42 protein-coding genes and 1 pseudogene are annotated in these 41,986 nt (G+C 68.3%); 27 read left to right on the forward strand and 16 right to left on the reverse strand.

From position 1 onward, the window contains the following. Positions 1-162 precede the first annotated feature (162 nt). The gene (locus tag D0C15_RS27930) at positions 163-1,092 is read right to left on the reverse strand and encodes a helix-turn-helix domain-containing protein (protein ID WP_116051106.1); all 930 of its coding nucleotides are present in this window, start codon (positions 1,090-1,092) and stop codon (positions 163-165) included. Between the two features lie 298 nt (positions 1,093-1,390). Here D0C15_RS27930 and D0C15_RS27935 point away from each other — a divergent pair, with 298 nt between their 5' ends. Genes D0C15_RS27935 through D0C15_RS27945 form a run of 3 tightly spaced genes read left to right on the forward strand, consistent with a single transcriptional unit; the run spans position 1,391 to position 5,816 of the window. Then, positions 1,391-3,508 carry a PKD domain-containing protein gene (locus D0C15_RS27935; protein ID WP_116051107.1) on the forward strand — a complete coding sequence of 706 codons (2,118 nt, stop codon included), beginning with the start codon at positions 1,391-1,393 and terminating at the stop codon, positions 3,506-3,508. A gap of 29 nt (positions 3,509-3,537) precedes the next feature. Then, positions 3,538-4,815 (forward strand): MFS transporter, encoded by a 1,278-nt coding sequence (locus tag D0C15_RS27940; RefSeq protein WP_116051137.1) that lies wholly within the window; start codon positions 3,538-3,540, stop codon positions 4,813-4,815. Next, positions 4,812-5,816, forward strand: a complete 1,005-nt coding sequence (locus D0C15_RS27945) for a TolB family protein (RefSeq protein WP_116051108.1) — start codon at positions 4,812-4,814, stop codon at positions 5,814-5,816. The genes D0C15_RS27940 and D0C15_RS27945 overlap by 4 nt, the downstream gene beginning before the upstream one ends. 41 nt (positions 5,817-5,857) lie before the next feature. On the opposite strand, the gene ctaD is transcribed toward D0C15_RS27945, so the two are convergent. Next, positions 5,858-7,624, reverse strand: a complete 1,767-nt coding sequence (gene ctaD, locus D0C15_RS27950; protein ID WP_116051138.1) for an aa3-type cytochrome oxidase subunit I — start codon at positions 7,622-7,624, stop codon at positions 5,858-5,860. Positions 7,625-7,797: 173 nt separating this feature from the next. Between ctaD and D0C15_RS27955 the strand changes: the two genes are divergently transcribed. The 4 genes from D0C15_RS27955 (at position 7,798) to D0C15_RS27970 (ending at position 11,943) form a co-directional block, all read left to right on the forward strand. Continuing rightward, positions 7,798-8,226, forward strand: coding sequence for a DUF4383 domain-containing protein (locus D0C15_RS27955; RefSeq protein ID WP_245976312.1), 429 nt, complete (start codon positions 7,798-7,800; stop codon positions 8,224-8,226). Positions 8,227-8,303: 77 nt separating this feature from the next. Further along, positions 8,304-9,278 (forward strand): glycosyltransferase, encoded by a 975-nt coding sequence (locus D0C15_RS27960; RefSeq protein ID WP_245976314.1) that lies wholly within the window; start codon positions 8,304-8,306, stop codon positions 9,276-9,278. Positions 9,279-9,310: 32 nt separating this feature from the next. After that, positions 9,311-10,549: a glycosyltransferase gene (locus D0C15_RS27965; protein WP_116051110.1), complete on the forward strand. Its 1,239-nt coding sequence runs from the start codon at positions 9,311-9,313 to the stop codon at positions 10,547-10,549. Between the two features lie 44 nt (positions 10,550-10,593). Further along, on the forward strand, positions 10,594-11,943 hold the full coding sequence (locus D0C15_RS27970; protein ID WP_116051140.1) for an aldehyde dehydrogenase family protein: 1,350 nt from the start codon (positions 10,594-10,596) through the stop codon (positions 11,941-11,943). A gap of 53 nt (positions 11,944-11,996) precedes the next feature. Here the strand turns inward: D0C15_RS27970 and D0C15_RS27975 are convergent, their stop codons facing one another. Continuing rightward, complete coding sequence (locus D0C15_RS27975; protein ID WP_116051111.1) at positions 11,997-14,555, reverse strand: ATP-dependent Clp protease ATP-binding subunit; 2,559 nt, start codon at positions 14,553-14,555, stop codon at positions 11,997-11,999. A gap of 372 nt (positions 14,556-14,927) precedes the next feature. On the opposite strand from D0C15_RS27975, the pseudogene D0C15_RS27980 reads away from it, so the two are divergent. The 11 genes and pseudogenes from D0C15_RS27980 to D0C15_RS28030 form a co-directional block, all read left to right on the forward strand. Beyond that, positions 14,928-15,455 (forward strand): annotated as a pseudogene (locus D0C15_RS27980) (D-glycero-alpha-D-manno-heptose-1,7-bisphosphate 7-phosphatase); the annotation flags it as partial. Between the two features lie 59 nt (positions 15,456-15,514). After that, entirely contained in the window at positions 15,515-16,531 is a 1,017-nt protein-coding gene (locus D0C15_RS27985; RefSeq protein WP_245976323.1) for a glycosyltransferase family 9 protein, read from the forward strand. After that, positions 16,528-17,091, forward strand: a complete 564-nt coding sequence (locus D0C15_RS27990) for a D-sedoheptulose-7-phosphate isomerase (RefSeq protein ID WP_116051114.1) — start codon at positions 16,528-16,530, stop codon at positions 17,089-17,091. The genes D0C15_RS27985 and D0C15_RS27990 overlap by 4 nt, the downstream gene beginning before the upstream one ends. After that, a complete protein-coding gene (gene rfaE2, locus D0C15_RS27995; protein WP_116051115.1) occupies positions 17,088-18,476 on the forward strand; it encodes a D-glycero-beta-D-manno-heptose 1-phosphate adenylyltransferase in 1,389 nt (462 codons plus the stop codon). The genes D0C15_RS27990 and rfaE2 (D0C15_RS27995) overlap by 4 nt, the downstream gene beginning before the upstream one ends. A gap of 20 nt (positions 18,477-18,496) precedes the next feature. Then, positions 18,497-19,186, forward strand: coding sequence for an SDR family oxidoreductase (locus D0C15_RS28000; RefSeq protein WP_116051116.1), 690 nt, complete (start codon positions 18,497-18,499; stop codon positions 19,184-19,186). Then, positions 19,177-20,139, forward strand: coding sequence for a glycosyltransferase family 9 protein (locus D0C15_RS28005; RefSeq protein ID WP_425455437.1), 963 nt, complete (start codon positions 19,177-19,179; stop codon positions 20,137-20,139). The genes D0C15_RS28000 and D0C15_RS28005 overlap by 10 nt, the downstream gene beginning before the upstream one ends. A 115-nt stretch (positions 20,140-20,254) precedes the next feature. After that, the gene (locus D0C15_RS28010) at positions 20,255-20,488 is read left to right on the forward strand and encodes a hypothetical protein (RefSeq protein WP_116051118.1); all 234 of its coding nucleotides are present in this window, start codon (positions 20,255-20,257) and stop codon (positions 20,486-20,488) included. Positions 20,489-20,585: 97 nt separating this feature from the next. Beyond that, positions 20,586-21,659 (forward strand): NAD-dependent epimerase/dehydratase family protein, encoded by a 1,074-nt coding sequence (locus D0C15_RS28015; protein ID WP_211323347.1) that lies wholly within the window; start codon positions 20,586-20,588, stop codon positions 21,657-21,659. Between the two features lie 130 nt (positions 21,660-21,789). Then, positions 21,790-22,221 carry an ATP-binding protein gene (locus D0C15_RS28020; protein WP_162830281.1) on the forward strand — a complete coding sequence of 144 codons (432 nt, stop codon included), beginning with the start codon at positions 21,790-21,792 and terminating at the stop codon, positions 22,219-22,221. Next, positions 22,218-23,009 (forward strand): SigB/SigF/SigG family RNA polymerase sigma factor, encoded by a 792-nt coding sequence (locus tag D0C15_RS28025; RefSeq protein ID WP_116051120.1) that lies wholly within the window; start codon positions 22,218-22,220, stop codon positions 23,007-23,009. The genes D0C15_RS28020 and D0C15_RS28025 overlap by 4 nt, the downstream gene beginning before the upstream one ends. A gap of 92 nt (positions 23,010-23,101) precedes the next feature. Further along, a complete protein-coding gene (locus tag D0C15_RS28030; RefSeq protein WP_116051121.1) occupies positions 23,102-24,157 on the forward strand; it encodes a DNA topoisomerase IB in 1,056 nt (351 codons plus the stop codon). 9 nt (positions 24,158-24,166) lie between these two features. On the opposite strand, the gene D0C15_RS28035 is transcribed toward D0C15_RS28030, so the two are convergent. After that, on the reverse strand, positions 24,167-24,430 hold the full coding sequence (locus tag D0C15_RS28035; protein ID WP_116051122.1) for a DUF4235 domain-containing protein: 264 nt from the start codon (positions 24,428-24,430) through the stop codon (positions 24,167-24,169). Next, positions 24,427-24,750, reverse strand: a complete 324-nt coding sequence (locus D0C15_RS28040; RefSeq protein ID WP_116051123.1) for a DUF3618 domain-containing protein — start codon at positions 24,748-24,750, stop codon at positions 24,427-24,429. The genes D0C15_RS28035 and D0C15_RS28040 overlap by 4 nt, the downstream gene beginning before the upstream one ends. A gap of 236 nt (positions 24,751-24,986) precedes the next feature. Between D0C15_RS28040 and D0C15_RS28045 the strand changes: the two genes are divergently transcribed. The 3 genes from D0C15_RS28045 (at position 24,987) to D0C15_RS28055 (ending at position 26,767) form a co-directional block, all read left to right on the forward strand. Continuing rightward, complete coding sequence (locus D0C15_RS28045; RefSeq protein ID WP_116051124.1) at positions 24,987-25,583, forward strand: hypothetical protein; 597 nt, start codon at positions 24,987-24,989, stop codon at positions 25,581-25,583. Between the two features lie 80 nt (positions 25,584-25,663). Continuing rightward, positions 25,664-26,383, forward strand: coding sequence for a methyltransferase domain-containing protein (locus D0C15_RS28050; protein WP_116051125.1), 720 nt, complete (start codon positions 25,664-25,666; stop codon positions 26,381-26,383). A gap of 102 nt (positions 26,384-26,485) precedes the next feature. After that, positions 26,486-26,767: a hypothetical protein gene (locus D0C15_RS28055; RefSeq protein WP_116051126.1), complete on the forward strand. Its 282-nt coding sequence runs from the start codon at positions 26,486-26,488 to the stop codon at positions 26,765-26,767. Positions 26,768-26,776: 9 nt separating this feature from the next. Here D0C15_RS28055 and D0C15_RS28060 read toward each other — a convergent pair whose 3' ends face one another. The 6 genes from D0C15_RS28060 to D0C15_RS28085 all read right to left on the reverse strand — a co-directional run bounded on the left by D0C15_RS28060 (position 26,777) and on the right by D0C15_RS28085 (position 30,684). Beyond that, entirely contained in the window at positions 26,777-27,133 is a 357-nt protein-coding gene (locus D0C15_RS28060; RefSeq protein WP_116051127.1) for an SPW repeat protein, read from the reverse strand. Positions 27,134-27,135: 2 nt separating this feature from the next. Beyond that, a complete protein-coding gene (locus D0C15_RS28065) occupies positions 27,136-27,714 on the reverse strand; it encodes a vitamin K epoxide reductase family protein (protein ID WP_116051128.1) in 579 nt (192 codons plus the stop codon). 100 nt (positions 27,715-27,814) lie between these two features. Beyond that, a complete protein-coding gene (locus tag D0C15_RS28070; RefSeq protein ID WP_116051129.1) occupies positions 27,815-28,519 on the reverse strand; it encodes a ZIP family metal transporter in 705 nt (234 codons plus the stop codon). 40 nt (positions 28,520-28,559) lie between these two features. Further along, complete coding sequence (locus tag D0C15_RS28075; protein WP_116051130.1) at positions 28,560-29,333, reverse strand: hypothetical protein; 774 nt, start codon at positions 29,331-29,333, stop codon at positions 28,560-28,562. Beyond that, entirely contained in the window at positions 29,330-30,112 is a 783-nt protein-coding gene (locus tag D0C15_RS28080) for an ion transporter (RefSeq protein ID WP_211323348.1), read from the reverse strand. The genes D0C15_RS28075 and D0C15_RS28080 overlap by 4 nt, the downstream gene beginning before the upstream one ends. Further along, a complete protein-coding gene (locus tag D0C15_RS28085) occupies positions 30,109-30,684 on the reverse strand; it encodes an SIS domain-containing protein (RefSeq protein WP_116051131.1) in 576 nt (191 codons plus the stop codon). The genes D0C15_RS28080 and D0C15_RS28085 overlap by 4 nt, the downstream gene beginning before the upstream one ends. Before the next feature lie 198 nt (positions 30,685-30,882). Between D0C15_RS28085 and D0C15_RS28090 the strand changes: the two genes are divergently transcribed. Together D0C15_RS28090 and D0C15_RS28095 are read left to right on the forward strand one after the other, a co-directional pair. Continuing rightward, the gene (locus tag D0C15_RS28090; RefSeq protein WP_342768612.1) at positions 30,883-31,341 is read left to right on the forward strand and encodes a hypothetical protein; all 459 of its coding nucleotides are present in this window, start codon (positions 30,883-30,885) and stop codon (positions 31,339-31,341) included. A gap of 92 nt (positions 31,342-31,433) precedes the next feature. Then, positions 31,434-32,117, forward strand: a complete 684-nt coding sequence (locus D0C15_RS28095; protein WP_245976316.1) for a GAF and ANTAR domain-containing protein — start codon at positions 31,434-31,436, stop codon at positions 32,115-32,117. A 44-nt stretch (positions 32,118-32,161) separates the two neighbouring features. On the opposite strand, the gene D0C15_RS28100 is transcribed toward D0C15_RS28095, so the two are convergent. Both D0C15_RS28100 and D0C15_RS28105 read right to left on the reverse strand, forming a co-directional pair. Beyond that, complete coding sequence (locus tag D0C15_RS28100; protein WP_245976318.1) at positions 32,162-33,223, reverse strand: glycosyltransferase family 9 protein; 1,062 nt, start codon at positions 33,221-33,223, stop codon at positions 32,162-32,164. 152 nt (positions 33,224-33,375) lie between these two features. Further along, positions 33,376-33,777: a ChaB family protein gene (locus D0C15_RS28105; protein ID WP_116051145.1), complete on the reverse strand. Its 402-nt coding sequence runs from the start codon at positions 33,775-33,777 to the stop codon at positions 33,376-33,378. A 184-nt stretch (positions 33,778-33,961) separates the two neighbouring features. On the opposite strand from D0C15_RS28105, the gene rfaE2 (D0C15_RS28110) reads away from it, so the two are divergent. Both rfaE2 (D0C15_RS28110) and D0C15_RS28115 read left to right on the forward strand, forming a co-directional pair. Continuing rightward, positions 33,962-35,494, forward strand: a complete 1,533-nt coding sequence (rfaE2, locus tag D0C15_RS28110) for a D-glycero-beta-D-manno-heptose 1-phosphate adenylyltransferase (protein ID WP_245976320.1) — start codon at positions 33,962-33,964, stop codon at positions 35,492-35,494. Then, positions 35,491-36,312, forward strand: coding sequence for a glycosyltransferase family 2 protein (locus tag D0C15_RS28115; RefSeq protein ID WP_116051133.1), 822 nt, complete (start codon positions 35,491-35,493; stop codon positions 36,310-36,312). The genes rfaE2 (D0C15_RS28110) and D0C15_RS28115 overlap by 4 nt, the downstream gene beginning before the upstream one ends. A gap of 16 nt (positions 36,313-36,328) precedes the next feature. Here the strand turns inward: D0C15_RS28115 and D0C15_RS28120 are convergent, their stop codons facing one another. Continuing rightward, positions 36,329-38,155 carry a glycoside hydrolase family 15 protein gene (locus D0C15_RS28120; RefSeq protein WP_116051134.1) on the reverse strand — a complete coding sequence of 609 codons (1,827 nt, stop codon included), beginning with the start codon at positions 38,153-38,155 and terminating at the stop codon, positions 36,329-36,331. Positions 38,156-38,318: 163 nt separating this feature from the next. On the opposite strand from D0C15_RS28120, the gene D0C15_RS28125 reads away from it, so the two are divergent. Continuing rightward, positions 38,319-39,332 carry an SDR family oxidoreductase gene (locus tag D0C15_RS28125; protein WP_116051135.1) on the forward strand — a complete coding sequence of 338 codons (1,014 nt, stop codon included), beginning with the start codon at positions 38,319-38,321 and terminating at the stop codon, positions 39,330-39,332. On the opposite strand, the gene D0C15_RS28130 is transcribed toward D0C15_RS28125, so the two are convergent. Beyond that, on the reverse strand, positions 39,333-39,644 hold the full coding sequence (locus tag D0C15_RS28130) for a hypothetical protein (RefSeq protein WP_116051136.1): 312 nt from the start codon (positions 39,642-39,644) through the stop codon (positions 39,333-39,335). It abuts the gene before it with no gap. Positions 39,645-39,759: 115 nt separating this feature from the next. On the opposite strand from D0C15_RS28130, the gene D0C15_RS28135 reads away from it, so the two are divergent. Further along, positions 39,760-41,418 (forward strand): RecQ family ATP-dependent DNA helicase, encoded by a 1,659-nt coding sequence (locus D0C15_RS28135; RefSeq protein ID WP_116051147.1) that lies wholly within the window; start codon positions 39,760-39,762, stop codon positions 41,416-41,418. A gap of 425 nt (positions 41,419-41,843) precedes the next feature. Here D0C15_RS28135 and D0C15_RS28140 read toward each other — a convergent pair. After that, positions 41,844-41,986: acyl-CoA dehydrogenase family protein (locus tag D0C15_RS28140; RefSeq protein WP_281270736.1), on the reverse strand; the 143-nt coding region annotated here is incomplete at its 5' end.

Consider the following 41,986-nt stretch of genomic DNA (forward strand, 5'->3'; position numbering starts at 1 on the left):
CCCCACCACACCCCCACCCCACCCGCACCGCACTCGCACTTTCCCGGGAAAGCGCGGCCATGAACAACGCACTTTCCCGGGAAAGCGCGAGAACGAAAATCCAGGACCTGCGATGGGAGGCATCCGGACCCGCACTTTCCCGGGAAAGTGCGAGGTCGGGGGTCAGGTCCAGCGCCAGAGAATCCCGTATTGGCCGGGGTCCGGATCGAGCGTGATGAACTGGACCGTGTTGCTCGAGTCCAGTTGAAACTCGCGCTTCTTCTCGACCGGCTGACCATTTCGCGGTTGGAAGAAGGCGTGGCAGCGGCTCGGCCACCGCTCAGAATCGAACGTGATCTGCAGAACGAGCTCCCGTGCCGGGCGCAGCAGCGCCAGCTGGGTGTGTTCATCGGTCTGCCCCGGCGGATACTGCATCCCGAACTCCACGACAGCGACCTCCCCGGTATCGAGGGGACGGTCGAGGGTGAACTCGAGAACGCAGGTGGAACTCGGCACGTCCGCGCGGAATCGGGCCGGTGCGCATCCCTGCGTGAACGTCACTCGCGGCGGCTGCGGTAACGCGGTGCACCGGGCGACGAAGATGAACGACGTAGTGGCGTCGTGATCGGCCTGCAGCAGTCGCCGAACCCGCACCGAGGCCAGGTGCCCGTTGCGATCGACGCGGAAGGAGAGCTGCTGGGAGAGCTTGTGGGGACGGGCGAGGTCCTCGGGAACCGCGTCCAGCTGTGCCAACGCCCTGGTGACCTCCTCCGGATTTCGCCACACCTGGTCGTGTGGCAGCACGCAGCCGAAGGGCGAAGGCGCACGTCCCCTTGGCCTACGCGGGCCGATCAGGGCGGTGAGCGCGTCCTGCTCCTGGCCGAGGATCTGCTCGAGCGCGGCGACCGCGGCGAGGGATGTGACGCGCTCCGGCTGGCAGTCACCGTTCTGCCAGTAACTCAGCGTGCTGACACTGACCGGTGTCCGCTGCTGGCGCAGCAGGCGATGGATCTCGCTGAGGGGCAGCCCGCTGCGCTGAATCGCCAGGCGTAGCGCGGCGCCGAACTCGCTCCTTCGTCCGGCTGATGTGGTGCTGAGGGTGGAGTCGTTCATCGTCGATGGCCTACTTCGAACGGCAGCCGCGGCAGGTTGCCACGACTTCAGTGGCTGCGATCAGCACACACGATCGGCGGTGCGAGCACACCCCCCGATCGTCGTTCAGAGTTATTCAGTTCCCCGAATTCGCATTCCTTGACCACGCTCCGAGGGCAATTACGGTCAGCGCTGTCGCCGGCAGCAGAACGTCATATCCCTGCGAACGAACAGTGCCAACTCGGCCCAGGAGGGCAGTCTTGTGTTATTGAGATCGGCGTTTTCCCCTGCCGCCTCGCGAAAGTTCGGATACGCGGCGGTGGCACTGGCAGCGTTGCTGGTACCGGCTGCCGCGGTCGCCGCACCCGCCACTCAGGAACAGGCCACCGTCACCCTGCTCTCGCACGGAGCCGCGGCGGACGGGTCCGCCACGTACGCACCTGAGCTGACCGGTGCCGACAGAGCGGTCGACGGTGACGTGGACACGATGTGGATCAGCAAACCGCATACGGACAGCCAGTGGCTGGACGTGGATCTCGGTGCCCCCGCGCTGATCGACCGGGTGCAGGTTGAGTGGGGATCCGACCACGCCACCGACTACGTCATCCAGACCTCCCCGGACGGTAAGGAATGGCGGACGGCTCACTCGGTACGCGGCAGCAACGGAAGCATCGACCACATCAGGAACCTCTCGGCGACCGGACGCTACCTGCGAATGCGCATCGACAGGGCCAGCGAGAACGGGTACTCGGTGCGGGAACTCGAGGTCTACGGCGACCTCACGGGGCCCGGAGACACCGAACCTCCGGACATCCCGGGTGGCCTCAGGGTCACCGGGACCAGCAGCGAAGAAGTGGTACTCGAATGGGCCGCGGCGGCCGACAACGCGGCTGTGGCCGGGTACGAAGTGCTGCGAAACGGTGACGTCGTGGCGACCACAGGGATCAGCACGTTCAGTGACGGCCCACTGGTCTCCTCGGTGGGCTTCGACTACCAGGTTCGGGCGGTGGATTCGGCAGGCAACCTCTCGAACCCCAGTGCCCCGGTACGGGCGGCGACCGAACCCGGGGCAGGCACCGCGGCCACGACACTGGCGGTCGGCGGCGACATCGCGGTCGACTGCACCGCGTCCGACTCGAACTGCGTGCACGCCCGCACCGCGACGATGATCGAGCAGATGAACCCCGACGGGGTGCTGACCCTGGGAGACAACCAGTACGAATCGGGCACGCTGCGGGACTACGAGGCCTACTACGACACCACGTGGGGCCGGTTCCTGCAGAAGACTTATCCGACGCCGGGCAACCACGAGTACTACACCGACGCGGTGGGCTACAAACAGTACTACGGTTCGCGGGCCACGCCCGACGGCAAGACCTACTACAGCTTCGACCTCGGCGGCTGGCACTTCGTCGCACTCGACTCGAACCTGGAGATCGGGCAGGGATCGGCGCAACTGGCGTGGCTGCAGGACGATCTGGCGGCCAACTCCAGCTCGTGCACCGCCGCTTTCTACCACCATCCGCGCTTCAGTTCCGGTGCGCACGGCGACAACCGCGACCTGTACGACGTGTGGCAGGTCTTCGACGAGGCCGGCGGCGACGTGACCTTCGCCGGCCACGATCACCACTACGAGCGGTTCGCACCCGTGACCGCTGATGGACAGCAGACACCGGACGGGGTGCGCAGCGCGATCGTCGGCACCGGAGGGCGCGGGCTGTACAACATCGGCGGCCCGCACGACTTCACCGAGAAGCTGATCGGCGACCGGCACGGCGTCATGCAGCTGTCGGTCACCGAGACGACTTATCAATGGGACTTCATCGGCGTCGACGGGGATGTACTCGACAGCACACCGACCTATCAGTGCCACGGCTCGGGCGATCCTGAGCCCGGTCAGCCCACGGCCGAGTTCACCGAGCAGTGCTCCGCGGAACAGCCGGTGTGCGACTTCGACGCGAACGCGTCCACCGATCCCGACGGCCAAATCACCGATTACAGCTGGGACTTCGGGGACGGCGAGACGGCCACCGGAGTACGCCCCTCGCACACCTACGCGCAGGCCGGTAAGTACCCGGTAACGCTGACAGTGACCGACAACGACGGCAAGACCGACGCCCACACGCGCGAGGTGACCGCGGGCGCGCCTCCAGCGGGCGAGAAGCCGACCGCGAGCTTCACTGTGGAGTGCGGTTTCGGCTCCGGCTGCACCTTCGACGGCAGCGGTTCCACGGACGACGGCGGTATCGCCGGGTACGCGTGGGACTTCGGGGACGGTGCGACGGCGTCGGGCGTGACCACGACACACACGTACACCTCCGCGGGCACCTTCACGGCCACCCTCACCGTGACCGACGACGCGGGACAGACAGGTTCGGCGACTCGTCAGCTGCAGTGCTTCGACTTCAGCGGCAGCGCGTTCTGCTTCCCGAACTGACACGCCGACTCCACCGATAAGAGGACATGATGTACATCGCGAGTGCCAGGCACGTCGAGGGACCAGGTACCTCGGCGATTCCCAGCAGTCAGGCAGGCCGATTCGTCAGCGGCAACGTCGTCGCGCTGGGCACCGTCAGCCTGATCACCGACGTCTCCTCGGAGATGGTCACCGCGATTCTGCCGATATACCTCGTTGTCGGGCTCGGCTTCAGCCCACTGCAGTTCGGCCTCGTCAACGGCGTCTACTCAGGAGTGACAGCGCTGGTCCGCGTCTTCGGCGGACACCTGGCCGACCGGTGGCAGCGACGCAAGGCGGTCGCTGCCACCGGGTACGGATTGTCCGCGGTCGCCAAGCTCGGCCTGATCGCCGTGGGGAACTCGGTCGCTGGAACGGCAGGAGTGCTTGCCGCCGACCGAACCGGCAAGGGACTGCGCACCGCTCCGCGCGACGCGCTGATCTCATTGAGCAGCACCCCCGCGACCGTGGCCCGGTCGTTCGCGGTGCACCGGACGATGGATACGGTCGGAGCGTTCCTCGGCCCGCTGGTCGCGTTCCTGCTGCTGTGGACGGTCGCGGGCAACTACCTGGCCACCAATCGCTACGACGTGGTGTTTTTCGCCAGCTTCTGCCTCGCCGCGCTCGGTGTCCTGGTGCTCGTCCTGTTCGTGCGGGATCCGCCGGTGCCTGCCGACCGGCGTGCCCCGGTACGGCTGCGCGCGGCGACCGGCCTGCTGAGCGACGCCCGGTACCGAGGGCTGCTCGGATGGGCCGCGCTGCTCGGACTGGTCACCATCGGCGACGCTTTCCTCTACCTGCTGCTGCAACAGTTGCTGCAGCTACCTGCCACCTACTTCGCGCTCCTGCCCTTGGGCAGTGCCGCCGTCTTCCTGCTCATCGCGGTACCGGTGGGCAGGGTGGCCGATCGCCGGGGACGGTGGCCGGTCTTCCTCGCCGGACACGGCGCACTCCTCGGTGCCTACGTGCTGCTGTGCAGTGGCACGAGCGGACTGGCGCTGGTGGCGGGAACGTTGGTACTGCACGGAATCTTCTACGCCTGCACCGACGGAGTTCTGATGGCGGCGGCCGCGCCGCTGCTGCCGGAGCGGTTACGAGCCAGCGGGTTGGGGCTGCTACAGACCGGGCAGGCTCTCGCCACCCTGGCGTCGTCCGTGCTGTTCGGCGTCGCATGGGCGGCTCTCGGTCCCCGCACGGCGGTCGCGCTGGCTGTGGCGGCACTAACGGCTGTCCTCCTCGCCGCACTCGTCCTGCGGCCGCTGACGGACCTGACCGGGGGGCGGACGTGAGTATCCGGATTCGTATCCTGCTGGCCGTTACCGGAGTGCTCGTGCTCGCCGCGGCGGCCACGGTCTACACCAGCCTGGCCCGGCACGACGCTCGCACGGACGCGGCCGAGCACAGCATCGCGGTGACACGCGCCCCCGTCACCGTGGGGGAGGGTCTGCTGTTCTTCAGCTACAACGACCCGGGAGAGGGACAGGGAGTGGTCGCGGCCGTGCCGATGACCGAACCGTTGGCGACTCGCCGGATCAGCCAACTGCACTGCGACCGGTTCTCCGCGGCCTCGGGGAAAGCGATCTGCCTGCGCCCCAGCGCCGCACCACTGCCCGCGTCGGAGGTGCTCATCCTGAACCACGAACTCGGCGAACTCCGCAGCGTCGAGGTGCCGGGCATCCCGAGCCGGGCCCAGCTGTCCGCGAACGGCCGGATGGCGTCGTGGACGACGTTCGTCACCGGCGACTCCTACGCGCGCGGCAGCTTCTCCACCCGCAGCGGCATCCTCGACACCGAGACCGGGGAACTGATCGCGAACATCGAGGACATTCCGCTCTACCTGGACGGGGAGCGCCACCGTGCCATGGACGTCAACTACTGGGGAATCACCTTCGCCGGTGATGACGACACCTTCTACGCGACGGTCTCCACCGGAGGTGAAACCCACCTTGTTCGCGGGCAGGTGAGTGAGTGGGAGGCACGGGCACTGCGGAGCAATGTCGAGTGCCCCTCACTGTCGGCGGACGGCACCAGGCTGGTGTTCAAGAAACGTGTGCACGCCGGCAACCGACCGTGGCGGTTGCACGTACTCGATCTTGCGACGATGACCGAACGACCACTGGCCGAGACCTCGAGCATCGATGACCAGGTCGCCTGGCTCGACGACAACACGCTCGCCTACACCAAGCCCGCGCCGAATGACTCGACGAACATCTGGTCTGTTCCTGCCGACGGCTCAGGACAGCCCCGGCTGCTGGTGCGTAGCGCATCCTCCCCGTCCACCCCGCGCTGACGCCGTTCGCCTCAGTGCTTGTCTGACGAGTTCTCGCCCTCTCAGGCGTCTTTTTGCGGGTCGCTGGCGTCGGAGGCCTCCTCCGAGGGGGCCTTCGTCTGCTGTCGTGGCCGGTTGCCGAACATGCTGGTCACATGGTTCTGGTCGCGCAGCCGCTCGACCGTCTCCGGGTAGTGCAGTTCGAACGCCGGCCGTTCCGAACGGATTCTCGGCAGGTCAAGGAAGTTGTGCCGGGGCGGCGGACTCGAGGTGGCCCACTCCAGCGAGTTCCCGAACCCCCACGGGTCGTCCACCACCGCGGGCTCGCCGAAGCGATAACTGCGCGCGACGTTCCACAGGAACGGCAGTACCGAGAGGCCGAGAATGTAGGCGCCGATCGTCGACACCACGTTCAGTGTGGTGAAGCCGTCGCTGGCCAGGTAATCGGCGTAGCGGCGGGGCATTCCCTCCGCCCCCAGCCAGTGGTGCACGAGGAACGTCGTGTGGAAGCCGATGAAGGTCGTCCAGAAATGCAGTTTGGCGAGTGGCTCGTCGAGCATCCGCCCGGTCATCTTCGGGAACCAGAAGTAGACGCCGGCGAATGTGGCGAACACGATCGTGCCGAACAGGACGTAGTGGAAGTGGCCCACCACGAAATAGGTGTCGGTCACGTGGAAGTCCACCGCGGGGGCGGCCAGCAGGACCCCGGTGAGCCCACCGAACAGGAACGTCACCAGGAAGCCCATCGCCCACAACATCGGCGACTCGAAGGTCAGCTGCCCCTTCCACATGGTGCCGATCCAGTTGAAGAACTTGATGCCGGTGGGTACTGCGATGAAGAACGACAGGATCGAGAAGAACGGCAGCAGCACGGCCCCTGTCGCGAACATGTGATGCGCCCACACGGTGGCGGACAGCCCGGTGATCGCGACGGTTGCCCAGACCAGTGCCTTGTACCCGAACAGGGGTTTTCGGCTGAACACCGGAATGATCTCGCTGATGATCCCGAAGTACGGCAACGCCACGATATAGACCTCGGGGTGGCCGAAGAACCAGAACAGGTGCTGCCACAGGATCGCGCCACCGGTGGACGGATCGAACACGTGCGCGCCGAGATGCCGATCGGCCAGCAGGCCGAACAGCGCGGCGGTGAGGATCGGGAACGCCAGCAGTACCAGGATCGCGGTGAACAGGATGTTCCAGGTGAAGATCGGCATCCGCCACATGAGCATGCCCGGCGCACGCAGGCAGAGGATCGTCGTGATCATGTTCACCGCGGCGAGAATGGTGCCGAGACCACTGACCAGCAGGCCGGTTATCCATAGATCACCGCCCACCCCCGGGGAGAAGCCTGCCCTGGACAACGGGGTGTAGGCGAACCAGCCGAAGTCGGCGGCTCCGCCCGGCGTCAGGAACCCGGCCATGAGGATCAGGCCGCCGAACAGGAAAAGCCAGTAGGAGAAGGCGTTGAGCCGGGGAAAGGCCACGTCCGGCGACCCGATGTGCAGCGGCACCAGAAAATTCGCGAACCCGAACGCGTTCGGCGTCGCGTACAGCAGCATCATCACGGTGCCGTGCATGGTGAACAGCTGGTTGTACTGCTCGTTCGACAGGAACTGCATGCCCGGTTGCGCCAGCTCACTGCGCATCAGCAAGGCCATGGCACCGCCTGCCATGAAGAACCCGAAGGAGGTGACGAGGTAGAGGAGCCCGATCTCCTTGTGGTCGGTGGTCTTCAGCAGGTTCAGCAGGCGGTTACCCCGGGCGTCCTTCTTCCGGGACCGGTGTGGGGTCGCTCCAGGTGAGGTGGGAGCGCTCCGCCCAGTCATCGAATCGACCACCGCCCGCACCTTCCGCTCGCTCCGTATGCTCCGCTCGGCGCGGCTACCCTCTCCTGCGCTTCCCTACTCCTCCCACAGGGCGCGGGTGTCTGGTTTGCCGGTTCAGGACCGGGTACCCCGAGGGCAACCGCCGTCCGACTGCGCTGTCCATGGGAGGAACAATGTCTTCTCCTGCCAGGGGCCCGCTGCCACCCCGGCTGCTCGCCCTCGTGATCGGCCTCGTCTACCTGGCCCTTGGCCTGCTCGGGTTCTTCGTGGCCGAGCCGACGCATATGGGTCCCGACTCGGGCAATGCCGTCTGGATCTTCAGCACGAGCGCACTACTGAACATCGTGCACACCGTCGTCGGAGTGCTGGGGATCGTCGCGTCGACCAAAGCCGCGGGCGCCCAGTTCTACGGCTGGGGCCTGTTCGTCGCGTTCACCGGCCTGACCATCTACGGGATCTTCATGGCGGCGAGCGACAGCCCGGGTGATCTGGTCAACATCAACTGGGCGAACAACTGGTTGCACGGCATCACCGCCCTGCTTGGGCTCGTACTCGGTTTCCTGCAGCCGAAGGGGCAGCGGGCCGCCGCCCGCGAGGCTTGAGCCACTACGGTGAGTAGTAGTACTCCGGCACGAGGTTTACCCAGCGACACAGTGGCAACTACTGCTTCATGCTCGACATGAACCGAGAGTTGCGAGTGCTGGTGTGGCACGTGCACGGGTCCTGGACGACCTCGTTCGTACAGGGACGGCACGAATACCTGATCCCCGCACTGCCCGAAGGGGGCTCGTGGGGACTCGGCCGCTGTGGCCGCCCCTGGCCGGAACGTGCCAGGGAAGTACACCCGGACCAGCTCGCCGACCTCGACGTCGACGTGGTCGTACTGCAGCGGCCGGAGGAGCTCGAGGTCGCCGAGCGGTGGCTCGGCAGGCGTCCTGGCAGGGACGTTCCCGCGGTGTTCGTCGAGCACAACACCCCTCGTGAAGCGGCGGCGACCTCTCGTCATCCGCTCGCCGACTCGACCGAGATCCCCATCGCGCACGTGACCCACTTCAACGATCTGATGTGGGACTGCGGCAGGGCACCGACCTCGGTGATCTCGCACGGCATCGTGGATCCGGGCCACCGCTACACCGGTGAACTCGCGCACACCGCGGTCCTGATCAACGAACCGGTCCGGCGCTGGCGGATCACGGGCACGGACCTGTTGCCCGCTCTCGCCGAGGCCGCCCCGATCGACGTGTACGGCATCGGCGTCGACGGACTCGCGGAGGCGTTGCCCGTCACGACCAATCCGATTCGGGGTATCGCGGATCTCGACCAGGAGAGCCTGCACACCGAGGTCGCGCGCAGGCGGGTCTACGTCCACACCGCCCGCTGGACCTCACTTGGGCTGTCCCTGCTCGAAGCCATGCAGCTGGGCATGCCGGTGGTCGCGCTCGCGACCACCGAGGCGATCGCGGCGGTGCCCGAAGAGGCGGGAGTGATCTCCACCGACATCACCGCCGTAACGGCGGCGGCCAGGCGGTTCGTGCACGAGCCGGACCTCGCCGCGGTCGCCGGAAAAGCCGCGCGGGAGTACGCCCTCACCCATTTCGGGCTGGAGGCATTCCTGCGCAACTGGGACGTCCTCCTCTCGGAGGTCGTGCGATGACAACAAGAGAGTCCGGCTCCGGGAGGGAACCGATGAGAATCTCCATGGTCTCCGAACACGCCAGCCCATTGGCAGCACTTGGCGGGGTCGACGCCGGTGGACAGAACCTCCACGTCGCCGAGCTGTCCGCGGCGCTGAGCCGACAGGGGCACGACGTCACGGTGTACACCCGGCGCGACGACCCCGAACTGCCCGAAGTGGTGCGGACACCGTCGGGCTACCGAGTCGTCCACGTCCCCGCAGGTCCACCAAGGACACTTCCGAAAGATGAGCTGTTGCCACATATGGGCGAGTTCGGCGAGTTCCTCCGGCAACGATGGGCACAGCACCGGCCGGATGTCGTGCACGCGCACTTCTGGATGTCCGGGCTCGCCGCCGTACTCGCCTGCAGGACCCTCGACATCCCGGTGATCCAGACGTTCCACGCACTCGGCGTCGTGAAGCGCCGCTACCAGGGCGCCAAGGACACGAGCCCACCGGAGCGGATCCGGCTGGAGCGACTCATCGGCAGCAACGCCACCAGGGTCGCGGCGACCTGTTCCGACGAGGTTTTCGAACTGGCCAGGATGGGGGTTCCCCGTTCGCGGATGTCCGTCGTGCCCTGCGGCGTCGATCTCGAGCGCTTCCGCCCGGACGGCCCCGTCGCGCCGAAGCACGAACGTCATCGCGTCCTGACCGTGGGAAGGTTGGTCCCGCGCAAGGGTTTCGACACGGTCATCGACGCACTGCGGATGCTGCCGAACACCGAGCTCGTCATCGCGGGCGGCCCAGAGGAGGGCGCTTTCGCCGACGATCCCGAGGCACAGCGGCTGCTCGACTACGCCGAAGAACTTGGCGTTCGAAATCGGGTGTGGATGGCGGGGCAGGTGACCCGCGACGAAATGCCCGCCCTGCTGCGGTCGGCCGACGCCGTCGCCTGCACACCCTGGTACGAACCCTTCGGGATAGTGCCGCTCGAGGCCATGGGCTGCGGTGTCCCGGTGGTCGCGTCGGCGGTCGGCGGGCTCACCGACACCGTGGTCGACGGTGTCACCGGCCTGCTGGTCCCGCCACGCAGCCCCGAGGACCTGGCCACCGCGCTGCGCCGCCTGCTCTCCGACCGGACACTGCGCGAAGGCTGCGGGATCGCGGGGGGTGACAGGGCACGGTCGCGGTATTCCTGGGATCGGATCGCCTCGGACACCCTGCGGGTCTACGATCGCGCGCTGCCGATCGCCGCTGCGGTCCCGGCAGTCCAGGAGCTCTCGAGCGCCGGGCAGGTCGCCAAGTGAGCGCGGCGGTCGAGGTTCCCGCCGGTCGCGAGCGGGACAACGCGATGATCGAGATCCACAACCCGGACAACGGTCAGCTCGTCGGCACTGTCGCGGTGGCCTCACGAGACCAGGTCCAGGACGCCCTGGACCGGGCCCGTGAGGTGCAGCCGGCATGGGCCAGGACAGCGCCCGCGGCCAGAGGTGAGATGCTGCGCGCGGCCGCCACCGCACTACGCGAGCACGTGGACTCCCTGGCCGCGCTGAACGAGGCGGAAACGGGCAAGCCTCACTCCGAAGCCGTCGAGGGAGTCCTCGCCGGCGCGGGCACGCTAGAGCAGTACGCCGAACTCGGCCCGGTGCACAGGGGTAAGAGCCTGCGCGGGGAGTTCTCCGCGACGGATCTCATGGTGCCCGAGCCACGGGGCGTCGCGGTCGCGCTGACACCTTGGAACGATCCGGTCGCGGTGAGCTGCGGCTTGATCGGAGCGGCGCTGGTCACCGGGAACACCGTGATCCACAAACCGAGCGAGCGGGCGCCTTACACGGGCGCGTTACTCGGCAGGGTCATCGCGGGCGAGCATCCGGACGGCGTGCTGCAGACCCTCGACGGCGACGGCTCGGTGGGTGAACTGCTCACCTCTGACGACCGCGTGGATGTCATCGCGCACGTCGGCAGCACGGCCACCGGCAAGGCCATCGCCGCGGCCGCGGTCCACACCGGCGCGAAGACGCTGCTGGAGAACGGTGGTAACGATCCGCTGGTCGTCGACGCCGATGTCGACCCAGAGTGGGCTGCGGAGCAGGCCGCGCTCGGCTGCTTCGCCAACTCAGGCCAGATCTGCGTTTCCGTGGAACGGATCTACGTGCACAGGGCGATCGCCGAGCCGTTCCTCGACGCGCTGATCCGGCATGCGGAGGATCGCAGGCTCGCCCCGCTGGTGGACCCGCGCCACCGTGACCAGGTCCACGAGCACGTCGTCGACGCGATTCAGCGTGGCGCCACCGTGCGCACCGGCGGCAGTGTCCCGAACGGTCCCGGCGCGCATTACCCGGCCACCGTGCTGAGCGGGGTCGAGCCGGGCATGCGGGTGCTGGCGGAGGAGACGTTCGGACCCATCGCGCCGGTACGTGTCGTCGACGACTTCGACCAGGGTCTCGCCGAGGCTGCCGAGGGCCGCTACGGATTGGCGGCCACGGTGCTGACGGGCTCGATGGCACATGCCCAGCGGGCGTGGCGCGAACTCCCGGCCGGCACGGTGAAGGTCAACGCGGTGTTCGGCGGGGCGCCGGGCGGCGCGGCCGAACCACACGGCGAGAGCGGGAACGGTTTCGGGTTCGGCCCGGAACTCCTGGACGAGCTCACCCAGACCAAGGTCGTGCACATCGAACCCCCGCCCAGCCTCCCGCGGTAACCCCGGTCATGGCCACCCCGCGTATTGAACGCGGGGTGGCCATGACGATCGGATCAGCTCGCCGCAGGCTCGGTGACGTCGAAGGCCAGCGAATCACCCGCACTGCTCACGCGCACGCGGGAGCCCGGCGTCACCCTGCCGTCCAGCAACATCCGGGACAGCTCGTTGCCGACCTCGCGCTGGATCGTGCGCCGCAGCGGCCGCGCGCCGAACTCGGGTTGGTAGCCCGCCTTGCTCAACCAGTCGACGGCGCTGGTATCGAACTCGACCTGGACGTCCTGTGCGTGCGCCCTGCGCTTGGTCTCCTCGAGCAGCAGCTCGGTGATCTGGTTGAGCTGGTCGGCCTCGAGCCGGCGAAACACGATGATGTCGTCGATCCGGTTGAGAAACTCCGGCCGGAACGCCTCCCGCAGCTTGCGCATCAACCGCTCGCGGAGCGGCCGGTCGGTATCGTCCTCCCTGGCCGGGGTGAAGCCGAGCGCGCCCTGGGTGCCGCTGACGATCAGCTCGGAGCCGAGGTTGCTCGTCATGATCAGCACGGTGTTGCTGAAGTTGACCGTCCTGCCCCTGCCGTCGGTGAGTCTGCCGTCGTCGAGTACCTGCAGCAGGACGTTGAACACCTCGGGGTGAGCCTTTTCGATCTCGTCCAGCAGCACCACCGAGTACGGCTTACGGCGTACGGCCTCGGTCAGCTGGCCCGCGTCGTCGTAGCCCACGTATCCAGGTGGCGCTCCGATCAGCCTGCTGACGGTGTGCCGCTCGCCGTACTCGCTCATGTCGATCCGGATCATCCGGTCCTGATGCCCGAACAACGCCTCGGCCAGTGCCCGCGCCAGCTCGGTCTTGCCGACACCCGTCGGCCCGAGGAACAGGAAGCTGCCCGAAGGACGGTCCGGCTCGGCGAGCCCGGCGCGGGAGCGCCGCACCGCCTCGGCGACGGCCTGCACGGCCTCGTCCTGCCCGACAACCTGGCCGTGCAGATGCTCCTCGAGGCTGAGCAGACGTTCCCGTTCCTCCTTGGTCAACTGGCTCACCGGGATGCCGGTGAGCCGGGCGACGACCTCCGCGAGGTCCTCGGCGGTGACCTCGATCGAGTCGGTCGGGCTCTCGTCATCCGTGCGGGCACTGCGCACACGCTCGCGCAGCTCCGCGATCTCGTCGCGCAGTATCGACGCCCGCTCGTAGTTCTCCTCGCTCACCGCCTGGTCGCGGTCCCTGCTCAGTTGGTCCAACCGCGACTCCAGATCGCGCAGCTTCGCGGGCTGCCTGCCCGAACGCACCCGCACCCTGGCCCCGGCCTGGTCTACCAGGTCGATGGCCTTGTCCGGCAGGAAGCGGTCCGCGATGTAGCGGTCGGAGAGGGTCACGGCCGCGTCCAGCGCCTCGTCGGTGAACCGGACCTGGTGATGTGCCTCGTACTGGTCCCGCAGACCGTGCAGAATGGCCAGTGCCTGCTCCACAGAGGGCTCGGGCACCAGGATCGGCTGGAACCGCCGCTCCAGCGCGGGGTCCTCTTCGATGTTCGAGCGGTACTCGTCCAATGTGGTCGCACCGACGATATGCAGTTCGCCGCGGGACAACGCGGGCTTGAGCATGTTCCCGGCCCCCATCGAACCTTCCGACGAACCGGCGCCGACCACCGTGTGCAGCTCGTCGATGAACACGACGAGTTCGTCCCGGTGCGACCGGATCTCGTCGAGCAGCTTCGTCATCCGCTCCTCGAAGTCGCCCCGGTAGCGCATGCCCGCGACCATCGCGGTGAGATCCAGCTGCATCACCCTGCGCCGGGTCAGGCTCTCCGGTACCTCGCCGTTGACGATGCGCTGCGCGAGGCCCTCCACGATCGCCGTCTTGCCGACACCGGTCTCCCCGATCAGCACCGGATTGTTCTTCGTCCGCCGCGACAGCACCTCGATCGTCTGCTCGATCTCGTCGTCGCGCCCGACCACCGGGTCGATCTCCCCGTTCCGGGCCATCGCCGTCAGGTCCCGGCCGAACTGGTCGAGCGTCTCAGTCCCCGACGGTTCCTTTTGCTGTTGCTGTCCCCCACGTGTCCCTTCGGAACCCGGTCCGCGCCGCATCGACTCGGGGGTCACGCCGTGCCGGGCCAGCAGCTTGCCCGCGGTCGAGTCCGGGTTCGCCGTCATCGCCAGCAGCAGGTGCTCCGGACCGATGTAGGACGAGCCGAGGCCACGGGAGATCTGGTGCGCGTCGAGCAGTGCCCGTTTCGCTCCCGGGGTGAGCATGGCCGGCGGACGCCTGCCCTCACCATCGCCGTCCTGGCCGCGTCCGTCCGTACCGCCCGCGTCCTGGCCGCTACGGTCGAGTTCGGCCGCGATCGCCTTCGGGTCGGCGCCGACCCGCTCGAGCAGGTCGCAACTTCCCGGCGCCTGTGTCGCGGCCCAAAGCAGGTGAGCCGTGTCCAGCTCGGCGCTGCCCTGCTCCGCCGCGTGCGTCGCGGCGGCGGTCAGCAACTGCCGTGACTGTTCACTCATCAGCCGAGTGATGTCGACGGCGTAGGGACGCCGGCCACCCGCGGCGCCACCGAAGAACTGCGAGATGAACTCGTCGAACGGGCTCCCACCGGGGCCGGGAGCGAAGAAGCCGGTCATTCGCTGCCTCCATCCAAGGCGCGGTCGTGTGCCTCCGTTGGACTTTCCGTAACCGGAGGCGGGCAAACCAGATGGGCGTGTGACCCTGCGCCGAATGTCGCGTTCGAACGCCCGATCCCAGGGCGGACAGGAGAAGCCGCTGCGGTGAGTAGCAGTCCCCTGGGGTTTTGCCGTCGCCCGGTTTAGCAGTCACTGCGCTGGGTAGCGCTAGACCGAGAACGAGTAGCGCGCTGCCACTCGTATGGACGGAACGCAGGAGGGCGAATGCCGGCACAAGGGATCGGCACCGAGGTCCGGGAAACTCTCGCGGACGACCCGGGTACGGACGCCCGCCCGTGCCCGGACGATCCCGCGCGTAATGCCGTCCAGACTCCCGCGGCCCTGCTGTTCGACCGCGACGACACCGTCATAGTGGACGTCCCCTACCTCTCCGATCCCGCACTCGTACGCGCGGTACCCGGCGCCGTCGAAACGCTGCGTTCGCTGCGTGCGGCCGGACTGCCCTGCGGGATCGTGAGCAATCAGTCCGGCGTCGCCCGGGGTCTGATCACCCCGGCACAGCTCGACGCCGTCAACGCTCGCGTGGAGGAACTGCTCGGGCCGTTCGACACCTGGCAGGTATGCGTGCACGGTGACGACGACGGCTGCACCTGCCGTAAGCCCGCTCCCGGCCTGGTTCAGGGCGCGGCCGCGGCGCTCGGCGTGGACGTTCGCCGCTGCGTCATGATCGGCGACACCGGCGCCGACGTGCTCGCGGCCACGGCGGCCGGAGCCCGGGGCATCCTCGTGCCGACCCTGCGCACGCTGCCAACGGAGGTTCACCACGCTCGCCGGACCGCGAACGTGGCCAGTGATCTCGGTACAGCGGTCGAGGTGGCGATGGCAGGTGTTGCGCGATGACCGGGTTTTCGCCTCAACCGCCCGAATCGCCCGATTGGGGCCGAGTCCTCGTGGCCAGGATGGACAATGTGGGCGACGTCTTGCTCGCCGGGCCATGTGTGCGGGCGGTCGCGGCTAACGCCAGTGCGGTGACGATGCTCGCGGGTCCCCGTGGCAGGGCGGGCGCGGAACTGTTGCCCGGCGTCGACGACGTGATCGAGTGGTGCGCTCCCTGGATCGACCCGGAACCACCGGCGGTGACCGACGACGTCGTCGACTCCCTGGTCAAACAGGTTCGGGACGTGCGCCCGGATGCCGCACTGATCCTGACCTCGTTCCATCAGTCCCCGCTACCGCTGGCGCTGGCGTTGCGGATGGCCGGGGTGCCGTGGATCGGCGCGATCAGCGAGGACTACCCGGGGTCGCTGCTCGACCTCCGGCATCGGGTGGACGGCGATCCGCCCGAGGCCGAACGGGCCCTTTCGCTGGCCGAGGCGGCGGGCTTCCGGCTCCCCGAGGGCGACGACGGCGCGCTGGCGATCCGCAGGCCGCTACCGGACACCACGAACCTCACCGGCGAGCCCGGTTATGTAGTGGTGCATCCAGGTGCTTCGGTGCCGGCGCGGCAGTTGTCCGCGACCCGCTGCGCCGCGGCGGTGCGCGCGCTCGCCGAGGCCGGGCACCGGGTCGTCGTCACCGGCCATCCCGGCGAACGGGAGCTGACGGCCGAGGTAGCTGGCGACGTCGCGCTCGACCTCGGCGGTGCGACGGACCTCACCGCGCTGGCGGATGTGCTCGACCGGGCTTGTGTCGTCGTGGTGCCGAACTCGGGGCCCGCGCACCTCGCCGCCGCCGTCGGGACCCCCGTGGTCTCACTGTTCGCTCCTGTCGTACCGGCAGCCAGGTGGGCGCCCTACGGCGTGCCCACCGTGGTGCTCGGAGACCAGACCGCGCCGTGCCGCGAGAGCAGAGCACGGGAATGCCCGGTTCCCGGTCATCCCTGCCTGGAGTCGATTACTCAGGAACAGATCGTCGCGGCCGTAGCGGAACTCACGAAGGGCGGACAACGGATCCGCCGAACAGGAGGTAGGTCGTGATCGAGGAACATTTCACGGCGTTGGGGGCAGCGCTGGACAGTGCCCGCTCTGCCGCACCACGGATCGAGCGCTGGGGAAGGCACCTCGCGCAGGTCTTCGACCAGGGCGGGCGCCTGCTCGCCTGCGGAAACGGTGGCAGCGCCGCCGAGGCCCAGCACCTCACGGGGGAACTGGTCGGGCGTTTCCTGCACGACCGCCAGCCTCTTTCCGCGATCGCACTGCACGCGGACACCTCCGCGGGTACGGCGATCGTCAACGACTACGGCGAGCACGAGTTCTTCGCCAGGCAGGTTCGGGCACACGGAAGGCAAGGGGACGTGCTCGTCGCGCTGTCCACCAGCGGCCGCAGTCAGAACGTCGTTGCCGCCGCGAAGACGGCGCAGGAGATCGGTATGACCGCCTGGGCCCTGACCGGGCCCGCGCCCAACCGGCTCGCGGCCCTGTGTGACGACACCATCGCCGTGGACGCGCCGAGCGTCGCCACCGTCCAGGAGATCCATCTCGCCGTCGTACACGCACTCTGCGCCGTGCTCGACGAGTCGCTGGGGGTGCCGGCATGAGGCCCCTGGTCGTGGTCGGGGACGCACTGCTCGACATCGACATCGACGGCAGCGCCGACCGGCTGTGCCCCGAAGCACCGGTACCGGTCGTCGACCTCGGCAGGGAGTGGCTACGTCCCGGCGGTGCCGGGCTGGCCGCCCTGCTCGCCGCGCGCTCCGCCTCGGAGGTCGTCCTGCTGAGTGCGTTCGGCGAGGACGGGGCCGGGCGCAGGCTGATCGAACTGCTCGAACGCGAGGCCGACGTGGTGCCGTTGCCACTGACGGGCAGCACCGTGTGCAAGACACGGGTGCGCGCCGCCGGCCAGTCGATGCTGCGACTCGACTCGGGTGACGGCAGGGCCGCACACGGTGTCCTGCCCGCCCGCGCCGAGCAGGCACTGCGCGAAGCGGGTGCCATCCTCGTCGCCGACTACGGCAGGGGGATGGCCGCTCACCCCGGTCTGCGCGGGCTGCTGACCGAACTCGCCCCGAAGGTGCCGGTGGTGTGGGATCCACACCCGCGCGGCCCCGCCCCGGTACCGGGCGCCCGGCTGATCACACCGAACGAGTCGGAAGCGGCCGCGCTCGCCACCGACGGCGACGAAGCGAGTGCGCTGGCCAGAAACCTGCGCGAGCAGTGGTCGTCGGACGGGGTCGCCGTCACGGCTGGTTCTCGCGGCGCCGTGCTCGCCGACGCACGAGGGACCAGATCGTTCCCGATCGCGGGAACATCGAAGCTCGTGGGCCACGCGCGGCCGGACACCTGCGGTGCGGGCGACCGGTTCGCGACGGCCGCGGCAGCGGCCCTGCTCGGTGGCGCCGACCTCGCGGGCGCCGTCACCGAGGCGGTGGATGCGGCTGCTCGCTTCGTCGCGGCGGGCGGGGCCGCGGCACTGTCGCTCAGCGACGGACCCGGCTCCTCCCCTGGCCGGCCGGAATCCTCCCGCAGCGAGCGCAATGCCTTCGAGGTGGCGGCCAGGGTCCGGCGCAGCGGCGGCAGGCTCGTGGCCACCGGCGGCTGCTTCGACCTGCTGCACCCAGGCCACGTGACGTTGTTACGCCAGGCGAGGGCGCTCGGCGACGCGCTCGTCGTCTGCCTGAACTCCGACGAGTCCGTACGCAAGCTCAAGGGACCGACCCGGCCCATCGTGACCGCGAAGGACCGCGCCCGGCTGCTGGCCGAACTCGAGTCCGTCGATGCGGTCGCGGTGTTCGACGAAACCTCCCTCGCCACACTCCTCGAACGCCTCCGGCCGGATGTGTGGGTCAAGGGCGGGGACTACGCGGGCACCGATCTGCCCGAGGCGGAAGTCGTGCACCGCCACGGCGGCGAGGTCGCGCTGATCCCGATGGTCGAGGGCTACTCGACCTCCCGGCTCGTCGCGGCCGCCAACACCGTCAACTGATTCCCATGGAAAGGAGTTCGATGAACTCGCCAGGCAACGTGTTGATCACCGGCGGAGCCTCCGGGCTCGGCGCCGCCACCGTCGAGGCGGTACGCCAGGCAGGCGGCAGGCCACTGGTGATCGACAAGACGGAGCCGTCGGCTCCGGTGGACCACGTCGTCGCCGACCTCGCCGACTCGGCGGCCACCGAGAACGCGGTCGAGGAACTGGTGCGGCGCGCGGACAACCACCTCGACGGCGTCTTCACCGCGGCGGGCATCGACGCGTGTGGCCCGCTCGGTTCAGTATCCACAAAGGACTGGGAGCGGGTCGTCCACGTGAACCTGCTCGGCACCGCCGCGGTGGTGCGGGCCGCGCTTCCACACCTGGAACGCACGCACGGCACGGTCGTGACCTGCTCCTCCACTCTCGGCGTCCGGGTGGCCGGGGACGCGACCGCGTACTGCGCCTCGAAGTACGGGGTGGTCGGCTTCACCAAGGCGCTGGCCGAGGAGACCGCGGGCCGGGTCGGGGTGACCCTGCTGATTCCAGGCGGCATGCACACGAACTTCTTCAACGACAGGGACGAGCAGTACAAGCCGCCACCAGACGCCAAACTGAACCAGCCGGAGCACGTGGCCCGCACAGTTCTGTTCGCATTGAGTCAGCCACCCGGCTGTGAGGTGCGGGAGCTGGTCGTCTGCGCCTCCGAGGAGGGCTCCTGGCCGTGAGCGGAACCGACGCCGAGGGAGTTCTGGCACTGCGCGCGCTGGGGATCGGCGACCTGCTGGTCGCCGTCCCGGCGCTGCGCGGGCTGCGTGCGGCCTTTCCCGGCGAACGGCTGGTACTCGCGGGGCCGGAGTCGCTCGGCGAACTGGTCGAACTGATCGACGCGGTGGACGAACTGCTGCCCACCGCAGGCCTCGGCGCACTGAAATGGCCAGGCCCGCCCCCACCAGCCGTCGCGGTGAACCTGCATGGCAGCGGCCCGGAGAGCACCACGGACCTGCTCTCGACGAATCCGGAACGGCTCATCGCGCATCACCATCCCGGCAGCTCCCCCGTAGCAGGGCCGGAGTGGATCGAGGACCAGCACGAGGTCCTGCGCTGGTGCGGGCTGCTGGAGTGGCATGGCATCGCCGCCGACCCCACCGACCTCACCCTGCCCACCCCGCCGGGTCCGAGCCCCGCACCCGGCGCGGCCGTCGTGCATCCCGGTGCGGGGCTGCCACCACGGCGCTGGCCCGCCGACCGGTTCGCCGAAGTGGCCGCCGCCCTCCACGATGAAGGGCATTCGGTGGTGATCACCGGAAGTCACTCGGAACGCGACCTGGCGCACGAGGTGGCCGGAAAGGCCGGACTCACGGCGGAATCGGTGCTGGCCGGCCGCACCGGCCTCGCCGAACTGTGCGCACTCATCGCGGGAGCCTCCCTCGTCGTCTGCGCCGATACCGGGGCCGGTCATCTCGCGACCGCCTTCGGCACACCGTCGGTCGTGCTGTTCGGTCCGGTACCCCCGCAACGCTGGGGACCACCACCCGAGCGAGCACAGCACGTTGCCCTCTGGGGCGGCGACTTCGGCGACCCGTTCGGGAACGAGCCGGACCCTGGCCTGCTGCGGATCAGCGCCGGAGACGTACTCGCCGCGGCCCGCGGGGCGGCAGCACACCGGGCGAACTCCTGAACCCGAGGGGGACCGGGCTGACGCGCTCGGCCGAACAGGGCAATCCGGAAGTTTCTCGTTTCCCGCGCCCCGAATCGGGGTAATCAGGACCGGGGAATCGGATCCAGGAGCGGCCGTGGCCAGAACCGGACAGTGGTACCTGGCGACGTTCGCTGTCGTGATCGCGCCGAGCGTGGCCGCTCTGGTCAGCCTCGCGTTCTCGCCCATGCTGGGGATCGTCACCCTACTGGCCCTGCTGGGGGCGCTGCTGCTGGCCGCCACCATCGCGGCGCTGCGCAGGGGCGGACGCGATCTCGAACGCATCATCGACGAGGAACTGCACCGCACCGATCCCCGAACACCCGGGTAACCGAGCGTCCGCCGCCCGCCATCTCTCGCACTTTCCCGGGAAAGCGCGGTGGATTGGCGGCGGGTTAGCCGCGGTGGCGGGCGGGTACACAGTGCCGATGAGTGGCATCAGGGTCGTGGTGACCGGGGCGACGGGAAACGTCGGCACGAGTGTGGTCGAAGCGCTCGGCGATGACGACAGGGTGGAGTCGATCAGGGGCCTCGCCCGCAGATCCGCGGAATGGTCACATCCCAGACTTCGTCTGTCCACTATAGATCTCGGCGATGCGGCGAAGCCGGTGGCGGCGCGGCTGGACGACCTGCTTGCCGGTGCCGACGTCGTCATCCACCTTGCCTGGTTGTTCCAGCCGACTCGCGATCCCGAGCTGACCTGGCGGACCAACGTGCTCGGCAGCATCCGGGTGTTCGAGGCAGCAGTACGGTCGGGCGTCAAGTCCGTGGTGTACGCCTCCTCGGTCGGCGCCTACTCCCCCGGACCACAGGACACCCGAGTCGACGAGACCTGGCCCACGCACGGCTGGCCCGGGGCGGCCTACACGCGGGAAAAGGCCTACCTGGAAAGGTTCCTGGACGGCTTCGAACGCGCACATCCCGATCTACGGGTGGTGCGGCTACGCCCAGGATTCATCTTCAAGCGGGAGTCGGCCTCCGAGCAGCGCAGGCTGTTCGCGGGTCCACTGTTACCCGGAGCCCTCGTTCACCCCGCGATCCTGCCGGTCGTGCCCGACCTGCCGGGGCTGCGTTTCCAGGCACTGCACAGCAGCGACGTCGCGGACGCCTACCGCAGAGCCGCGCTCAGTGATGTGCGAGGTGCGTTCAACGTGGCCGCCGAGCCAGTCGTCGACGCGCGATCGCTTGGGGAACTGTTCGGCGCGAAACCGATCCCGATGCCCGCATGGCCGGTGCGGGCGGCGGTTGCCGCGGCATGGCGGTTACACGCGGTCCCCGCGACCCCTGGGCTGTTCGACGCCGTACTGCGACTACCACTGATGGACTGTTCGCGAGCCAGGACCGAACTGGACTGGGCACCGAGGTTCACCGCATTGGAAGCACTCTCCGAGTTCCTGACCGGACTGCGGGAGAGGGCGGGAATGGCCACTGCGCCGCTGGCTCCCAGTGTCCGGGGTGGGAGGTTGCACGAACTTCTCACCGGGGTCGGTTCCCGGCCTTGAGCGCCTGCCGGAGCCAAGGAACATCCACAGTGCACCGTCCGCTGACGCGTGTGGGCGAGCGCCGCTGTGGGTACCCGCCGACCAGCAGTGTCCGGTTCACGCCGGGCAGCGTGAACGAGTGGAGGTGGCCGTGAGCCAACCGGGCGTAGTCGACGACCTCGGGATCGACAACTTCGTGGAGCTGCGGATCCCCGCCGACGCCGTGCAGCTGGCCGTCCCCCGCACGGTGGCGGAGACCATCGCGCTGCGTCGGGACCTCGACCTCGACACCGTCGCCGACATCAAGCTCGCCACCGACGAAGCGTGCGCCACCCTGATCGCGGCCGCCGTCGCACACAGCACCCTGACGTGCCGCTTCGAGGTCTACGCCGACTCCCTCACTGTCAGCGTCAGCACCACGGTCGTCCGTGAAGGCGTCCCCGCGCAGGGCAACCTCGGCTGGTTCGTGCTCGAAATGCTGGCCGACTCGGTGAACGCGACCCAGATCGCCTACGACCCGGTAATGGCCGGGTATTCCACGATGATCGAGTTCACCAGGTCCGGAAACCGGGTTCCGGCGTGACAGCCGCGAACCAGCAGGGGCCGAACTCCTCGCACGCCAGCGACTACAGCGATGTGGTCCCACTGTTCGAGAAGATGGCGGAACTGCCCGAAGGTGACCCTGGCAGGGATCACCTACGGGAGCAGATCGTCACCCGCTGCCTGCCCCTTGCCGAGCACATCGCCCGCCGGTTCAGCGGGCGCGGCGAGGCCAGGGACGACCTCGTGCAGGTCGCTCGGCTGGGGCTGCTCAACGCCGTCGACAGGTACGAGGTCGGCAGGGGCAGCGAGTTCATCTCCTTCGCGGTGCCGACCATCATGGGGGAGGTTCGCCGATACTTCCGCGACTCCAGCTGGGCGCTGCGGGTACCGCGCAGGCTCAAGGAGCTGCACCTGGCCATCAGCCAGGCCAGCGGCGTGCTGTCCCAGCGCCTCGGCAGGGCGCCGACGCCGAGTGAACTCGCGGCGGAGCTGGACCTCGACACGGAAGAGATCTCCGACGGCCTGCTGGCCGGCAACGCCTACCAGTCGATCTCGGTGGACAGTGCGGTGGGTGACAAGGAGGACGGCCTCGCACTCGTCGACACGATGGGTGACTACGACACGGATCTGGAGAACGTGGAGAACCACGAGGCACTGCAACCACTGCTGCGGGAACTACCCGCACGCGAGCGGAACGTGTTGATGCTGCGGTTCTTCGGCAACCTGACGCAGACCCAGATCGCCGAGCGGGTGGGCATCTCCCAGATGCACGTGTCCCGCCTGCTGTCGCGCACCCTGCAGCACCTGCGCGAGGAACTCACCGAGTGACGACCACGACTCCCCCCGCCCGTCTGCACGCACCGGGCGGTGCCGCAGCCGCGACACGGAGTAACACCAGGTCGCACGGGTATTCCTCGGGTATGCGACTGCACCGAAGCAACCCCGAGGCCCCCGGTATCCGCCGGCAGCGCTGCGGGCGCGGTTTCCGCTACTTCGGTTCCGACGGCAAGCCGCTGACGGACGAGGACACCCTTCGGCGGGTCCGCGATCTGGTGATCCCGCCTGCCTGGCAAGACGTGTGGATCTGTCCGTATCCGGGTGGTCATATCCAGGCGATCGGCTCGGACGACGCGGGTCGGCGCCAGTATCTCTATCACGAGAAGTGGCGGGAGAAGCGCGAAACCGAGAAGCACCAGCGGGTACTGGAACTGGCCCGCAAGCTGCCCCGCTTCCGGGTGGCGGTCAGGTCGGATCTGGCCCGCAGCGGCACTGGGCGCGACAGGATGCTCGCGGCGGCACTGCGCATGCTCGATATCGGGATCTTCCGTACGGGTAGCGAGGAGTACGCGGAGGAGAACGGCACATACGGGGTCGCCACCCTGCTCCGCGGTCACGTCACCGTGCGCGGCGAGGACGAACTCCTGGTCAGCTACGTCGCCAAGGGTGGCCTTGAACGGTCGGTCCGCATCCACGACCCCGACCTGGTGCGGGTGGTCAAGACAGTGCGCAGGGCACGCCCGCCAACCGACCGTCTGCTCGCGTACAAGGAGCACGGAAACTGGCACGAGGTGCACGCCGACGACGTGAACAACCGGTTCAAGGAGTACGTCGGCGACAAGTTCACCGGTAAGGACCTGCGTACCTGGAACGCCACGGTACTGGCCGCGACGGCCTTCGCCGAGACCGACCGGCCGCGTAGCCAGCGTGGCATGCAGCGGGCGAAGGCGGCGGTCATGCGGGAGGTCGCAGAGGAACTCGGCAACACTCCCGCGGTGACTCGTCGATCCTATGTGGACCCGCGAGTGGTGCGAGCCTTCGAGAAGGGTGTCACCGTGGGAAAAGCTGTCGAGAGAGCCAGGAAAAAGTACACAACGGACGCCGCGGAGAACGGGGCGGATACGGCGGAGAGCATGCGCACCGCGATCGAACGAGCTGTGGTGCGCATGCTCTCCGAGATGGACGCGGAACCGCCGTAGCGGGCCGCTTCAGTCTCCCGGCCAGTCGCCGGTCGCCTTGCGATAACCCTCCGCGCCTGCCCTGTCGACCGCGGCCTTCACCGCGCCGAAGATGGCACCCTGGATGGCCGCGGCGATCACGACCTGCCGCCAGTTGTACGAACTGTCCGTCGCGTTCGGTGGGTCCTCGCCGTTGCCGAGCCGCTTCCAGACCTGCTTGAAGGCCGCACTGGCCGCGACCCCGCCGAGCGCGCCGACGAGTACGCCCAACGGCTTGTAGAGCATCTTGTTCATCGCGTCTTCCTCCCACCTGACAGCTTGCGGACCAGTAACACCAACACCACCGCCACCGCGGCGGCGGCGAGCGGGTTCTGCCGCACCACAGCCGCCACCTGTCCGGTGCCCGCCGCGACGGGTTGCGGCACGCGCTCCCGCATCTCCTCGGCGGTGTGCCTGGCCTTCTGCCTGGCCTGCTCGGGAACGTTGACCTTGTGCGCGAGTTCCTGCACGGTCTCGCCCAGTTCCTGCCTGGTCAGGTCTCGATCGACCCGCGCCTGCTCCGCGTCTCGGGGGAACTCCGGCGGGGACTTCTCTTGCTCTGAGCGTTCGCTCATGGGCGGGCATTCTCCTTCACTACCTGGACGTCCTGCTCGATTCCGGCCGTCGCCTCACAGGGCACGGGAACTCGAGCGTTCACCCGGTCGGGGCGAGCCACTCACGTGTCCGGCCATCAGTCACTCCTGCCAGTCCGCGTCCGGAGTACCCAGCGAGCCCGCACACCAATCCAGCGACCGCTGCGATGTGTAGTCCTGCTGTGGCAGGGGTACGTCCATCGCGGGAAGGAGTGACGATGAACCTAGATCGAGCCGATGCCGCGAAGGCCCACCACGGTGACCCGATGCGTCCGATCGTGGAGTCGGACGAACCCGCGCGCGCCGAAGGCCCTTCGATCGTGTTCGAAGGACACGAGGAAGGGCCCACGGTGCTGATCCTCGACCCAGCGGGCGCGGCGAAACACGCCGAGGTGCCCGCGACCTGGAGGGGACTGGCCGAGCAGCGCAAACTCGTCTGGTGCAGGCTGCCGGCCGACGGTTCGCTGTCCGAGGCGGAGGAACTGCTCTCCGATCCCGACGTGCTCCGGGCACCCATCGACGTGGTGACCAGTGGCCCAGCGGTGCCGGTCGTCGTCGACCTGCTCAGCAGGCACGCGGACGTCGTGCGGTCGCTGCTGCTGATCGATCCGGGCGGTGGGATCGGCGACGGCTCGGAACCGCCTTCGGTGACTCGGCGGCGCGAGGAACTGCGCGAGGCCGGGGTCACCGTCGAAACCGTCGCGCAGAGCCCGGGCGGTACCAGGGACCGGGTCGAACCACCGATGCCGCTGGGTCATCCCGACGTCCTGGACGCCGTCGAACGCGCGCTCGGTTCGCTGGATTGGCGGAGCTGACGCCAGGACAGGAGCGGTTGCCCCGAGCTCCTGCCCACCGTCACCGAACCCGTTGACCCACTCCTGTCGGAAGGACACCCATGACGCTGCCGCTCGCGCCGTTGTCGAACGACCGTCTGGACCGGTTGGACCAGTACCTGCGGACGGCCGTACAGGACCTGTTCAAGAACGACGACCGCGTGCGTGGACTCGGGGTCGAGGTGTCCTTCCACGGCGGAGTGGCGCATGTGACCGGTTCGGTCGAACGCCAGGAGGAACTGGAGCTGGTGCGAACTCTGGTCGGGCGGCTCGGCGGTGTCCTCGGCGTGTGGGACCGGGTCCGGGTGGGCGGCACGGATCCGGTGATCCTGGACATCGGCTGCGGCGACACCAAACAGTATCCGGACAACATCGGCGTCGACATGCGCGACGCCGAGGGTGTCGACGTGGTTGCCGACCTCGCGCAGGGCATCCCGTTCCCGGACGGTTCGGCCGACCGGGTGTTCGCGGTGCACATCCTGGAGCACCTGGTCGACTTTCTCCCGCTGGTGGACGAGTGCCATCGAGTCCTGCGCCCCGGTGGCATCCTGCACGTGCTCTCACCCTGGTGGCGCTACGTCAACGCCGTCGCCGATCCCACCCACGTCCGGCTGCTGGACATACAGACGTTCAAGGGAATCTGTTCCCGCCCGGACAGCGACCTCCGCTGGTACCCGCTGCACGCCGGCTGCGACGGCGCGAGCATCTTCGCGGACCTCCGGCCGTTACAAGCGGGCGAACCGGAGGCAGGTGTGGTTCAGCTGGCGCGCTGGTTCGACTGAGGCGGCGACCAGAACTTCCGATTCCCACTTCCCCACCCCAAGGGTTTCCCCATCCGCTCCGCGGATGTCCCACCGGCAGCGAGAACGACAAGGAGAATGGCAATGGCGCGTCCGGGAGAGAACCGGCCGGAAGCCACTACCCAACCCGGACAGTACGGCAGGGCGGCGATCGACCATGTGCTGGCGACCGAGCACTGGCACGGCTGGGAGGAGATGCTCTCGTGGCTGCGGGCCAGCGGGAACAACGATCCGGAGCTGAACCCCGATGAGATGCGCGGGATCCGCCAGGACGCGGAGCGGGCCTGGGAGATGGGTCTGCCGTTCAGCAACGACGCCCAGCAGCTCAAGTCCACATTGAACCAGGCGCGCAGAGATCGCGGCTGAGTTCGACGATCAGTGGCCGGCGCCGGGTGAGCGCCACAGCGACGCCCAGCCACCGCCGTACCGGCTCTGATCGGGCTTGCCCCACGGCGCCAAGGCGAGGGTGGCAAGGCCGATGACCACGCTGTTGACCAGTGCCGCGTCCGGGAAGCCGAGTAGCCACGGTCCGGCGACGAGCCAGGCTCCGGTGAGCAGATTCAGCCAGCGCAGCCCGCGCGTGATGGCGAATCCGGCGAGGAACCCGATCGCGGCCAACGCCGGCCCCGCCACGCGGTCACTCGTCGCCGCCGGACCGCCGTAGTCGAGCACCGCGGGGGCGAACATCAACCAGACGCCTGCCGCCGCGAGCAGAAAATGCGGTGGGAACACCCTCACTCCTTTCGCAGTCCCCAGAAGGCCCGCCACACCGAGCCGCCGGAGTGGCGCACCCTGCGCAGGTGTTGCAGGCTCGCGAGCACCTCGTCGACGGCGGGGGGAATCATGCTGAGCGAAATGACCGCCGACGCCAGGCACAGAGTGCAGAAAGCGCCGTACAGCACCGGCTGCGCGATGACCAGTAGCACACTGACGAGACCGAGCGGGCCGATCGCGATACCGAACACGATGACGATCCAGGGCATCGATCGCCATCGGCCGCGCCCGCCGATCACGCCACTGACCGCGTCCGCCAGGTACCCGAACGCCCCCAACGCCGCATCCGAGATCGGTAGTACGTGCGACAGCTTGGAGTTCAGCACGGTCTCGCTACCGTCGCCGAAAAACGGTTCCCAGACGGTGTCGAACACGCCGTACTGGTAGAGCGCGAGATAGGTCGCGATGACGAAGCCGACCAACGCGACGGCCACGATGGGCAGCCGCTGCGACCACGCGGACGGGTTCTGCCTCCAGCCCGGCGGTATCGCGGAGCTACCCACGCCTCGTCCGGCGTTGTCGATGGCAACTCGTCCCATTCGTGTTCTCTCTGTAGTCCTAGACGTCGTGGCCATTGCGCGCGTGCGTATCCGACGGACGAGGGTGCCCGGCGTGCCCTCGGGCAAACCCCCGAGGGAGTCAGATGAGCATGTGCAGCAGCAGGAAACCGAGCAGCCCGGCGAACAGAGTCGTCGTGGTCCACGGCGTTTCCTTGACCTTGTGCGCCTCGCGCAGCAACTCTTCGATGATCAGGAACAGCAGGGCGACGGCGCCGAACGCCAGGACGACGTGGTAGCCGAACTGGCCGAGTGCCCTGGCCGCCAACAGTCCTGCCGCCACACCCACGCTCATGGCGGCGGTGATGGCAGCGGTGATCCAGATCGCCTTCTTCCGGCTCTCCGACTGCCGCAGGCTGATGATCAGTGACAGTGTGGTGAAGAAGTCCTCCACCAGCAGGCCGACAGCCAGCAGCAGCGCCAGCCGGAGATCCTCCGATGCGGCGACACCGAGTAGAAAACCGTCGATCGTCAGGTCGACACCGACCACAATGGCCAGTCCCATCCCACCCGACTCGTTTCCGCCACTGAGCTTCAGCGAGACCGCGTCGAGGATCAGCACGACCAGCAACCCGGCGGCGACGCCAAGCACAGCGGCCCAGGGCGAGCCGTGTGACACCGGGGCCAGCAGTTCCAGCGCCACCGCGCCGATCAGCAGACCTGCCGCGAGATGTTGCACCACACTGGCGAGTTGCGGCCGCGGCGGACGCCACAGCCCTACCGCGGCACCTAGCGGAATGGCCAGCACCGGCGCCGCCACGATCCCGAACAGCTGTAACGCAGCCATCCTCACCTGGTACCCGGGACACACCGAGATACACGTCCCGCTACTGCGACAGTGTCGTCACCACCGTGAGCAGCACCGCGTAACTACCGAGTCCGGTGAGGAACCAGCCGAAACTGGAGGATCGCTCCGACGGCACCTCCTCCTTGATCACGTTGAGCAGGATGGCGCCACCGAGCAGTGCGGTCAGCACGCTCACCAGTACCGTGCTGGTGGGCGCGAGGATCGCCGAGAGCGCCCAGCCCAGCAGCAGCGCCCCCGCGAGCGAGTAGCGGCCACCTGCCGTGAAGCGGCGCGGGTAGTGCGTACGCAGGCTGCGATCGTTGAGAACGAAGTGCAGCCCCATCGCCACGGCGAACAGGACAGCGAACGCGACACCGGTTCGTACCCGCAACGCCATCGTGTAGGTGATGAGCACGTTGTACCCGAGGAAGGATGCGAGGTGCAGGCGATACATCCAGGCGCCCTGCTCGGCCGCCCCCCGCCCGCGTGTGTGCTTGGCGAGCCGTTCCAGCCCGTAGAACACGACGAATCCGGTCAGCGCCACCGCGAAGATCGCGAGATCGAACAGGGGTGTCGGCACGACGGTGTCCTCGAGCAGTTCACCGATGGCCTCGTTGCCCGCCGCGATCTCCGGTAGCAGGTGCAGGAACACGTAGGCCACGGCGAGACCGCCCGCGAAGGAACCGGTGGCACGCTCGGGAATTCCAGGCAGCGCGCGAATATGCGGTGCGGCCAGGTGCAGCCCGGCCAGTACGAGCGTGATCGCCAGTGCACCGAGGAGTCCTGCCGTCGTCGAGATCTCGATCTCCCTCACTGCGCCTCATGTCGCCGGTCGAGCCGGGAGTCCTGAGTGGCCTGAGTGGTCTGTTGCAGGAAGTACGCCCCGAGCGAGGCCGCGAGGGTCGCGAAAACGACGACCGAGTACACCGCGAGGACGACTTCTATCCCTCTGGCCACCGGGCCCTCCGCGGCGACCGGTTCGCCGGTGATCGTTGCCAGCGCGGCGTCGTGCAGTGCGGCCGCATAACTCGGGTAACTGGTGAACGCGTACAACAGCTGACTGCCCGCGAGTGCGACGATCGCACTCAGCGACGCGAGCCACCCGACCCGGCTGGAGAGCAGACGGCCTGCCGAGCGGCTGCCGCGCACGGTGGAACTCAGCACCCTTCCCAGCCTGCCGAGCCTGCCGATTCCGGCCAGCCGCAGGAAACGCAGGAACGGCACGACGAGAAAGACCAGCTGCCACCAGGTGCGACGCAGGAAGCTTCGCCGATCCGGCGCGACGTAGAGACGCAACGCGTACTCCCCAACGAACACCAGCCACAACAGCCAGCTCAACACCGAGAGCACTCCGGTCAGGGCGGGCCTGGTGGCGATCGCCTGACCGAGTACGACGAGCAGGAACAAGACACCGAGTACGCTCATCGGCCGGTCCAGCCGGTCGGCGAGCTCCTCGGCCCACGACTGCCGTCGCTCCGTTTCGGCCTTCGCCCGCTGGCTCACCGAATCGAGGTGATCCTCGAACGCCTCACTGGTACTTCGGCTCGCACGCTCCGCTCGGTCGTCACCGTTGTGCTCGCCTGCGCCGTTCATCCGCCGGCCGGGCCCGCCAGCTCCACCGCCTCGAACAGCAGGTTGACGGCTGCCAGCATCGACTCCTCGACACTCGCTGTCGTCCCGGGAAGGCATACCGCGTCCTCGACGACGTTGGCGAGCTGATTGGGACAGTGCCCGGTGAACGCGAGCGTCGTCGCACCACTGCGATGCGCGGCACGAGCTGCCAGAACAAGGCTGTTGTCCCGCCCGCTCGGCGCGAGCAGCACGACCACGTCCCTGGCACGGGCATGGGCTGTCACATGCCTGGCCAGCGCGTCCTCCTCCGGGTACCCGGCAACCGCCTGGTCGGCGATACCCGTCCGCAGCGTGATCGCGGACAGCGGTTGCCCGTCTCCTCGTTCCAAAGTGATCAGTTCGGCCGTCAGGTGCTCCGCTTCGGCGGCCGACTCCCCCGACCCGGCCGCCAGCAGCCGGCTGCCGGAGCCGAGCCGCTCGGCGAGCAATCGCCCCCAGCGTTCGATCCGGCCGGACTGCTCACGAAGCGCCGCCAGCGTGTCCATCAACGCATCGATGTGACCGCGGGCGATGGCCGGCAAGGTGCTCGTCATCGACGGCCTCCTCGTGGAGGACCGGAACTTCCCACACCGCGACCACCGCGGGCGCCACGGACTGTCCGATTCATACCATCTCGGATTGCCGGGCAGCACCGGCGTAAACATCAACGCCCGCGCCGTTCTCCTGCTGTGACCGAAATGTGGTTTCACCTGGTTCGTACCGGGAAACCGCCGTACATGATGGGCTCAATCATGCGAGGCGTCGCCGCCGGAGCCGCTGGCACCACGGCGCTGAACGCCGCGACATATCTGGACATGGTGGTGCGTGGCCGTCCGGCGAGTAGCACCCCGGAGCAGACCGTCGAGCGGTTGTCGGACACGACGGGCACCGAGATTCCCGGCGACGAGCAACACCGCAAGAACCGCGTCTCCGGACTCGGCGCCCTCAGTGGAATGCTCACGGGCACGGCCGTCGGCGCCGCTTATGGTGCCGCCCGCGGCTTCGGCTGGCAGCCGTCGCTCCCGGTCGCTGGTGCCGCCACGACCCTGGCCGCGATGGCGGGCTCGAGTGCGCCGATGACGCTGCTCGGCATCACCGATCCGCGTCAGTGGAGCGCCACCGATTGGTTGAGCGACCTCGTCCCGCACCTCGCCTTCGGCGCGACCGCGGTAGCCACCTACGCACTGACCGGACGGCGATCGAACTCCTGAGGCCGGCTTCCCGCGGGGCGGACGGCAGAAGGAGGATCATGACCGACCAGGAGGACAGTGCCGCATAGGATTCCTTCGCACACCTGGACGAGGTGGCGGGGGCGCTGGAGGCGCTGAGCGGCGATCTGGACCGGGAGCAGGAGCTGGGCGTGCTCCTGCAGCGGGTGTGCGAGCAGGTGGTGCGGGCCGTACCGGACGCGGAACTGGCCGGAGTGATGATGAGTCGCCGCGGTGCGCCAGAGACGGTGGCGGTCACCGACAAGCAGGTGCACGACTCCGACAACGCCCAATACCAGGCAGGCGAAGGCCCCTGCCTGCATGCGATGACCACCGGAGCACTGGTCCGCAGCGACGCGGAAGAGGCCAGGGATCGCTGGCCCGCGTTCGTCCGCGCACTCGACGAGGCCCACGTCGGTAGCTTCCTGTCCGCCCCACTGGTCATCGACAACCAGTTCTCCGGCGCGCTGAACCTCTTCGGCTTGCGGGCACACGGATTCCGGGAACTGGAGGCGCGGATACTGGAGATCTACTCCATCGCGATGGAAACGGCCCTACGCAGCGCGTGGCGGTACCGGCAGGCACAGACCACGATCGCCCAGCTGGAGCAGGCGCTCACCTCACGAGCCGTGATCGACCAGGCGAAGGGCATTCTCATGGCCGCCCGTGGCCTCACCGCCGACGAGGCATTCCAGGAGCTGGTCGAGCAGTCGCAGCGGGAGAACGTCAAACTCCGCGACTTCGTCGGGGTGTTCGTCGCGAAGGTGGTCAGGAAGTAGCGGTGAGCGAGTGGCGTGGCGCCGCCCGCTCACCGCTCGCCAGATCAGGAGATCAGTTCCACGACCTCACGCAGAGCGTCCTCGGTGGACACCGAGGACACAAAGGACACGTTGTGCTCGCAGCGAGGCAGGTCCTCGCGCGTGCAGTCCACCCCGCAGACCGGGCATGTCGCAGTCCACGCGATCAGCACCCGATCGTGCAGCCTGCCGAGTGGCCCCGCGTTGATGACATTGCCCATCCAGAAGATTCCGACGGTCGGAACTCCCAGCGCCTTCGCCAGATGTCGTGGACCGCTGTCATTGCCGATCAGTACGCCACTTCTGGCCAGCACGCCGCAGAGCGCGGACAGGCTGAGGTCGGCATGGCCGCGTACCGCTCCGGCCGCGGTTCCAGGTAGCCGCTGCCTGGTCAGCTCGGTCACCTCCGCGACCAGCTCCCGCTCACCGGGGGAACCGATGACCACCACACCCGCCCCCTCCTCGGCGCATTTCGCCGCGACCTCCGCGAACCGTTCGGAGGGCCACTGCCTGCGCAGATCGGTGGCACCCGGGTGGACGGCGAGCAGTGGTTCGGGCAGACCGCGCAACGGCTCCTCCGCCGCCTCCAGATCGGACGCGGTGAGCGCGATTCGTGCCTCGAGATGCACGGGCGGCGCCCCGGCCAGGCCCACGATCTCCAGCGCCCGCATCATCTCGTGCTGATAGAAGCGGTACGGCAGCCAGCGGCTCATCGGTGCCGCGTCTTCCGTACGTGAGCCCACCGTCCACTTGGGGTCGAGCCGGTGCAGGAAGCCGTTCGACCACCGGCCACCGCCGTGCAACTGCGCGGCCAGGTCCACCGGTTCCCGCGCGACCTCGCGGAAGAACTTCTCCTGCTCGATCTCGTCGGGCTCGCGGCCCTTCGGTTCGTACACCCCTGTCGCGGGCGGCAACAGGTGGACCCGGCGCACCGGTCCGGGCCGTTCATCGAGCAGCGCCGCGTGCAGGCGGGTGCCCAGCAGGACCAGCTCGGCGTCCGGATAGGCGGCTGCCAGCGCGTCGATCGCGGGCATCGCGAACAACAGGTCACCGAGACCGCCGCCGCGTAGCACCGCGATCCTGCGCACATCCGGCCACACCGGTCCGATCGGCCCTACTGACGGAGTTCCGGTCTTCTCGATCGCCGTGTCCGTATGAGAACCCGGGATTGCGAACGAATCGCCAGCGCGGTGACCCTCAGGGGCTCCCCGCTTCTGCTGCGTGCCACCCTCAGTGTTTGTCACCTGTTCCTGGCCTTCGCGGTTTTCTTGTCGTTCGCCCGTTCGACGGCGTTGACGAGTTCCTTCTTCGTCATCGAGGAACGTCCCTTGACGTCGAGCTTCTTGGCCAGCTCGTAGAGATGTTCCTTGCTCGCGTTCGCGTCGACACCGCCCGCGGTGTCCCCGGAGCGGCTGTCCGCCCCACGTGCGGCCTGTTTGTCCGAGGGGCCACGCTGCTGCTTGGGTTCCCAGTGGTCGCCAACCTTCTCGAACGAGTGTTTCAGGGCCGCGAACGCCGTGCGATGTGCCCGCTCGCCCTCGCCGTAGGTCTCCACCGCCGAATCGTGCGCCTCGATCCACGTGCGCTGGGCTTCCTCCGGAGAACGATCCAGGGTGCTCGGCATACTCTCGCGTCCGGGCATGGTGTTCACCTCCGACTCCGTCTGCCGCCGCCGGACGGCGGCTCTGCTCCTGCTACGGATTTCCCGCTTCCACACCGCCGAAACCACCACACCGGGGCACTCGTCACGTTTGTTCCGCGACCAACGGGGCATTGCAGTACGAGAAGAGCGATCGTCACAAGAACCCGTGGCGCGGAGGTGACTGGTGGAGATCTCGGCAGGTATACCGCCCGACGAGGCGAACAGGAGCAGCGAGGGACTGACTCCCGAACTGGCCGGACGGCTGTTCCGAGCCGGCTCGAAAGTGGTCGTGCTGGGCGACGCGATCCTCGACGTCTGGCTGTCCGGACAGTGCGACCGGCTGTGCAGGGAGGCCCCGGCCGCGCCCGTCGTGGACGTACGGCAACAGTCGTTCGCGCCAGGCGGGGCGGCCAACACGGCGGTCAACCTCGCCGCGCTGGGCGCGCAGGTGCATATGATCACCGCCGTCGGCGACGACCAGCCCGGCGCCACCGTGCTGGCGGAACTGCGTGGACGCGGCGTGCACACCGAGCACGCCGTGGTGAGCGAGAACAGGGCGACCGTCAGCAAGCGCAGGGTAGTGGCGGCCGATCAGGTGCTGTTGCGGTTCGACGACGGCGATCGGCACAGCGGCGACGACGACGAGATCGCCCGGCTCCTCGACGCCCTGCGCGACGCATTGGCTTCCGCGGACGCGCTCGTCGTGTGTGACTACGGCAACGGCGTCCTCGCACCCGGTGTCCGGCAGGCGTTGACCGAACTGCGCCCTCGACTGCCGCTGCTGGTGCTGGACGCGCACGATCTGCACCGTTGGCATGCTGTCCGTCCTGACGTGGTCACCCCGAACGCCGGTGAAGCCGGCGCCGTGCTCCAGGACCCCTTGCCGGAGGACAGCGACGCCCGAGTGGAGTTCCTCGATCGGCACCGGGCGCGTCTTGCCGAGGCGACGGGCGCGAACTCAGTTGTCGTGACCCTCGACCGGGACGGTGCGGTCCTGCTCACCGGGAACGAGCCGGTGCACCGGACCTGGGCACGGCCGGCTCCGGAGAACCACACGTCGGGCGCGGGTGACACCTTCACCGCCGCGCTCACCGTCGGTATCGCGGGCGGCCTGCCGGTGACGACCGCCGTCGAGCTCGCCCAGGCCGCGGCCGACATCGTGGTTCACCGCCCCGGTACGGCCGTGTGCACGGCCGCCGAGCTGGAGCAGCGGTTCGGCACGTTCCACGACGCGGCGGTCGGTCACGACCAGCTCGCCCGCGTGGTCGCCGAACATCGATGCGCCGGGCGCAGGGTGGTGTTCACCAACGGCTGCTTCGACGTTCTGCACCGTGGCCACGTGGCCTATCTCAACGAGGCCAAGCGGCTCGGTGACGTGCTGATCGTCGCGGTGAACGCCGACGAGAGCGTCCACAGGCTGAAGGGGCCGGACCGGCCGGTGAACTCGGTGCGGGACAGGGCGTCGGTGCTGGCCGCGCTCAGCTGCGTCGATCACGTCACCGTGTTCGACCAGGACACCCCGGTCGAGCTGCTGCGTGAGCTACGGCCCGACGTCTACGTCAAGGGGGGTGACTACACCCCGGAGATGCTCAGTGAGGCGCCCGTCGTCCGGGCCTACGGCGGTCAGGTGCGGGCACTCGGGTACGTACCAGACCACTCCACGTCGGCGATGATCGAGCGGATCCGGTCCACGGTCGCAACAGGAGGGACTTCGTGAGCGAGCACGAACTGGACGTGCTGATCCCCACCCGCAACCGCCCGGTCGAACTGGTGACCACCCTTGCCGGCCTCGCCGCACAGGACTACCCCGATTTCGGCGTGGTGGTGAGCGACCAGTCCGACGGCGAACCGGGCTACGACACCCCCTCGGCCCAGACCATGGTGCGGGTACTGCGCAGGACAGGACACCCCGTCCGGCTCGGCAGGAACCTGCCGTTGCGCGGACTCGCGCAGCAGCGGGCTCACCTGCTGGCACAGTCGAATGCCAGGTACGTCCTCTACCTGGACGACGACGTGTGGCTGGAGCCGGGAACGCTGTCGCGGCTGCACGCCGCGATCGAGAAACTCGGCTGCGGTCTCGTGGGAAACGCGGTGCAGGGGCTGTCGTATGTGGACGACTACCGGCCACAGGAACTGACTCCGTTCGAGGAGTGGACCGGCAGGCCCGAGCCGGAGCGGATCACTCCCGATGACCCGGCCTGGCAGCGATGGACGTTGCACAACGCCGCGAACCCGACGCATCTCGCCGACGATCTCGGCCTGCGGGGCGGCGACTGGGTCGCGTACAAGATCGCGTGGATCGGCGGGTGCGTGCTGTTCGACCGGTCGGCCCTCGTGCACGCGGGTGGTTTCGGCTTCTGGTCCGAGCTTCCAGCCGAACACTGCGGCGAGGACGTCCTCGCTCAGCTCAGGGTGCTGGCCGAGCGGGGTGGCGCGGGCATCCTGCCCAGCGGCGCGTTCCACCTCGAAGCCCCGACCACGGTCGCGCGACGCGACGTCGAGGCCTTCGACGCGATACCACCGGTACCCCGCTGACCGGTCCGGACTTGTCTCAGGAGGATGAGGATCGGTGCTCTCCGGACTCGGCCCTGCGCTGGGTGGGTCCCCGCGAGCTGCCGAGGTTGAACGCGGTGTCCACCAGTGGGATGTGCGAGAGCGCCTGCGGGAAGTTGCCGACGAGTCTGCCGGAGTGCGGGTCGAACTCCTCCGAGAGCAGACCGAGGTCGTTACGCAGGTCGAGCATCCGCTCGAACAGTGCCCTGCCCTTCTCCACCTCGCCCTGCAGAATGTAGTTGTCGGCCAGCCAGAACGTGCAGGGCAGGAACGCGCCTTCGCCTTCGGGGAGCCCGTCGACGTGCTGGGTGGCCGCGGACATCGAGTAGCGCTGCACGAATCCGCCCTGCATCAGCTCCTTCTCCACCGCCTCGACCGTCCCCCGCACCCGCTTGTCGGTGGCGGGCAGAAAGCCGATGTTCGGCATCATCAGCAGTGAGGCGTCCAATGCCTCGGAGCCGTAGTACTGGGTGAAGGTGTTGCGTTCGGGGTCGTATCCCTTCTCGCACACCTCGTCGAAGATGTCCTGACGTAGCCGCTTCCATCGGTCCACCGGGCCGTCGAGGCCGAACTCCTCGACCGCTTTCACGGCCCGGTCGGCCGCGGTCCAGGCCATCATCTTGGAGTGGGTGAAGTGCCTGCGTGGTCCACGGACCTCCCAGATGCCGTTGTCCGGGTCCTGCCAGTGAAGCTCCACGAATTCCATCAACCTGCGCTGCAGCAGCCAGGCGTTCTCGTCCGGCGGGATGCCGTGCGCACGGGCCTGGTGCAGCGCGTCCATCAGTTCGCCGTACACGTCGAGCTGGTACTGCCTGGCCGCTTCGTTCCCGATTCGCACGGGCCGGGATCCCTCGTATCCCGGCAACCAGTCGAGTTCCAGTTCGGGCAGCCTGCGCTGACCGTCCACTCCGTACATGATCTGCATCTGTTCCGGCCTGCCCGCGACCGCGCGGACGAGCCATTCCCGCCAGGCGCATGCTTCTTCGTCGTATCCGGCGTCGAGCAGGGCCAGCAGGGTGAACGTGGCGTCGCGGATCCAGCAGAACCGGTAGTCCCAGTTGCGAACACCGCCGAGGTGTTCCGGCAGCGATGTCGTCGGCGCGGCCACCATGCCCCCCGTCGGCGCGTAGGTCAGCGCCTTGAGCGTGACCAGTGATCGCACCAGGGCGTCCCGGTACTCCCCCTCGTAGGTGCACCGGCCCGCCCAGTCCTGCCACCATTTCTCGGTGGCCACGATGATGTCCGCGACGTCGAGATTCGAGATGTCCTCGTACTGTGGATTGCTCCAGGTGAGCCGGAAGTCCACCGCATCCCCCTCGGCCACGGTGAACTCGGCGACAGGCTGCTCGGCGTCGGAGAGATCGAACTCCAGATCCGCGTCCAGGATGAGGTGGTCCGGGCCGGCGATCGCGTGCAGCCGGCGTCCCTTCGGCCGGAACCATGGCACGATCCGGCCGTAGTCGTAGCGCGGCACCATCTCACTACGCATCGCGACGTTGCCCCGGACCCCTTCCACGCGGCGCACCAGGTCTGGCTGGGCACCCCGGATGGGCATGCAGTCGACAACACGCACGGCGTCGTCACCACGTGTGAAGGTGGTTTCCAGTACCAGGCTGTCCCCACGGTAGGTGCGCTCGGTTCGCCAGCCCGTACCGCTGGGAGACATCGACCAGTGGCCGTGTTCGGGGCCACCGAGCACTGCGGCGAAGCAGGCGCCCGAGTCGAACCTGGGCAGGCACAGCCAGTCGATCGAGCAGTCTCTGCTCACCAGCGCGGCGGTGTAGGTGTCACCGATGAGCGCGTAGTCCTCCAGGGGTGTCGACACGAAAACCCTCCTCCAGTCGGTCCTCCCGGTGCTACCCGTTTCCGCGCGGGGGTAATCGCGCAGGGCTACCGCTGCTCAGCACGTGTAACCGCCGTAGGGACGGGTAGCCCGAACCGAACCCCATTGAGGACACCTCGATCTCGATGCGGAGGAGGATCTGCGAATGTCGGGCAAAGGCACGGGAAGGGTAGTCGCGGTGACCGGTGCCAGCGGCGGAATCGGCCGCGCCGCGGCACGGGCCTTCGCCGGCCGGGGCGACCGGGTCGCACTGTTGGCCAGGGGTGAGAAGGGCCTGGACGCGGCGGCGAAGGACGTCGAGGATGCGGGCGGTACAGCCCTGCCCCTCAGCGTCGACACCGCTGACTTCGGCCAGGTCGATGCGGCCGCCGACCGGATCGAGAAGGAGTTCGGGCCCATCGATGTCTGGGTCAACGACGCCTTCACCTCGACCTTCGCGCCGTTCACCGAGATCTCTGCCGACGAGTTCAAGCGGGTCACCGATGTGACCTACCTCGGCTACGTCTACGGCACCAAGGCCGCCCTGAACCGGATGCGGTCGCGGGATCGGGGGACCATCGTGCAGGTGGGTTCGGCGCTGGCCTACCGCGGAATCCCGTTGCAGTCGGCATACTGCGGCGCGAAGCACGCCATCCAGGGGTTCACCGAGTCCCTGCGCTGCGAACTGTTGCACGACAAGTCCGGCGTGCACGTCACCATGGTGCAGATGCCCGCGGTGAACACTCCACAGTTCGACTGGGTGCTCTCCCGACTGCCCAACAAGGCCCAGCCGGTGCCGCCGATCTACCAGCCCGAGGTCGCCGCGGACGCGATCGTGTACGCGGCGGACCACCCGAAACGCCGCGAGTACTGGGTCGGCGGTTCGACGGCGGGCACGATGCTGGGCAACAAGTTCGCCCCCGGCCTGCTCGATCGTTACCTGGCGAAGAAGGGATACGCGTCGCAGCAGACCAGCAGGCCCCGATCCCCGGACCGTCCTTCGAACCTCTGGGAGCCGGTCGACGACGAGGACGGCCGGGACTACGGGGCGCACGGACGGTTCGACCGCAGATCTCGCTCGGGCGACATGCAGGTCTGGGCCTCCCGCCACCACGGCCAGCTGGCCGCGGCCAGCGGAGCGGTCGCGTTCGGCGTGGTCAAGAAGGCCTTGCGGCGCTGATCACGAGGACCCGCCCTCCGGCGCCGCACGGTCCTCGTCCGGGACGTCGCCCGGGATGTCGACCTCGAAACGGGCGGCGGTGATTCCTGGCGATCCACGGCCGGGGACCTCGGCCAGATCCGGTTCGCCGGTCTGACCTCCACTGGCCTCCGGCAGTTCGCGCGCCGCGCCCGAGGGGTCCGCGACCGGATCACGGTGCGCGCGCGGCTCCTCGTCGCGCACGGGCGGGACGGGGTCGGCGCTCAACGCGTCGGTGGTTACCGCCGGACCGTCTTCGGTGCCCGAATCCGGTCGAGCGGATTCCGGTTCCATGGATTCCATCCCGCAGCGCTACCCGGGCGTACTGCCGCGGAAACCACTTTATGGGGACAGGCCGGCCGGGCAGCTGGCCAGGTTTCCGGCCACCGCGATCGGGAACACCCGGTCAATGCCCGAGCACTCACCCCGGCCCCGGCCACCGAAAAAGGCCCGCACCAAGCTGCGGCAGACCGCGGAGAAGGCGTTCGGCTTGAGCCGGTTGCGCCCGGAACAACTGGCCGCCATGGAGCAACTGCTCGAGGGCAGGGACGTGCTCGTCGTCATGCCCACCGGTTCCGGGAAGTCCGCCATCTACCAGGTTCCCGCGCTGGAACTGCCGGGGCCGACGGTGGTGGTGTCACCCCTGATCGCGCTGCAGCGGGATCAGGTCAACTCGCTGGAGGAAAGCGCGGCTCCGGAAGCGGTGGCGGTGAACTCGGCCCAAGGTGCGCAGGACAGTACGCAGGCCTGGAAGGCGATCGGCAACGGCAACGCCGAGTACATCTTCCTCGCACCGGAACAACTGGCCAAGGAGGATGTGCTCGGCGAGCTCCAGCGGGCGCGGCCGACCCTGTTCGTGGTCGACGAGGCGCACTGCGTGTCCGCGTGGGGGCATGATTTCCGGCCCGACTACCTGCGTCTGCGACATGCGATCGGCCGGCTCGGTCACCCGAGGGTGCTGGCGCTCACGGCCACCGCGGGCGGGCCGATCCGCGAGGACATCGTCGGTCACCTCGGCATGTCCGATCCGGTCCGCATCGTCGCCGGTTTCGACCGGCCGAACCTGTACCTGCAGGTCCGGCACGCGGGCGAGGCCGTCGACAAACTCACCTACGTCGCGGACTGGGTCGAGTCCGCACCGAAGCCGGGCCTCGTCTACGCGGCGACCCGCAGGGACACCGAACGCTGCGCGGAGGCGCTGACCGATCGTGGGGTGCGGGCGGCGGCGTTCCACGCCGGGCTCAAGCAGGGGGAACGCAAGGACATCCAGGAAGAGTTCATGGCCGACCACCTCGAGGTCGTGGTCGCGACGTCGGCCTTCGGCATGGGCATCGACAAGCCGAATGTGCGCTTCGTGGCGCATGCGTCGGTACCCGAGTCGCTGGACTCCTACTACCAGCAGATCGGCAGGGCGGGCCGGGACGACCAGCGCGCCGACGCCGTGCTGTTCTACCGCCCTGAGGACCTCGGGTTGCAACGGTTCCTCACCGCGCGACCGCTCGACCCTGCCGACGTCAAGGAGGTCGCCGAGGCCGTTCAGGACCACAACGGGCCGGTGAGCCCGACGGAAGTGGACCGCGAGGTCGACCAGTCCAGGCGTAAGGCGATGAACAGTCTCAACCTGCTGGAGCAGGCGGATGTCGTGCGAACCACCGACCGGGGCCGGTTCGACTACGACGACGAGGACATCGCACCTGAGGACGCGGCCGAGCAGGCGGCCGAGGTGTCCGCGAAACGAAAGCAGCTCGACCGCTCGCGGATCGACGTACTGCGCAACTACGCCGAGACCGCGTCCTGCCGGCGTCAGTTCCTGCTGGGTTACTTCGGAGAGTCGCTGGAGCGGCCGTGCGGCTTCTGTGACACCTGCGACGCGGGCACGGCGCAGGCGCATGCCGCTCCAGCGGACACCGAGTTCCCCGCGGACAGCAGGGTCCGGCACCCGGAGTGGGGCCAGGGCACCGTGGTCAACCAGGAGGCAGACCGGATCACCGTCCTGTTCGACGACGAGGGCTACCGCACGCTCTCGCTGGCCGCCGTGCACGAGAACGACCTGCTTGCCGCGGACTGAGGCACGCCTTCGCTCGTCCGGATGCCGGCTACCCGTCCGGCTCATCGGAAACGGGAGGAACCGCCCACCCATCCAGGGAAGCACGAAGAGTCATATCGCGATATCAACATGAATCACCCGGCAAGCGGTACGGGGACCGGTAAGGCTTACCTACCTTGGAGGCTGTCCTGACCTCAGCGGCGAAGGGATGGTGATTCGCATGGGCGGATGTAACTGTTGCAGCTCGTGCACAGGCTCGGGTTGCGGCTGCTGTAGCAGCTGCGGCTGACCTCAGGTTGTTGTTCCCCAATGTGGCATTGGGGACGTTGAACGTCCCGAATGCCACATTGGGGAACTTCCCGCAGGCGACCGGGGCTGCCGTCCGGAGGCGACCGGGACTGCCGTCTGGGGCGCTGCCGCCTGCCGCTGGGCGCTGCTGCCTGGGGTCAGCCCTTGAGGAGTTGGCGGGCCATCACCAGCCGCTGGATCTGGTTGGTGCCCTCATAGATCTGGGTGATCTTCGCGTCCCGCATCATCCGCTCCACCGGGAAGTCCCGCGTGTACCCCGCACCACCGAACAACTGCACCG

Origin of the sequence: Amycolatopsis palatopharyngis (assembly GCF_003385185.1) — a bacterium.
Lineage (GTDB): Bacteria > Actinomycetota > Actinomycetes > Mycobacteriales > Pseudonocardiaceae > Amycolatopsis > Amycolatopsis palatopharyngis.

Excerpts from the sequence above, each read along its gene's own strand:
- D0C15_RS27930 (WP_116051106.1), bottom strand. The coding sequence starts at position 1,092 with ATGAACGACTCCACCCTCAGCACCACATCAGCCGGACGAAGGAGCGAG.
- D0C15_RS27940 (WP_116051137.1), top strand. The coding sequence starts at position 3,538 with ATGTACATCGCGAGTGCCAGGCACGTCGAGGGACCAGGTACCTCGGCG.
- ctaD (WP_116051138.1), bottom strand. The coding sequence starts at position 7,624 with ATGACTGGGCGGAGCGCTCCCACCTCACCTGGAGCGACCCCACACCGG.
- D0C15_RS27955 (WP_245976312.1), top strand. The coding sequence starts at position 7,798 with ATGTCTTCTCCTGCCAGGGGCCCGCTGCCACCCCGGCTGCTCGCCCTC.
- D0C15_RS27960 (WP_245976314.1), top strand. The coding sequence starts at position 8,304 with ATGAACCGAGAGTTGCGAGTGCTGGTGTGGCACGTGCACGGGTCCTGG.
- D0C15_RS27965 (WP_116051110.1), top strand. The coding sequence starts at position 9,311 with ATGAGAATCTCCATGGTCTCCGAACACGCCAGCCCATTGGCAGCACTT.
- D0C15_RS27970 (WP_116051140.1), top strand. The coding sequence starts at position 10,594 with ATGATCGAGATCCACAACCCGGACAACGGTCAGCTCGTCGGCACTGTC.
- D0C15_RS27975 (WP_116051111.1), bottom strand. The coding sequence starts at position 14,555 with ATGACCGGCTTCTTCGCTCCCGGCCCCGGTGGGAGCCCGTTCGACGAG.
- D0C15_RS27985 (WP_245976323.1), top strand. The coding sequence starts at position 15,515 with ATGGACAATGTGGGCGACGTCTTGCTCGCCGGGCCATGTGTGCGGGCG.
- rfaE2 (WP_116051115.1), top strand. The coding sequence starts at position 17,088 with ATGAGGCCCCTGGTCGTGGTCGGGGACGCACTGCTCGACATCGACATC.
- D0C15_RS28000 (WP_116051116.1), top strand. The coding sequence starts at position 18,497 with ATGAACTCGCCAGGCAACGTGTTGATCACCGGCGGAGCCTCCGGGCTC.
- D0C15_RS28015 (WP_211323347.1), top strand. The coding sequence starts at position 20,586 with ATGAGTGGCATCAGGGTCGTGGTGACCGGGGCGACGGGAAACGTCGGC.
- D0C15_RS28030 (WP_116051121.1), top strand. The coding sequence starts at position 23,102 with ATGCGACTGCACCGAAGCAACCCCGAGGCCCCCGGTATCCGCCGGCAG.
- D0C15_RS28035 (WP_116051122.1), bottom strand. The coding sequence starts at position 24,430 with ATGAACAAGATGCTCTACAAGCCGTTGGGCGTACTCGTCGGCGCGCTC.
- D0C15_RS28040 (WP_116051123.1), bottom strand. The coding sequence starts at position 24,750 with ATGAGCGAACGCTCAGAGCAAGAGAAGTCCCCGCCGGAGTTCCCCCGA.
- D0C15_RS28045 (WP_116051124.1), top strand. The coding sequence starts at position 24,987 with ATGAACCTAGATCGAGCCGATGCCGCGAAGGCCCACCACGGTGACCCG.
- D0C15_RS28050 (WP_116051125.1), top strand. The coding sequence starts at position 25,664 with ATGACGCTGCCGCTCGCGCCGTTGTCGAACGACCGTCTGGACCGGTTG.
- D0C15_RS28055 (WP_116051126.1), top strand. The coding sequence starts at position 26,486 with ATGGCGCGTCCGGGAGAGAACCGGCCGGAAGCCACTACCCAACCCGGA.
- D0C15_RS28065 (WP_116051128.1), bottom strand. The coding sequence starts at position 27,714 with ATGGGACGAGTTGCCATCGACAACGCCGGACGAGGCGTGGGTAGCTCC.
- D0C15_RS28070 (WP_116051129.1), bottom strand. The coding sequence starts at position 28,519 with ATGGCTGCGTTACAGCTGTTCGGGATCGTGGCGGCGCCGGTGCTGGCC.
- D0C15_RS28080 (WP_211323348.1), bottom strand. The coding sequence starts at position 30,112 with ATGAACGGCGCAGGCGAGCACAACGGTGACGACCGAGCGGAGCGTGCG.
- D0C15_RS28085 (WP_116051131.1), bottom strand. The coding sequence starts at position 30,684 with ATGACGAGCACCTTGCCGGCCATCGCCCGCGGTCACATCGATGCGTTG.
- D0C15_RS28090 (WP_342768612.1), top strand. The coding sequence starts at position 30,883 with ATGCGAGGCGTCGCCGCCGGAGCCGCTGGCACCACGGCGCTGAACGCC.
- D0C15_RS28105 (WP_116051145.1), bottom strand. The coding sequence starts at position 33,777 with ATGCCCGGACGCGAGAGTATGCCGAGCACCCTGGATCGTTCTCCGGAG.
- D0C15_RS28125 (WP_116051135.1), top strand. The coding sequence starts at position 38,319 with ATGTCGGGCAAAGGCACGGGAAGGGTAGTCGCGGTGACCGGTGCCAGC.
- D0C15_RS28130 (WP_116051136.1), bottom strand. The coding sequence starts at position 39,644 with ATGGAACCGGAATCCGCTCGACCGGATTCGGGCACCGAAGACGGTCCG.
- D0C15_RS28135 (WP_116051147.1), top strand. The coding sequence starts at position 39,760 with ATGCCCGAGCACTCACCCCGGCCCCGGCCACCGAAAAAGGCCCGCACC.